The sequence below is a fragment of the Paraburkholderia sp. EG287B genome (assembly GCF_040965595.1).
GTDB lineage: Bacteria > Pseudomonadota > Gammaproteobacteria > Burkholderiales > Burkholderiaceae > Paraburkholderia.
Window position 1 is genome coordinate 57,672 of sequence record NZ_JBFRCG010000010.1, and the last position, 56,428, is coordinate 114,099.

The 56,428-nt window shown below is 63.4% G+C and carries 49 protein-coding genes (1 of these 49 running past the window's edge); 20 read left to right on the forward strand and 29 right to left on the reverse strand.

Annotation, left to right across the window (positions count from 1 at the left end; genetic code table 11):
- Positions 1–237 precede the first annotated feature (237 nt).
- The 5 genes from AB4Y40_RS19220 to AB4Y40_RS19240 form a co-directional block, all read right to left on the reverse strand.
- Positions 238–942, reverse strand: a complete 705-nt coding sequence (locus tag AB4Y40_RS19220; protein WP_368689120.1) for a membrane integrity-associated transporter subunit PqiC — start codon at positions 940–942, stop codon at positions 238–240.
- Entirely contained in the window at positions 939–2,504 is a 1,566-nt protein-coding gene (locus tag AB4Y40_RS19225; RefSeq protein ID WP_368689330.1) for an intermembrane transport protein PqiB, read from the reverse strand. Before AB4Y40_RS19225 ends, AB4Y40_RS19220 begins: the two co-directional genes overlap by 4 nt.
- A gap of 22 nt (positions 2,505–2,526) precedes the next feature.
- Positions 2,527–3,159 carry a DUF3313 domain-containing protein gene (locus AB4Y40_RS19230; RefSeq protein ID WP_368689121.1) on the reverse strand — a complete coding sequence of 211 codons (633 nt, stop codon included), beginning with the start codon at positions 3,157–3,159 and terminating at the stop codon, positions 2,527–2,529.
- A 1,284-nt stretch (positions 3,160–4,443) separates the two neighbouring features.
- Positions 4,444–5,346 (reverse strand): NADP-dependent oxidoreductase, encoded by a 903-nt coding sequence (locus AB4Y40_RS19235; protein ID WP_368689122.1) that lies wholly within the window; start codon positions 5,344–5,346, stop codon positions 4,444–4,446.
- A gap of 65 nt (positions 5,347–5,411) precedes the next feature.
- The gene (locus AB4Y40_RS19240) at positions 5,412–5,822 is read right to left on the reverse strand and encodes a DoxX family protein (protein ID WP_368689123.1); all 411 of its coding nucleotides are present in this window, start codon (positions 5,820–5,822) and stop codon (positions 5,412–5,414) included.
- 9 nt (positions 5,823–5,831) lie between these two features.
- Here AB4Y40_RS19240 and AB4Y40_RS19245 point away from each other — a divergent pair, with 9 nt between their 5' ends.
- Positions 5,832–6,734 (forward strand): LysR family transcriptional regulator, encoded by a 903-nt coding sequence (locus tag AB4Y40_RS19245; RefSeq protein ID WP_368689124.1) that lies wholly within the window; start codon positions 5,832–5,834, stop codon positions 6,732–6,734.
- Between the two features lie 267 nt (positions 6,735–7,001).
- Here the strand turns inward: AB4Y40_RS19245 and AB4Y40_RS19250 are convergent, their stop codons facing one another.
- The gene (locus tag AB4Y40_RS19250) at positions 7,002–7,448 is read right to left on the reverse strand and encodes a hypothetical protein (protein WP_368689125.1); all 447 of its coding nucleotides are present in this window, start codon (positions 7,446–7,448) and stop codon (positions 7,002–7,004) included.
- Between the two features lie 75 nt (positions 7,449–7,523).
- Here AB4Y40_RS19250 and AB4Y40_RS19255 point away from each other — a divergent pair, with 75 nt between their 5' ends.
- A complete protein-coding gene (locus tag AB4Y40_RS19255) occupies positions 7,524–7,772 on the forward strand; it encodes a helix-turn-helix domain-containing protein (protein ID WP_368689126.1) in 249 nt (82 codons plus the stop codon).
- Positions 7,773–7,861: 89 nt separating this feature from the next.
- Here AB4Y40_RS19255 and AB4Y40_RS19260 read toward each other — a convergent pair whose 3' ends face one another.
- Both AB4Y40_RS19260 and AB4Y40_RS19265 read right to left on the reverse strand, forming a co-directional pair.
- On the reverse strand, positions 7,862–9,367 hold the full coding sequence (locus tag AB4Y40_RS19260) for a tyrosine-type recombinase/integrase (RefSeq protein WP_368689127.1): 1,506 nt from the start codon (positions 9,365–9,367) through the stop codon (positions 7,862–7,864).
- Between the two features lie 35 nt (positions 9,368–9,402).
- Positions 9,403–10,275, reverse strand: a complete 873-nt coding sequence (locus AB4Y40_RS19265) for a DNA-binding protein (RefSeq protein ID WP_368689128.1) — start codon at positions 10,273–10,275, stop codon at positions 9,403–9,405.
- Between the two features lie 674 nt (positions 10,276–10,949).
- Here AB4Y40_RS19265 and AB4Y40_RS19270 point away from each other — a divergent pair.
- The 6 genes from AB4Y40_RS19270 to AB4Y40_RS19295 all read left to right on the forward strand — a co-directional run bounded on the left by AB4Y40_RS19270 (position 10,950) and on the right by AB4Y40_RS19295 (position 19,560).
- On the forward strand, positions 10,950–11,771 hold the full coding sequence (locus AB4Y40_RS19270) for a hypothetical protein (RefSeq protein WP_368689129.1): 822 nt from the start codon (positions 10,950–10,952) through the stop codon (positions 11,769–11,771).
- Positions 11,772–11,883: 112 nt separating this feature from the next.
- Positions 11,884–14,268 (forward strand): hypothetical protein, encoded by a 2,385-nt coding sequence (locus AB4Y40_RS19275; RefSeq protein WP_368689130.1) that lies wholly within the window; start codon positions 11,884–11,886, stop codon positions 14,266–14,268.
- 1 nt (position 14,269) lies between these two features.
- Positions 14,270–15,946 (forward strand): ATP-binding protein, encoded by a 1,677-nt coding sequence (locus tag AB4Y40_RS19280; protein WP_368689131.1) that lies wholly within the window; start codon positions 14,270–14,272, stop codon positions 15,944–15,946.
- 62 nt (positions 15,947–16,008) lie between these two features.
- Positions 16,009–17,313, forward strand: coding sequence for a TnsD family Tn7-like transposition protein (locus tag AB4Y40_RS19285; RefSeq protein WP_368689331.1), 1,305 nt, complete (start codon positions 16,009–16,011; stop codon positions 17,311–17,313).
- 10 nt (positions 17,314–17,323) lie between these two features.
- On the forward strand, positions 17,324–18,616 hold the full coding sequence (locus AB4Y40_RS19290; RefSeq protein ID WP_368689132.1) for a TniQ family protein: 1,293 nt from the start codon (positions 17,324–17,326) through the stop codon (positions 18,614–18,616).
- Between the two features lie 329 nt (positions 18,617–18,945).
- The gene (locus tag AB4Y40_RS19295) at positions 18,946–19,560 is read left to right on the forward strand and encodes a thioredoxin fold domain-containing protein (RefSeq protein ID WP_368689133.1); all 615 of its coding nucleotides are present in this window, start codon (positions 18,946–18,948) and stop codon (positions 19,558–19,560) included.
- Between the two features lie 126 nt (positions 19,561–19,686).
- Here the strand turns inward: AB4Y40_RS19295 and AB4Y40_RS19300 are convergent, their stop codons facing one another.
- From AB4Y40_RS19300 to AB4Y40_RS19345, 10 genes are all read right to left on the reverse strand, one after another.
- Positions 19,687–20,580 (reverse strand): DUF1571 domain-containing protein, encoded by an 894-nt coding sequence (locus AB4Y40_RS19300; RefSeq protein ID WP_368689134.1) that lies wholly within the window; start codon positions 20,578–20,580, stop codon positions 19,687–19,689.
- 112 nt (positions 20,581–20,692) lie between these two features.
- Positions 20,693–21,751, reverse strand: a complete 1,059-nt coding sequence (locus tag AB4Y40_RS19305; RefSeq protein ID WP_368689135.1) for an alpha/beta fold hydrolase — start codon at positions 21,749–21,751, stop codon at positions 20,693–20,695.
- Positions 21,748–22,638: an alpha/beta fold hydrolase gene (locus tag AB4Y40_RS19310; RefSeq protein ID WP_368689332.1), complete on the reverse strand. Its 891-nt coding sequence runs from the start codon at positions 22,636–22,638 to the stop codon at positions 21,748–21,750. The genes AB4Y40_RS19305 and AB4Y40_RS19310 overlap by 4 nt, the downstream gene beginning before the upstream one ends.
- 8 nt (positions 22,639–22,646) lie before the next feature.
- A complete protein-coding gene (locus tag AB4Y40_RS19315; RefSeq protein ID WP_368689136.1) occupies positions 22,647–23,546 on the reverse strand; it encodes a metal-dependent hydrolase in 900 nt (299 codons plus the stop codon).
- A gap of 32 nt (positions 23,547–23,578) precedes the next feature.
- Positions 23,579–24,463 (reverse strand): SDR family NAD(P)-dependent oxidoreductase, encoded by an 885-nt coding sequence (locus tag AB4Y40_RS19320; RefSeq protein ID WP_368689137.1) that lies wholly within the window; start codon positions 24,461–24,463, stop codon positions 23,579–23,581.
- 32 nt (positions 24,464–24,495) lie between these two features.
- Positions 24,496–26,040, reverse strand: coding sequence for a flavin-containing monooxygenase (locus tag AB4Y40_RS19325; protein ID WP_368689138.1), 1,545 nt, complete (start codon positions 26,038–26,040; stop codon positions 24,496–24,498).
- Positions 26,041–26,254: 214 nt separating this feature from the next.
- The gene (locus AB4Y40_RS19330) at positions 26,255–27,202 is read right to left on the reverse strand and encodes a MerR family transcriptional regulator (protein ID WP_368689139.1); all 948 of its coding nucleotides are present in this window, start codon (positions 27,200–27,202) and stop codon (positions 26,255–26,257) included.
- A 123-nt stretch (positions 27,203–27,325) separates the two neighbouring features.
- On the reverse strand, positions 27,326–28,150 hold the full coding sequence (locus AB4Y40_RS19335; protein ID WP_141710540.1) for an OmpW family protein: 825 nt from the start codon (positions 28,148–28,150) through the stop codon (positions 27,326–27,328).
- 208 nt (positions 28,151–28,358) lie between these two features.
- A complete protein-coding gene (locus tag AB4Y40_RS19340; protein ID WP_368689140.1) occupies positions 28,359–29,624 on the reverse strand; it encodes a DUF2957 domain-containing protein in 1,266 nt (421 codons plus the stop codon).
- Positions 29,625–29,729: 105 nt separating this feature from the next.
- Complete coding sequence (locus AB4Y40_RS19345; RefSeq protein WP_368689141.1) at positions 29,730–31,142, reverse strand: DUF2957 domain-containing protein; 1,413 nt, start codon at positions 31,140–31,142, stop codon at positions 29,730–29,732.
- Positions 31,143–31,886: 744 nt separating this feature from the next.
- On the opposite strand from AB4Y40_RS19345, the gene AB4Y40_RS19350 reads away from it, so the two are divergent.
- Positions 31,887–32,909, forward strand: coding sequence for a hypothetical protein (locus tag AB4Y40_RS19350; RefSeq protein ID WP_368689142.1), 1,023 nt, complete (start codon positions 31,887–31,889; stop codon positions 32,907–32,909).
- Positions 32,910–33,323: 414 nt separating this feature from the next.
- Here AB4Y40_RS19350 and AB4Y40_RS19355 read toward each other — a convergent pair whose 3' ends face one another.
- Both AB4Y40_RS19355 and AB4Y40_RS19360 read right to left on the reverse strand, forming a co-directional pair.
- Positions 33,324–35,192: an ATP-binding cassette domain-containing protein gene (locus AB4Y40_RS19355; protein WP_368689143.1), complete on the reverse strand. Its 1,869-nt coding sequence runs from the start codon at positions 35,190–35,192 to the stop codon at positions 33,324–33,326.
- The gene (locus AB4Y40_RS19360) at positions 35,189–36,082 is read right to left on the reverse strand and encodes an extracellular solute-binding protein (RefSeq protein ID WP_368689144.1); all 894 of its coding nucleotides are present in this window, start codon (positions 36,080–36,082) and stop codon (positions 35,189–35,191) included. Before AB4Y40_RS19360 ends, AB4Y40_RS19355 begins: the two co-directional genes overlap by 4 nt.
- 173 nt (positions 36,083–36,255) lie before the next feature.
- Between AB4Y40_RS19360 and AB4Y40_RS19365 the strand changes: the two genes are divergently transcribed.
- The 3 genes from AB4Y40_RS19365 (at position 36,256) to AB4Y40_RS19375 (ending at position 37,781) form a co-directional block, all read left to right on the forward strand.
- Entirely contained in the window at positions 36,256–36,684 is a 429-nt protein-coding gene (locus tag AB4Y40_RS19365) for a molybdopterin-binding protein (RefSeq protein WP_368689145.1), read from the forward strand.
- Between the two features lie 28 nt (positions 36,685–36,712).
- Entirely contained in the window at positions 36,713–37,318 is a 606-nt protein-coding gene (locus AB4Y40_RS19370; RefSeq protein ID WP_368689146.1) for a nitrogen fixation protein NifQ, read from the forward strand.
- Between the two features lie 139 nt (positions 37,319–37,457).
- Positions 37,458–37,781, forward strand: coding sequence for a winged helix-turn-helix domain-containing protein (locus AB4Y40_RS19375; protein ID WP_133183914.1), 324 nt, complete (start codon positions 37,458–37,460; stop codon positions 37,779–37,781).
- Between the two features lie 55 nt (positions 37,782–37,836).
- On the opposite strand, the gene AB4Y40_RS19380 is transcribed toward AB4Y40_RS19375, so the two are convergent.
- Both AB4Y40_RS19380 and AB4Y40_RS19385 read right to left on the reverse strand, forming a co-directional pair.
- A complete protein-coding gene (locus AB4Y40_RS19380; protein WP_368689147.1) occupies positions 37,837–39,156 on the reverse strand; it encodes a DUF2325 domain-containing protein in 1,320 nt (439 codons plus the stop codon).
- A gap of 169 nt (positions 39,157–39,325) precedes the next feature.
- Positions 39,326–39,907 carry a hypothetical protein gene (locus tag AB4Y40_RS19385; RefSeq protein WP_368689148.1) on the reverse strand — a complete coding sequence of 194 codons (582 nt, stop codon included), beginning with the start codon at positions 39,905–39,907 and terminating at the stop codon, positions 39,326–39,328.
- Between the two features lie 245 nt (positions 39,908–40,152).
- Between AB4Y40_RS19385 and AB4Y40_RS19390 the strand changes: the two genes are divergently transcribed.
- The 6 genes from AB4Y40_RS19390 to AB4Y40_RS19415 all read left to right on the forward strand — a co-directional run bounded on the left by AB4Y40_RS19390 (position 40,153) and on the right by AB4Y40_RS19415 (position 47,019).
- On the forward strand, positions 40,153–41,421 hold the full coding sequence (locus tag AB4Y40_RS19390; protein WP_368689149.1) for an MFS transporter: 1,269 nt from the start codon (positions 40,153–40,155) through the stop codon (positions 41,419–41,421).
- Between the two features lie 167 nt (positions 41,422–41,588).
- Positions 41,589–42,053: a zinc-finger-containing protein gene (locus tag AB4Y40_RS19395; protein ID WP_368689150.1), complete on the forward strand. Its 465-nt coding sequence runs from the start codon at positions 41,589–41,591 to the stop codon at positions 42,051–42,053.
- Positions 42,054–42,263: 210 nt separating this feature from the next.
- Entirely contained in the window at positions 42,264–42,662 is a 399-nt protein-coding gene (locus tag AB4Y40_RS19400) for a hypothetical protein (RefSeq protein WP_368689151.1), read from the forward strand.
- An 882-nt stretch (positions 42,663–43,544) separates the two neighbouring features.
- Positions 43,545–43,715, forward strand: coding sequence for a hypothetical protein (locus AB4Y40_RS19405; RefSeq protein WP_368689152.1), 171 nt, complete (start codon positions 43,545–43,547; stop codon positions 43,713–43,715).
- Between the two features lie 206 nt (positions 43,716–43,921).
- Positions 43,922–45,670, forward strand: a complete 1,749-nt coding sequence (locus tag AB4Y40_RS19410; protein ID WP_368689153.1) for an ABC transporter permease — start codon at positions 43,922–43,924, stop codon at positions 45,668–45,670.
- Between the two features lie 14 nt (positions 45,671–45,684).
- Positions 45,685–47,019 (forward strand): AAA-associated domain-containing protein, encoded by a 1,335-nt coding sequence (locus AB4Y40_RS19415; protein ID WP_069261521.1) that lies wholly within the window; start codon positions 45,685–45,687, stop codon positions 47,017–47,019.
- Positions 47,020–47,103: 84 nt separating this feature from the next.
- Here the strand turns inward: AB4Y40_RS19415 and AB4Y40_RS19420 are convergent, their stop codons facing one another.
- The 3 genes from AB4Y40_RS19420 to AB4Y40_RS19430 form a co-directional block, all read right to left on the reverse strand.
- Positions 47,104–47,502, reverse strand: coding sequence for an FKBP-type peptidyl-prolyl cis-trans isomerase (locus AB4Y40_RS19420; RefSeq protein WP_368689154.1), 399 nt, complete (start codon positions 47,500–47,502; stop codon positions 47,104–47,106).
- Between the two features lie 77 nt (positions 47,503–47,579).
- Entirely contained in the window at positions 47,580–48,041 is a 462-nt protein-coding gene (locus tag AB4Y40_RS19425) for a cupin domain-containing protein (protein ID WP_368689155.1), read from the reverse strand.
- Between the two features lie 245 nt (positions 48,042–48,286).
- The gene (locus AB4Y40_RS19430) at positions 48,287–51,193 is read right to left on the reverse strand and encodes a mechanosensitive ion channel family protein (RefSeq protein ID WP_368689156.1); all 2,907 of its coding nucleotides are present in this window, start codon (positions 51,191–51,193) and stop codon (positions 48,287–48,289) included.
- Positions 51,194–51,627: 434 nt separating this feature from the next.
- Here AB4Y40_RS19430 and AB4Y40_RS19435 point away from each other — a divergent pair, with 434 nt between their 5' ends.
- Positions 51,628–52,917 carry an MFS transporter gene (locus AB4Y40_RS19435; protein ID WP_368689157.1) on the forward strand — a complete coding sequence of 430 codons (1,290 nt, stop codon included), beginning with the start codon at positions 51,628–51,630 and terminating at the stop codon, positions 52,915–52,917.
- A 3-nt stretch (positions 52,918–52,920) separates the two neighbouring features.
- On the opposite strand, the gene AB4Y40_RS19440 is transcribed toward AB4Y40_RS19435, so the two are convergent.
- Both AB4Y40_RS19440 and AB4Y40_RS19445 read right to left on the reverse strand, forming a co-directional pair.
- Positions 52,921–53,922, reverse strand: coding sequence for a 2-dehydropantoate 2-reductase (locus tag AB4Y40_RS19440; RefSeq protein WP_368689158.1), 1,002 nt, complete (start codon positions 53,920–53,922; stop codon positions 52,921–52,923).
- Between the two features lie 4 nt (positions 53,923–53,926).
- Complete coding sequence (locus AB4Y40_RS19445) at positions 53,927–54,697, reverse strand: class II aldolase/adducin family protein (protein WP_368689159.1); 771 nt, start codon at positions 54,695–54,697, stop codon at positions 53,927–53,929.
- Positions 54,698–54,864: 167 nt separating this feature from the next.
- Here AB4Y40_RS19445 and AB4Y40_RS19450 point away from each other — a divergent pair, with 167 nt between their 5' ends.
- Entirely contained in the window at positions 54,865–55,308 is a 444-nt protein-coding gene (locus tag AB4Y40_RS19450; protein ID WP_368689160.1) for a MarR family winged helix-turn-helix transcriptional regulator, read from the forward strand.
- Positions 55,309–55,352: 44 nt separating this feature from the next.
- Here AB4Y40_RS19450 and hpaI read toward each other — a convergent pair whose 3' ends face one another.
- Both hpaI and hpaH read right to left on the reverse strand, forming a co-directional pair.
- The gene (gene hpaI / locus AB4Y40_RS19455) at positions 55,353–56,135 is read right to left on the reverse strand and encodes a 4-hydroxy-2-oxoheptanedioate aldolase (RefSeq protein WP_368689161.1); all 783 of its coding nucleotides are present in this window, start codon (positions 56,133–56,135) and stop codon (positions 55,353–55,355) included.
- A 16-nt stretch (positions 56,136–56,151) separates the two neighbouring features.
- Positions 56,152–56,428 carry the 3' end of a 2-oxo-hept-4-ene-1,7-dioate hydratase gene (gene hpaH / locus AB4Y40_RS19460; RefSeq protein ID WP_368689333.1) on the reverse strand. 527 nt of this gene lie beyond the right edge of the window, so the window shows 277 of its 804 coding nt (coding positions 528–804); its start codon lies off the right edge, out of view — the gene reads right to left on this strand; the stop codon is at positions 56,152–56,154.

Genomic DNA, 56,428 nt, shown 5'->3' on the forward strand with positions numbered 1-56,428 from the left:
GGAGCGCGAGTTCATGATGGACGGCGGCAAGTGTGAAGCGTGCACACGGTTGCGGGCACGATTCGCACGCAGTGTCAGACGGGCTGTTGCGACAGATCCTGCTGCGTGCTGGTTTGTCCGTGCGTCGGGTTGTCGGAAGAAACACGTTGACCTCCTCTGCTTGATTGTCACTTCAAGATGAACACCGCGTTGTGAGCCGACGAGTCAGCAGGAGGGGGCTGCTCCGGACACGGCTCGCTACTTCGCCTGTATGCCAGTTGTCGCTGTCCACATCGCTCCACGAACGCATTTCGACGGTGCGGGCGACTCCTGCTGTACGGCAAGGATCGCGGCCGCTATTTCATCCGACAGCTGGGACACTGCCTGCTGATGCCCCTTCACCAGCTCGCCAAAGCCATTGCCCACGGGCACCGAATAAATCGAATGGCAGGTCAGCATGGTCGCTCCTGTTCGTGGTCTCACCGTCCACACCGTGTCCAGCAACGCGTGCGATGCGTACCATGACTCGAATCGCTGCACCACAACGCTAACCCGATAGACCGGTTGATCTGCCTGGAAGGGAACGCTCGCGACTTCAAACGTGCCAAGCGCCGCCGAAAGTCTCGCTGACAAACTCTGGCGAATCTCATCGGCCGGGGCGGTGCTCCAGCGCTCTTGTTCCATGACCTGAACGCGCACGGGGTCCTTCTGCAACACAAGTTGCCGTCTCGCTACCTGTGCTGGAACGACGACAGGCGCCACATCTATCAGAAACGCTGGATGTGCACTTTCGTCGACCGACGCATTTTCGCGTAACGCGGGCCGCGGGGCCGTGCCCAGGGTGTACGTTTGCACTTCCGGTACAGAGGTGCACGCGGCTACAAGCGCAGCAATGCTACATAGAGCGGGAAGCAATTTCAGGCATCCGGCCTGGCTACTTCGCATGATTGTTTTCAGGCTCATGGCTTCTCATCCCGGGGCTTGCCGCGCAGCAGTGACTCCGGATGTTCCTGGAGGTAGACAGCCAGCTCGTTCAGCGATTGCAGCGTGCGATTGAGCTGCGAAACGGCTTGCCGCATATCCGACTGAAGCGGCGAATCCTGCTGTAACGCAGCCTGCGCGGTACGGAACGTTTCCTGGGCGACCGCGAGGGTATCGCGGGCCTGGGGCCCGAGTTCGGTGTTCAGTTGCGTGAATGCACGATTGGCGTTCTGGAGCGTTTGATCCAGGTTGGTCCCGATCCTGTCAAAGGGCACGCGATCCAGCTTTTTCGCAATATCAGCAATGACCACCTGAAGCTCCTCCAGCGAGTTGGGCACCGTCGGGAGTTCCAGCGGTACCTTCGTCATGTCTATGGTCGCCCGTGGGGCGTTTGGAAAGATGTCCAGTGCAATGTAGCGTTGGTTCGTAATCAGACTCCCTGTCCGTAACTGGGCACGCAAACCCCGGGCAACGAGTTTTTGCAGCAGTGCCTTTCCGGCGTCGTTGTTGCCTTCGCCCAGCGACTCCCTGAAGCTTCTTCCAAGACGATTGGGAAAGAGGTTCACCGTCACGGGCATCGTAAATTCTGATCGTTTCGGATCGTATTCCACGTCGATCGCGGTGACGTATCCAAGCTCGATTCCGCGAAAATCGACCACCGCGCCGACAGACAGGCCGCGCAGTGACTGGTTGAACTTCATGACAACGCTTGCCGCCGGACTGTCCGGCGCGCGCATCGCCTCCGCCTGACTGTCGGAGAGCGGGAAGACCGTGCCGCTGGGCGCCTCACTTCCCGACTCGTGGTCGGGACGGGACTGGAACGCGAGCCCCCCCATGACGACCGTCGCAAGTGACTGGGTGTTCAGCTTCATACCACCGGAATCCAGCCGCAGATCGACACCACTTGCGTGCCACCAGCATGAATCCGCCTTGACGAATTTGTCATAGGGCGCATCAATGAAGACCTGGATGGTGACCCCCTTGCCGTCATCGTTAAGGGAGCGTGCTACAACACGTCCGACCTGGAAGCGGCGGTAGTAGACTGGCGAACCAATATCGATGGAGCCGAGGGAATCGCCTTCGAGAACATAGCGACGCCCATTCTGGTCACTGGTCACGGTGGGAGGCGTCTCAAGTCCGATGAATTTTTCACGGGGCAGGTCGGAGCGACCGGGATCCATGCCGATATAGGCGCCGGAGAGAACGGTACCAAGACCAGAAACACCACTCATACCGATCCTGGGGCGCACCACCCAGAAGCGGGCGTCGTCGACCGCGAGATTTCGTGAGGATTCGGTGATCTGTACATCCACAAGGACACGGGAATGGTCATTCGAGAGGCGGATGGCCTTGACCTCGCCGATCTCCACGTTCCGGTATCGTACCTTTGTTCGCCCGGCCTCCAGGCCTTCGGCAGTGAGGAAGCTGATGGTGATAGTTGGGCCCTGTGTGGCGACTGATCGCACAAGTAGCGCGATGCCGATCAGCGCTGCCGCGAGCGGTACGAGCCAGATGGTGAGCGGGAGAAATCGTCTGAGGGACATTGGACGGTGCTGCGCGATTGGATTACCTGAATTGGGCGAGAAGTTCGTCAGCGCCCCGTTCAATGCCGGTTCTGGGGGCGTCTGGCGAGCTCAACCTGGCAGAAAGCCCGCCATCCGGATACCTTTCGATAAAGGCTTCAACTAGCTGATTTGAAGAGGAATCCAGAATTTCTACTGCGTAGATGACATATCCGGGTAGCGCCGTGCCTGCACCGGTGAGCGTCAGCCGAACGCGAAGCGTATCGGCTCCGGGTTCGTTCACCAGATCGAAGCGCGCGGCCAGCTTTTCTGCGAACGTAGCCTGCATGAATTGAGCAAGCTTCGAGCGCTCTGGATCGCTGACGTGGTGAAACTCTGCGTCTGGACCGTTGTAAATCTGGACCGGTTCAAGGATGAGCTTTCGGTACCGGGACCAGTCCTGAGGCAACGCATAACGATAGGGCATATGGGTGCCGTTCCGGTCGTCGGGATTGACGCGCAGGTACGGCCATGAGGCGAGGCTGGAATATTTGACGGGCCTGACTGTCGAGCACGCCGAGAGCGCAAGAACGAGCGTTGCGAACAGCGAAAGACAGAGCGTTGCCAGCATCACGGCTTTTGGGGCCTGCTTCAGCAGTAACTCCGTCGCAGGGGATATTAGTTTCAGTGGATTCATTTAAAACCGTCTAGCCGGTTTGTATATGGCGCGCTTCCTGAGGCTGAGGTCTGCGAAAACGTCGTCGTAGTGAAGCTCGATCCAGCATCACGCGCCGATGCTCACGGCGCCATACTACCGGAGCTTCAACGTGATGTAAACCGTCTAGCCGGTTTGTATTTGACTGCACGAGTTTGGGTGGCTAGCCCTCTGAAGCCCGCGTCGCTGTCCTCAGGGTCCGCGCGCAGGGACACTTTTTCAGGTAGCACGTGGAGGGATTGAACTGCGGACGATGCCATTCGTTCTCGGTGAAGCCGACGAAAATTGCGTGCTTGAGGCTAGTCAGGCTGCGAAGGAGGGTGACGAAGAGTGCATCGAGGCAACTGGCACAAACTTATTGTCCGGATTCCTGTTTAGCGCGTAAGCACACTAGGCTTGCTTCATGTGGGCCCGTTCATCCGGTTCAGTCATTCGTTTCCAACGCAACGTGGGCACAGCTTGCACCACGAGCCCTTTTCCAGCTCTCTAGCGGTTTTGGCAAATACATGTCGTTTGAGACAAACGAAGCGATACCGAGCGCTGCGGCCGACATATTGTTTGGAGAGGCAGCGTCCGCCGAGTCGAAAAGCGAGTTGATCCAGTCGTTGCAGCGCCTGGTCATCCTCGCATGCCGGGCATGCCGCCCGTGCTGAAAGCAGATAAGACGCAGGCCGGGACCACAAATGCCCCTTTGGGCAAACGACGCGATATTGCGCATCCGGTCCACGCCAATCGGTGTCCAGCAGCGTCTGTCCTCGGAAACGAAGTGTCTCTCGCATTCGTTTCAAGCGTTCCACCGACATCGTTATCCTTCACATCATGGGCGTTACTGGCCGGATTGGCCGCGATTACGAAAATCGCAACTGGCTCTCCCGTATCCAGGAGTCTGCGACATACGAAAACCCGAACCAGATCCAGAAGTCTCAATCCGACATCGACCAGTTTCGGGTGCGCTCATCGTCTTGTGATCCCAACGGCTCTGATGTGAGAACGGGTTACGGTCTTGTATCGTATTTAGACATGGATACCCTATTGACTTGGCCGGATCACGGTCAAGCTTACGGGCGCAATAGTACCGACAGACCGAGCCTGGCAGGGATGAAGCGGCCCTTGCAAAAGTTGCATCAAATCGATGCAGGTGCAACGTGATCACTGCGCTCCAGAAGCGTTTGAATACCGGGCGTAACGTCTGTCCGAACCGAGCGCATTGATCAGTGGCCCGACGCTGCGCTCTGGTCGCGACGGGCAGCGTCAGGATGCGGGCATTCAATGTTTCAGCACCACCTTGCCGGGAGCGCCAGCCGCAACCGCATCCTGGGCCGCTCCGAGCTGATCCAATGGAAGTGTCCGGTCAATGGGAATGACCAACTGGCCTTGCGAAGCTTCCTTCAGTACTGCGTCGAGTGTTGCGGCATCGGTCCGGTGATAGAGTTCATGAATCGTCACGCGATTGTTGGCGTTGGCTGCTTCGGGTACGGGCACGATACTGGCGATCCGACCGCCTTCCCGAACATGGCCGATGAGATTGCCCGCCACCGGAGCCGCTGCACTGATCGCAAGGTCGAACGTCGGAGCAGTCGGGGGCACCGTGATGTCGAGCGCCTCGCCGGCCAGACTTCGCGCTTCACCCAGGCGCCCAGGACGCACACCGGCTACCGGCTTGGCCCCGATCTGCTTCAGGTACTGGATGGAAGCGCGACCAACGGCCCCCAGCGCTCCCGAAATCAGCACGCGATCGCCCGCCTTGATGCCGAGGGCATCGACGGTCTGGCGTCCGGTGAGCCCCGCTTTCACCAGAGCCGCGCCTTGCTCGAAACTGAGATTGGCGGGGAGTTTGGCGACGGCGCTGGCCGGCACTACCCCATATTCAGCATGGGCACCTTTTCCGTTCGGCGGAAAGTCCGCGACAACCCGGTCGCCGATCGCCAGCCCCGTCACGCCGTCACCGAGTTCCGCAATGGTGCCGGCGGCGTCCCCTCCGAGCACTGCGGGAAGCGACAGCGGAATGTATTGCGCCATGAAGCCCTGACGAAGAATGAGATCGAAGGGGTTTACGGCCGAAGCCTCGATTCTGATCAACACCTCGCCCGATTTTGGCTTGGGCGTCGGAATCTCACCGACAGCGAACTGATCGGTACCGCCGTAGGCTTTAAGAAGTGCTGCCTTCATCAGTAATCTCCAAAAATACGTTTGCGCCGCCTGTTCAGGTAGTCTCGATACGCAAATAACAGCCGCTAAGTGTTTGAGGTAATCAACGCTGGTTCTGAAGAGGGGTGCAGTACGACGTCGAACGTCCAGACACCGCTTCCAGCAAAAGTAATAGCAAGGTCAAAACAGAACAGCACTGCAGGTTCGCCCAAGTTGAGCACGGTCCAGAAACCTTGCGGCGCATGAGCCACGAAATACGCGAAAGCCATTTCACCCGAAGCGACGAAGGCTGCGATGCTGGGAGGGAGCCATCCGTCGCCCATCATCGTGGTGGCAGCCGGCGTGATCGAAGCCGTCACCCGTGTGCTGGTGGAAGACAAATCCACGAGGCTGACCCTTGCAATTGTCAAATGGCGATAGCGACGATCAAGACAACAGGCTACCATTTCCTCATGGTTGAACAACTCCGCTTTATTGAAGCATGATTTCCTAAACATTGATGATCCATGGATACACTGCTTAGCATGCGGGTGTTCTGCATGGTGGCGGAGCATAAGAGCTTTACCGTTGCCGCCAGTCGCCTTGGTCTTTCGCCAGCGATGGCGAGCAAACACGTCCTCCATCTCGAGAGCCGCGTCGGTGCCCGTCTCCTCAATCGGACGAGCCGCCACGTCAGCCTGACCGACACGGGCCATCTCTATTTCGGCCAGATCCGACCGATGCTGGAAGGCCTCGATGAAGTCGAGGCTGCGGTGAGCAATGTCACTGTGACGCCGCGCGGAATGCTGAAGCTAAGCGCACCAGTATGGGCCGCGAATACACTGATGGCGCGCGCATTCGCCGAATATCATCACTTGTACCCCGACGTGTCCTTTGACGTGGATTTGAGTGGTCGCATCGTCAATCTGGTGGACGAAGGTTTCGACCTCGCGTTGAGGGCAATGACGTCCGCGCGCCTTGATCCTGGCCTTATTGCCCGTCCCCTGATGGACGTTCCGTTTTATCTCGTGGCTTCTCCTGCCTATCTGGAGCGCGCCGGTCGCCCCTCGACGTTGGGCGATCTCAACGGACATTCGTTGCTTATGTATAGCGGCATAAACTTCAGCGGAAGCCTCGCCGTCAAAGGGCGGGACGGCGAAGAAGCAGTGAGGTTTCGCGCCGTCATGCGTAGCGAAAACGAAACCATGCTGCACCTAGCCGCTCTGGAAGGGATGGGGCTGGTCTTTCTTCCTGCATGGATCACGCAATCCGATATTTCCAAAGGCGAGCTAGAGCATGTTATGCATGACGAAATAAAGTTTGCAATAACGCTTCACGCCGTCTATCCAAGTCGTAAATATCTCTCCGCCAAGGTTCGGACCTTCATCGACTTCCTTGCCTCCCGGCCGGATATTTGCCACCAGGGTTGACGCACCGTCCGAGTCGGGAACGAACATGAGCGGGCAACGCTCAATCCGGATACCCGTCGGTGCAACAATTGCAGCCATGACAACGGTGATCATTGACGCGATAGGACTCCGCACACAGCCTTCGTTAAATAGCGCGCGTAAAGACGCTATTGGGCATTGAGGTTTCGAACTGTATCTCCAATTCGAAGGTGCTCATCATCGACTCGCACCTGGTGGGAATGAGTGCTCCCAAACAGCGATTCCGATGCGTATATGCCTTGGTGAGCATTACAACACACGGGTGTCAAGTACCAGCTCCTCTTCCCACACCGAAGTCTCATCCGCGCGGGGCGACCAGGAGAAGCATGCGTGCTGGCAGCCCTGTGCGTCGACATAGACGTACCACTTCACCGGGCTGCCAGGTTGCCGGTGGCTTCTTAGCGCCTTGACTTCCGTTAGCGCCGGCTGCCCGTCAGGGCGACCATTGGCAAGACCCAGATGAAACACACGGCAGCGGCTGGAATCGACTTCCGTCACGATTTCAACGAGCTCTTCAGGGGACGACACCAGCACGCTTCGAATTGCCTGATCGGGATCGTCGGGTCCCCAGAGCAGGTCGACGAAAAAGACGGGTGATTCGGCAGAAATGCCAACGCACCGCCAGGAGCGGTGGGGTGCGGAAAGTTTCTGTTTCGCCGGGTTGGATTCGGCCCACTGGGCATGGGTCAACAACATCTCTAACTCACAAAAATTCGGTTTGTAGATTATATCCCGTGGACCAGTAGTCTCGACATAGTCACGCTTCGCTATATGAAGCAACGCGACTATGAGACGCTACGACGGCATCTCGCGATCAACATTAAAGCGTTCCGGCGAGAGCAGGAGCTCTCCCAGGAACGTCTGAGCCTTGAGGCTGACGTAGATCGCACCTACGTGAGTCAGATCGAGCGGTCGCTTGGCAATCCCTCACTGCTCATTCTTGCCGCACTCGCCAATGTTCTTGGGAGAGACGTCGGCGAGCTGCTGTCTCCACCGCCACCACGCCAACGTAGGAAGTGAAACACCTATCCGTGACCCATGCCCGCTTTTCACCGTGAAAAGCGCCCGGCCTGCAGTTGCTTCTTTAAACGTGTGAGTGGCGGTTCGGGTTATGGTGCATCGTCTGCGGATCGCACTGAAAAACTCTCCTGCATGATTTCACGCAGCTCGGAAAGGTCGGTCTGGGAATAGCCTGCAGTGGTCACCACGGACTCGTGGCCGAGCAGGGCTGCCGCCATCGGCAGTGGAACCTTTTTATCGATCACCAGTGTTTTGCCCACGAGATGTCTGAGCCAGTGGGGCGACGCGCTTTCGAGAACCAGACGGGCCGCCGTATCGCTCGCGGGCATCGCCGAAGCCATTTCCTGAAATGCAGCCTTGACCTGCCGGTAGAGCCCCGATGCGCCGAGACCGGCGCCACGCTTTCCTCGGATCAGGGCCGCGACCTCGCCCGGTAACGGCGTTGCCTCGAGTCCGCATGCAACACGATACTGTTTCAGGAAAACCGTGCAGCTGTCGGGGAGCGGAATGGAACGCTGCTTCCGTCCTTTGCCCTTGACCCTTATCGTCCAGCCGTCGGCGTCGACGCTCAGGCGCGGATAGCCGTCCCGGGTCGCCAGCTCATCGAGCCGGATGCCGGTGCAACGATAGGTCGCCAGGATCGCGGCGCGCCGCGCGACGTCCGGCTGACGGCCAATGCCCCCGATCCGCTCGCGTAACCAGCGGTCGATGGCGTCTACCGCGGCAGCCGGCAGGATGCGTTCGGGACGGAATCCTGCCCGCTCGGCGGCGGTGCTACCCAGCCTCGCACACGGGTTCGAATTCAGATACCCCGTGAGCGTCAGGAAACCAAACAGGCTTCGCAGCACCGCCATTGCGCGCTGCTGGCCCGCTTCACTGCGCGCATCCATTCCGTGCTCTGATGGCGTTTCGTCCCGCCTGCAGAGTGCGTCCCGGTAGTCGAGCAGGGTATGCCGTGTCAGCGCAGACAGCGGGCCGGCCACGCCATTCGCTTCGCACCAGCGGACCAGCGCACGTATTTCCGACGTGTAGGCGCGAAGGGTATGGGGCGAGCCGCTGGCCCGCTCCTGCAGGAATCGGTGGACCGCGGCGCCGTCATCGGAGACGCCCAGGGTATTGGTCGTCAGATCACTGTTGTAAAACCGGCCGGTGCCCGAGAGCCAGGGTTCGCCTGCAAGAGGGCGTCTCCGGGGATGCAGGTCGGGGTGGATGACTGCGGCACCAGGGCGCATCGCGCCAGGTTCCCGTGGCGTCGGCGGATGCACCGGGCGGAACCGGACCCTGAGGGTGCGCAGCAGGCGCCCGACAACGGTTTCGGCGCTTGGGGCCTGCGCTGCGCTTACCGTACGGATTTGACCCAGATCCCAGAACCTGACTGCCTCACCGCCGCTGAGCAGCACCGAAAACACTTCGGGCTGGGCCGCTTTGGCAGCGGGCATCGAACCGTATTTCTCGAGAAGCCGGGATGGCGACCAGGTCTCGTAGACAGGCAGGTTCAATACTGTTGAGAGGTACGTGACGGCGCCTCCGATGTCGCTGGGCAGAGGTCGCGGCGGATCGATGGCAATGTCGAGGTAGTCCGAGGGGCGTAGCACGGCGCGTCATCCATTTTGGCTGGCTGCCTGGCGGGCTAGTCGGCGGGAGGGTTCTGCGTGCGTGGGGGTGGGCTGCCGCCGGGGACGCGCGTGGCGGCAGCCTCGCCGTTCTGTACCAGCTTCTCGTAGTTCTCGGTGACCTGCGCAAGGCGTCGGCGTAACGATTGCACTTCCGGCTGCACGGCAGCCTGCCTGGCTGCCAGCGACTGGCGAAACTGGTCCGTGGCATTCAATAGCTGGCGGGAAAGACCGGCATATTTGCCTCGGACTGAGGAGAGTTCCTCCTCGTGCCGGCGTCGGGCTTCATCGCTGGCGCGGGCCGCCTGGTCAAGTGCCGTTTCGGCACGACGCGCCCTGTCCGTTTCCTCGGCGAGTCGCCGGTGGACCTGGGCCAGTTCCTCCCGCTGCTGCCCGATGCATACGTCCTGTTCGCGCGCCTGTTTCTGCCAGTCGTCGAGTTCGGCCCTCAGCATGGCCACCAGCGCGCTGGCGTTGTCGCGCTCGGCCGCCGCGCTGGCAACCGACGCCGCGGCGTCCGCCTGTGCCGCGGCGAATTCGCCGCGAGCGGCTTCCAGGGCCATCAACCACAGCGAACGCATGGAATCGGCGACCTGGTCGGGAAGGCCGCTCGCGGTGTAGCGCGCCGTGGACTCGCTGATCAGTTCAACCTCGATTGCGCGCACCTGCCGGCCAATCCAGGCTGGATCGCCGCCCCCCAGATCCTCACGAACGCGACGGGCGGTCACGATGCGGCGGAAGAGCGACGGCGTGATGGGCGCAGCCACGCCTGCCGCGGCCAGCAGTTGCCGGACGACGGCATGGACGGTCTCGGGCGAATTGAGCGGTGTGCGTCCCATTTCGGGATTATGGCGAGAAAACGCAGGATTGGGAGGATTCCCTGATTTCATGGCGCAATTTGCGCAATTTCAGGGAAAAACGTCAGGGAACCGATCCGCAGCGCAGGATAAGTTTCATTATCGTGCGAATCGCGGCACCAAATCGCGTCTGACATATCGGTGCTTGAGCCTGTCCGCAATCGGGGGCGGATTTGCCATGGACCCACAGCAAGCCGCGTGACGGAGATGCAAACCACGGGAATAGAATTTCTTAATCTTGGGGAGCAGGTAGGAATCGACCACGTCGCCGGTTTTACGACGATGTCAATTAGACAAAGAAGTCATATAAGAAAATCTTAACGATTCGCGAGCGAAATGATCTGATGATTACAGTGGTTGTGTGATGACATCTCGATTCTTTTAGTATCCGTTTTGACAGGTATTAAATATCATTCGATATCCTAATCAATGTTCGGTTTGGCAATGGCCAGCGATGAGATGAGGAAACCAGATGGCGACCAGGCCTCTTTCCGATTATGCTCGCTGCGCGACGGAAATTTATAAGGGCCTGTTATTTGCGATGCATTTGCAACCGGTGAACTCCCTGGAGTGTGTCTGCGGGACAGCTTGACCCGTAAATGACATGAGCTACAGTTAGGTGAAAAAGGTTGCCGGGTCGCCCTGTCAAATCACTGAGACCCGCACCAAGCGCGTCTGTCAAATCGTCACACTCGGTCTGGAACACCATGTCTGATCTCACAACACGCCAGAAGCGCCTTGTGAAAATTCGCCAGAAGGGACTTGGGACCGGAATTGGGCAGGCCTACGTTCCAGGCAAGACAGTGTGGGGCGACAGGTGGGCGAAGCGTGTCCGTCGGATACCGTTTATGGGACGGGAAGCCCATATTGCGAATGACAGCCGGTACGCCGAATTTCTTTGGGAAACCTACCAGGACGACACGGTTGATATTCGCGAATCCTATGTATGTGACCCTGAGCTGACGCTTCGCATAGCGGGCGCGATGCATATACCTCATCCGCGATACAACGATGGCAGTGAGGCAATCCTCTACACCGATTTTCTCGTCTCAAAGCGCATGGAGGGAAAACTGTGTTTCGTGGCGAAATCGGTCAGACTTCGACGCGACGAAGCCCCTGCCATGACCAACGAACTCAGGATCGTCGAACAATACTGGATCAGACAGGGCATCCCCTGGTCACTCGTACTGAACGACGGAATGAATGAAAACTGGGCGCTCAATCTTGACCGTTTGTACCTGATCGCATTGCGGCCCGATCGTGCGGGCGAAGGGGCGATGGATCCGAATATTCAACAAACAATTCTTGACGCTTTGAGCTGGGACACTGATGCAACGGTAAGTGAGGTGTGTGCTCACGTGATGCGTCGGCGACAGCAACCTTTTCACTTTGGACTTAATGCTTACCACCTCCTGCTTGCTGCCAGGCATATCCGCTTTAATCTCGACTGTGGAAACTTCGATCACGAGCCCGTATCGTCGCTTCGGATTGTTGACTCACAGGTCGTTCCACTTCAGGCGCGCCGATGATCGAAACCCGGCTACGCTTCGTCGGTCGATGCAGGCCGATGAAGAATGACCTGGGAGCGACGCGTGAGGCTGAGTCATATCATTGCTCCACAAGCGAATACTGGACGCGGACATGCCGTCGAAAGTGAGAGTACTGGTTCAGGTCTATAACAATCAGGTGTACCTGAACCTTAAAGAAGATCGACTGTATCGCGTTGTAATGACGGGCTACGGCCAGCCGAAGACCTACCTCGCGCGGACAGATGGATCGAGAATATGCATCGTCTCTTACCAGACTGAGGAGTTCGCCCGTCTGGCTGGAGCGAATGCGACCGCAACAGGTGGCTATCAGCTAGTGGAAGATCCATGGCTTCAAAAAAATAGGGAGAAGCGGTCAACCCCGGGCCATGTGAAAAAATCGGAAGAAACCGCAAAGCTTCTTGCGCCACTGGTGAGAAGAAAGACGCCGGAGGATATAGAGCGATTCATCTCATATCTTGAAGGCGGTTCACCGCGGTCTTTGGGCTTCACTGCCAGAGCCAAGGAAGAGCAGGTTGGACGTAAGGCGGTTTATGACGCTTTCCGCCGGTGGCTGCAGCGCGGCATGTCGGACGCAGCAGTCTCCAGCGACTATCCAAGAAGTGGCCGTCTTACCACGCGTCGGGAACGCGTGTACAAAAATGTCCCGGGCCGTCGCTCCAGAGACCCCCGTCCGAAAACCATTCCGCCATCCCTGCGACGTGACCGGCTCATGCGGCGGATGATGGATTGGTTGAAGACAAACAATGAGGCACTTTGGGACAAAAATCTGCCCAAAGACCTCGGATCGCTTGATACCAGCAAACCGCCGGCGAGCAGGAAAAATCGGAGCAGCGGCAAACGGGGGCAATCTGGCCGAAAGGGAGGACGGAGCAAGCGGGGGGCAAGGAGAAAACGCTCCAGGCCGACTTTACGGGACGTCGTTCTCCGAGCCAATTATCTGCTCCGTTGCGAAAAAGTAATACGAAATGAACGTGGCGAAGTGATCAACGTCGAGTGTCGGCAGGACGACGCGATCACCGACGACCAGTTTAAGCATTTTTTGGCCGCAGAGCGCAGGCGTGAAGCCTTCGACCCCGGATGCGGACAGGCCACAAGTGGGAAGCGTCGGCGTAAGACGGGACATGCTGTGCAGCATTGCGCGGGACCTGGGCATGTATTCATGGTGGATGCAACCGTTGCCGACGTCTATTTGCTGTCGACATTGTCCCGGGTGCTGGTCGCAGGCCGCCCCACCGTTTATTTTGTCATCGATGTCTGGTCGAGGATGATCGTTGGAATCCATGTCAGTTTCCGGCCACCGTCGTTCGAAGGAGCCGCACTCGCGTTGATCAACATGGCCAGTCCGAAAGCGGAGTTCTGCGCCAAGTACGGATTTACGATAACGACGGAGGACTGGCCCTGCCGGCATATGCCAGGTCGCTTTCACGTTGATCGCGGTTGCGAGTATAGACAGTCCGTTCCTTGGAGAAGGATAGGGGCCCGATTTGGGGTTGGCGTTGACAATAGCGCACCCCTGGAGCCGTTCTGGCGAGGGATCATCGAACGTCGTTTTGGTCTGATACCTGTCATCGCTCAGCGGAACGGATACGGCATTGTCGAAAACGAGAAGCAGCGTGGTTACGACCCTGCGAAGGACGCATTGTGGACCCGGGCGGAATTCATGCTTGAACTGCTGCGTGCAATACATCTGTATCACCGCACTCCTATCGGAAACGATCTTGATGCGCCAGCAGATATGGTCGGAGTGGGTGACGCCAATACGCCGCTCAATCTTTGGAACTGGGGTGTTAGTCACGGAAATGCGGTGCTTGCCGCATGCGAGGTCGACGATGTTGAGCACACTGTTCTCCCGGATGTAGAGGCTACGCCGGTAACAGGGGGAACGTTGACCATTCGAAAACTGACCTACATAGCCCAACGTCCACTCGGTCCTGTTGGGGGGCGTGTGCCAAGTGGAAACCAGGACATCATCGTCCGCTGCAACCCAGACGATCTTTCGAGAATTACCTTGTCCGGAGCCGATGATAACCCGGTGTATGCACACCCAGGGAAATCCCCTCTCGCACATGCATATGAGGCGTCGCTTCCCGAGATCGAGCAATATCAAAGGCTAAAGCGGGCGAACGGAAGAGCCGAGATGCAAAAAAACGAGGGGTTGAGGATGGCTCAAGCGCTTAATTCCCACGAAAGCATCCACGCATCAGCCGAGAGACGGGAGGCCGCGCTTGCAGCAGCGGGGAAGGTCGCACCCGATACCAAACACATGCGAGCTACGAGGCGGGACGAGCAGGAAATTGAACGCTCCGCTCGGGACTCAGCCGGAACACCGAAGACCTCGTCTACCCCTTCACTGTCCAATGGACAACGATCTGAAACATCGGCCTTTGCGGATGCAACGAAGGCGGCTCGGAGCAGCGTAGTGGCGGATTTGCTGATGCGTGCGCCAACTGGCCGCGTCAATAAGCGGAGAAGCTGACATGGGATCACCGCGCTCTAAAAAACAGTTAGACCTACAAGAAATTCCATTGAATGTTCCGGGCGATCCGATCCTCGGACGGTGTGATATGGCGATCGAGGCAATCTATCGTCCGTCCAATACCGAACTTCGAGAATACGCGGACAACCCACTCATCCTGGCGTTACCGGAATTCAGGCGTCAAGAAATTCTGGATAGCATGACCAAGGGATTCAAACTCGGGTTCACTGCGCAATCTCGCTCATGGAGAAAGGAGATGCGCTTGCTGGCGCTTGCGCGAATCGAGCGGGTCTGGGTGCTGCTCCCCATCCATATTCAACTCGTTGACTGGTTTCATATTGCACTACGTTCCCGATACGTTCATTTTCAGACGACAGAGACCATTAAACGAATAATGCAGTCTACCTACGCGAGTATCCAGAGGGGTAGCTACAAGGTATTTTCTGCGCCACGCAGTTCCCATTCGGAATGCATGCCAGTTCTCGCGATTTCAGGCGTGGGGAAGACCACCGCAGTCAAGATGGTCTTGAGCACTTTGCCAATGATCATAACGCACAAGAGTTACAAGGGCGAATGGTTAGGCGTTCAGCAGGCTGTATGGGTATTTGTTACCTGCCCGCACAATGGTAGTGTCAGGAGTTTGTTGCTCGGCATATTGGGTTGGTTCGATTTGTATATTGGGACAAGTTACGTAGCAGAAGTCGGGGATCAAGCCGTTTCCTCTATGCTTGTAGAGAAAGTAATTATGGTGTTGAGCATTCATTACACAGGAATTCTAGTGATTGATGAAATACATAATTCCTTGAAAAGTGCAAATCGCACAGATTTGATTGATTTCCTGACAAATATTTTTAACGCGAGATGTTGCAACTTCGTTGTTATTGGTTCCCCGGAGGTCGAAAAGGAGCTGAAGCGGTTCCAGACGCGACGTCGGGTGGGTAGTGCAGGCGTGGCGAAGCTGGCTCCGCTCAGGGATGGGCCTGACTGGCAGCGTGTGTCTGATGCAATCATGGAGCAAGATTTCCAGCACCGCGCGTGTAAGGATAAGGAGGGTGTCAGAAAGCAGTTACTACAGCGCTCTGCGGGAATGCCGGCGATCGCCAAACTCGTTTGGAAGCTGACTCAATACGAAGGAATTTTCATCGAAGATGCCAAGGGCGTAGAAGGGATTGCACTTGGAGAAGTGACTGTCGAACTCCTTGATATGGCAGCAGACAGGGGACTTGGGCTGGTTGAAGGGATGCTTGAAGCTATTGCGAAGTCAGACTACAGGAAGATCGCAGAACTTACAGGCGCGGCAGAAGACGCTGTTGGTGCTTACCTGGAATCGATGCCTGTCGATAGTGAGCAACGTCGCGCAATCGAAGAATCCCAGATTCGTGTAGAGAAGTTCATTGGCACGGTCACATATCTGATTGACCTCGGGGTAAGGCGAATTGATGCCGAGCGTCTGGCTGAGACGGTAATCGCTGAGAATCCAAATCTGGACGCGAACGCTACCGTACGGCGTGCGATTTTTTTGATGGAGAAGGGAGTTGACGAAGCGCCGCGGACGCAGCCCGACGATGAGGACCAGAAATCATCGTCGGATGCGCGTCCGAACCCGTCGCGGCGCTCGGACGCGCAATCAGATGGTGCTCGCGGGCGCAAGAAGCCACGCCAGAAATCCGGTCGCTGAAATGAGCGTATTCCTCGATAGCGCAGAAGCCGATGAGCCTTTGTTTGGTGTTGTGGCACGCTATGGAAAACAGATGTTCGTGCACGACTGGTGTTCGTTTATCAGCGGCCCTTTTTGGCTACCTCGCGCCACTCAATACTGGCCTAGCGTATAACCTCGACGAAGTGGCCCATCAGACGTCGACGTCGTTTGGATTGACCGGCTCGCAGATTGCCGAAAAGCTCACTCTGTTCCCTTATTATGCGAGCTTTTGTGCCCCAGACTTGCGTTATCGACTGCAAGCGGAAGTACTGAGACGTTCTGGCAGGATTTTGCGTGGCGACCTCCTGAAGTTGATTCAACGCCCTCGTGTGATCCGTATGTGCAGAGACTGTCTTGAAACCGATAAGGGATGCGGGTTACCATTGACATGGCGACGTGTGCATCAACTGCCTGGCGTGGTAATTTGTCCGACGCACGGCGGGTATCTTCGGGAGTTCCCCCAAATCGCTTGCACAAGTCGGGCGTGGCCGATACCAGAAGATTTTTCGAATGGCGTCGCAACGTCGTTCGTTTCATCTCGGACGCACCGACCCGGTATAGTTGCAGTCGCAACGATATCGCAGCGCATTCTTCAAGACTCGGCCCTGTCTTTCAGGAATCTTCCCTATCAATCGTGGCTTGAGGGCGCGCGCCTTGCCGGTTACCAAAGGGGGAGAAACACCCTTGAGTCAGCCAAGGTCGCCAAAGATCTCGTCGACTTCTACGGTGCCGAATACCTGTCCCATTGCGAGTTGTTACCAGTGAGTAGGCAAAACTGGATTGTCGGACGCGTGACAGGTGCACAAACATCGGCGATGGCCTTGCCACAGGTGTTGTTATACGTTTTTTTTGAAAACAAAATTCAGAACATGTCCGAGTTTTGGCCTACCTGTCCAAGCAGGTTTGCAGCGCACGGTCCCGGACACCGTGTAGAGGTCCGAATTCGGAGTGGCGGCAAATATTTTTGCCAGTGCCAATGCGGTATGGCTTTTGTTGACACACGAGGTGAGGCGCCGACCAGAACCACAGTTTCGGTGTATGGGGAGCCATACGCTTGCGAGGCGCAGACGTTGCACTCGCAAGGCTTATCGATAGCGGATATCACCGGAAGGCTGGGCGTATCGGAGACGACCGCCCGTAGATTCGTCCATAAAGACCAGGCTTACGTTCAAAGAACGCTCAGCGATTTCGCTAAAAATGTTGCGCTAGACTGGCGGACCCATGTGTCCACTTTAGGTTCGGTCAGCACTGTACAGAAACAGTGTGACGGACTCTATCGGCGAACCCGTCGGTACGCGCCGGAAGAAATAGAAAAATCACGTATACGACGCAATCTCAAGCGATGATGGCACTACGATGACAATTTTTCTTCCCGATCAGCTTGATGAGGAGCCTCTTTTCGGGATTGTGGCTCGCTATCTGAAGACACCTAGAACACTATTGCCAGCCGTATTGGAGCATGTTTTCGGGTACCAAATGCCCTACGGAAAAATGCCATTCAATCTTAATCGTGTGGAAGAGGCGACGCGCGTTTGCTGGGGATTGACAGCAAAAGACATCGCTGAACGTATGACGGGGTATCCATATTTTGCTGCTTTGGCAGTCGACAAAACACCAATGCAAATTCTGGAGGCGATTTCGTCTCGGCGACAACGTGCCGACGCAAGCTACCTGGGTCGTGTCCGATTTGGACCAAATTCTAGTCAACGAAGGTTTTGCAATTCGTGTTTCCAGTTGGACCGACGAAATGATCTCCCAATTCATTGGCGGAGAGTTCATCAATTGCCGGGTGTGTGCATTTGTCCGTGGCATCACGAACTGTTGTACATTGTTTTGAGGGGGACGGCGTACAAACGTGGATTCATCGACGCAGCGGATTTCAGATCATTTGACGCGGAACGTATCGGGTTGAAGCTGTCGAGCTCGAATTTCGAAGCTTGCCTCAAAGTGTCGTTGTTGTCTCAATGGCTTTTATCGAATCGTGTTGTGATCAATCCTGAGCTATTCAAACATCAACTTTTTAGTTTTATCAAAGATAAGTCTCTGGGCGGGATTCTTTTGTCGAGTAACCGGGCATTCATCAGCGCAATTGTGTCCCATTATGGGACTAGCTATCTTCGATGGGTGACATCGCGGCGTGAAGGGAGGCCAGTCAAGTCGGGAGAGTTTGCGTTACTAGAACAATCTTTGATTAGGGGGCAGATGAGTTCGCTACGTATGGTGTTGTATGCGTCTGCGTGCAATGCAATGTCGGTTTTTAGTCTGGACTCAGGCTCTACGGTAATCGACCTCCCGATGGGCGTGCGCCCTTCGGTCGATTGCATATATAGTGCCGAGGCGACCCGCACCAACCATTCGGTAGTCGTTGGTAGGAAAAGCTACGGTCGTTACGAGGCAACGTGCGCGTGTGGGGTTCGCTTTACGTTCTCTCGTTGGGAGAACCGAAAGCCAGTTGACGTCAAGTTGACCAGCCGGTTGAACGGCCGGTCTGAAGAGTGGATAAAGCACATCTTCGAACTTCACAGCAATGGTATGTCATACCGTCAGATTGGTGCAATGTTTGGGATTGGCGAATCGGCAGTAGGCCACGTGTTACATAAGGCGCGAACGCGGAGCCGGGATTTTGAGACACAGACTGTCCCTAAATAAAGACGGCCAGCAAGTCCCGGGCAGGGCGGCAAGTCTGGACTCTCGCTCGAGAATGCACCGAGATTGGCCAATTTCGACTTCAAGTCCGAACTTGTCGTGAGCGGCGGCGAGCGGAAATCGATGCGAATCCGGCCACGGGTGGTAAGCCTAAGTCCAAACTTATTTGCCTGCCGACAGGCCCAACGTCCTCCCGCAAACTCTCACCTTTGCTGCTCACCTGACGCCTCTGCCATATTGGCGTCAGTGACGTGCCACGGCCCGACCCTAAGATACGAGCCTTCGCTTCACAGGCGCGCGACGTGACGCGCTATCCAAGTCAGAGGAAAAGAATGAAGAAGTTCACACGCATGCTGATCGCCGCAGGCGCACTGGCCATGAGCGCCGGCGCCATGGCCGCCGCGGCTCCTGAGCCCACCTGGTTGCCCGCAACGGCGGCTGCAAGCCTGCAGAATGCGAGTGCGATCGTCGAAGGTGCGAATGGGTCGAACGTGAAGTCGACGCTTTATGTCTTTATGGACCCAAACTGTATTTACTGTCACCTGGTGTGGAAAGCGCTGCAACCGTATGAAGCGGTCGGCCTGCAAGTGCATTGGATTCCTATGGGCTTTCTGAAGCCCGATTCGGCGGGCAAGGCGGCCGCGTTGCTGGAGGCGAAAGACGGCGCTGCGCTGCTCAAAGAGCTGGAAACGCACTACTCGGAGAAGGACGAATCGGGCGGCATCGCGCCGCTCGCGCACATTTCGGCCGCCGACAAGAGCAAGCTCGACGACAACATCAAGCTCTTTCAGGACCTCGGTTTCGACGGTACGCCTACGCTTGTTTATCAGGGCTCGGGCGGCCGCTGGGCCAATGTCAGCGGCCTGCCGAAGCTGGGCGACCTGCCGGGCATGCTGAATCTGCCGGCGCAACCGATCACCGATGCCGAACTGCAGAAGTATCGTTGAGCGCGCGGCGGTGAGTCATTCACCGCATCGTGAGTTCACCGATACAACGATAGGTGAGGAGTTCCAGGAGTCGAACGTCGTGCTCTCCTCCCGAAAAGTCTCACCTTTGCCCTCGCGGCCCAGGTTTCAGAACTTGTATTTGGGATTCTTCGGATCGAATGCGTCGTCGTCGAAGGACTTCGGCGTGATGCTGTCGATGACGATTTTCTCGAACATCTGCCCGTCGTCGCCGTAGGCTTCGACGGTGCGGAAATACGGATGCCGCAGGTCCAGCCCGAGCGTCTGCTTCTTCGCGTAGAACTGCGGCTTGCCACTCGGCGAAACGTAGGTCAGCGCCACGACGCGCACGCCATCTATCGTTTTCACCTCGACTTGCGGCTTGTAGGACGCGCCCACTTCGACGTATTTCTTCGCGTCGGTCATGAACTGGCTCACGATGAATTCGGTGCCGAGATCCGTGATCTTGTGATTCGACTGCGAGCGCGCGAGCGTGCCGTCGAGCGCGGTCCACATCGGCATCACGCCGAGCAAGCCGCCGAGGTGTCCGTACATTTCGTCGTGGCGCTTCGAGGCGTCGTAGATCACCTCCTCGCCCGAATGATCGCTGTCGGGCAGCCATTTCGCGTAGATGCGCAGCGGCTCGTGATCCAGCTTCACCAGCATGTGCGCGGGCTTCGCGGGCCACTTGCCGTTCAGGCGCTCCCAGCGCGACAGCACGAATTCGTATGAGGGATAGCCCGCCGGGCCGAGCTTGATGAGCGTGGGCACGACGAGCGGATCGAATGCCTCGAAGAGCGCGGTGAGCTGCGCGTCGTCCAGCTTCGTGAGCGCGTCGGTCTTCTGCGCGCGCTGCAGCCAGCGTACCTGTTGATCGACGCTCAGTTTCGCGACTTCGGCGGCGGACGTCGCGCCTGGCGATGCGTTGCCTGTTTCTGTGCCGTCGCTCTGGGCGAATGCCGTGGCGCTGGCGAGCGCAAGCACCGCACACGCGATGAACGCCCGCGCTTTCTGAACTTTCATTGCCTGTCTCCCTTGATGAATGCTTGCAGCCCGCGCGTTCGCACGCGGGCCGACGCATTTTTCAGCTTCGCGGTTTCCTCTTCACGCAGCGCACGCCGCGTGGCGAGGTCGGCTAAGTCGCAGACGGATTGCCCAGCACGCCCGGTGCCGGCGAACCGGTGTCCATGCCCGGCTGATCCGCCTCGATCGCGCGCGCGTGGCCCGCGTGCACCGTGCCCGCGAGCGCGCAGAGCAGCCAGTCATAGGTCGTGGACGGCGCGGTGACGGGCAGCATGTGGCCGCCGCCCACCACCTTGAGCGTCACCTGGCTCGTGAGGCGGCTCAGCGCGTCGCCGTGTCGGGTCCAATTCAGTACGATGTCGTCGCGTCCAAACAAAACATCGACGGGAACGCTCAGTTGTGCGTAGCGTCGCTCCATCTGCGCGAGATCGTCGGCGTCTTCAATCGCGATGAGATCGGCCGAGGCGTGGTAGAAGCCGCTGGGCCGCAAGCTCAGCAGTCCGCCGCCGCGCGTGCGGAAATCGCCCGGTACGGCCTCGGGTGCGAACACCTGCTTGAGGACGGCGGAACTGGTCGCGAGTCCGATGGGCGTCGCCAACGTGCGCGCCACGAAGCGGCGCACGGCCTGCGAGCGCAGCACGAGCGCGCGGAAGGCCTTGGGCACCTCGGTCTGTACGTGGGTGAGCGGCGCGATCAGCGCGAGCCGCGAAACAGCGTGCGGATGATCGAGCGCCACGGCCAGCGCGATCGCCCCGCCGAGCGAATGCCCGACGAGCACCGGCGATTCGAGACCCAGCGCTTCGATGAAGCGCGCGACCGTGCGCGCCTGCGCGCGGATGGTCGCCGATGCGTGCGGCCCGCGTGTGGAGTAGCCGGAGCCCGGGCGGTCGATAAGTATCACGCGATGTTCGCGCGCGAGCGCCTGCATGGGCAGCCACGCGAAGTTGCGCATTTGCCCGCTCAGACCGTGAATGAACACCATGGGCGGCCCACTGCCGTATTCGACGTAATGAATCCGGTCGCCGTCGATGTCGATCAGTTGACCGTCCATCGGCACGGCGGCTTCGATGCGGCGCGTGGCGCGTCGCGAGAATGCGGCGAGCGCGGCGCTTCCTGCGACGAGAGCGGCGCCGACGGCAACGACCGCGGCAGGCAGGGCAAGTGGGTTCACTGGCGGTCCTCAGAGTGCAGGTTGGGTTCGAAGGCTTGTGCGCGAGGCGAAGCGCACGTGGCAAAACGCGTGAAGCGCGCCGCGATCTGCCGCGCCTCGCTCACCACGGCCCAATGCGGCGCGGCGATGATTTCGCGCTGATGTGCGCCGAGCCAGCGCTCGACGCCTTCGGACATGGCCGGGGTCACGTAGCGGTCGAAGCGCGGCACGATGAACTGCACCGGAATACGCGTGCTGCGCTCGCGCGGGCGACGCGCACACGCGAGAAAATTCGCGCGATAGAGTTGCAGCCCGTTGAGCGCGTTGCGCAACCGCCGGGGATCCGGCTCGACGCGCACGCGCTCGGTCTTGCGCAGCCACCACGGCCACAACGCCGCGCCGCCGAGCCGCCAGGCGAGTTCGGGCACGAGCGGCAGATGAAAGAATGCGATGTACCACGACTTCAGCAATTGCGCGGGAACGCGCGGCTTGAGAAACACATGGTCGAGACAAGGACCGGAAATCGAGGTGTACGAAGCGATGCGCGAGGTGTTTGCCGGATCGGTCACGGCCTCCCAGCACTGGATCGACCCCCAGTCGTGCGCCAGCAGATGAAATGGCTGCGCGCCGCAGGTGGCATCGGCGACCGCAAGCAGATCGCGCGCGAGTTGCGCGAGCGCGTAGCCAGACTGCGCACGCGGCGCTTCGGAGGCCCCCATGCCGCGCACGTCGTAGGCGATCACGCGAAAGCGCGTCTCCAGTTCGCTGCGCAGCGCGCTCCAGATGCGCGCCGAGTCCGGGTAGCCGTGCACGAGCACGACGGGCGGCGCATCGACGGGCCCGCTGACGTAGACCGCGAGGCGCACGTCGTCGGACTGGACGAACACGGGTTCGGGCGCGCCGCGCATGACGTGGCTCACACCGCGCGCGGCGTTGCCGCCGGATGCAGCGGCACGCGGCGCGGGGCGGCGCGCGAGGCGTACTGCGCGTTGGTCTCGTCGATCTGCGCAACGAGGCCGTCAATGCGCGCGAGATGCCGCCGGTTGTCGTGATCCCACGGATGAAAGCCGGGCTTGAAAAAGCGCAGCCATTCGAGCGCGATGCCGGGAAACACGCCGTGACGCGGCCCGTAGAGAAACTTCACGAGCTTCCACATGCCGCGCCCCTTGCCCTGGCGTCGGCGGTGCGCGCGCAAGAGCGCCAGGTGATAGTCGAACACGATGAGCCAGAAGAGAACCGTGGTGGCGAGCATCGTACCGGTTCGCATGAGATAGCGCTTGACGCCTGGCTCGATCACGAGATTCCAGACATCGAACGAGACCGACTTGTGCTCGGTTTCCTCCAGCGCGTGCCAGAGCCACATCTGCTTGTAGCCCGCCACCGAGCCTTCGATACGCGTGCCCGTGTCGGCGAGCAGCAGGTCGGCGAGCATGGCCGTGTAGTGTTCGAGCGCCACGGTTTGCGCGAGTTGCAGCGAAGGCGGCAACACCTTGCGCGCGAAATTGAGGATGGCCCACAGACGCTTGTCGAGCTTGTGCGCGGGCAAGCCTGCCGCCTGCAGCAAGTCGTTGTACTCGACGTGCTCGCGCGTGTGCATCGCTTCCTGACCGATAAAGCCCATGACCTGCTTCTTGAGTTCGGGGTCCTCGATGCGGTCGCGATAATGCCGCACCGAATCCATGAAGAAGCGCTCGCCCGCGGGAAAGAGCAGCGAAAGCGCGTTGAAGAAGTGGGTGACCGGCACGCCCTCGACGTGCCAGTCACACGCCCTCTCGGGCGGCAATGCAAAGCGGATGTCGCGCCGTATCGGCATCATGTTATGGCTCCCTGTTGTGTGCCTGCTGTTGTTCATGGCGTGGCGGCTGACCCGCGCGCGGCGCGGCGGCGTGCCTTCGCGGCTTCGCGCCGCGCGCTCATCACGACCAGTGCCTGGTAGGCGGCGGGCAGCGTGCGCGCGAGCCAGTCCGCTGCGCGCGCGTCGCGGCCGATCAGCACGCGCCGCGCGTTGCGCTTCACGCCGCTCAGGATGGCGCGGGCCGCGTCGTCGGCGGTGGTGATGAAAAACTTCTCGAAGTCGTCCTTGCCTTGCTGCTCGCTCGCCACCATGAAGCCCACCATGTTGGGCGCGACGCGGCTCGATTGCGCGATGTTCGTGCGGATGCCGCCCGGATGCACGCAGGTCGCGGACACGCCGCAGCGCATCATGTCGAGTTCCTGGCGCAGCGCTTCGGTGAAGCCGCGCACGGCGTATTTGGTCGCGTTGTAGCCGCTCATGCCTGGTTGTGCGAAAAGACCGAACACACTCGAGGTATTGACGATATGCCCTTCGCCGCATGCCTTCAGATGCGGCAGAAATGCTTTCGTGCCATGCACGACACCCCAGAAGTTGATGTTCACGATCCATTCGAGATCGCTGTACGCCATGCCTTCGATGGTGCTCGACAGCGCGACGCCCGCGTTGTTGAAGACGAGATTGACGCCACCGTGCGTGGCCGCCGTCTCGTCGGCCCACGCGAATACGGCGTCGCGCTCGCTCACGTCGAGCGCGCGCGTGCTCACGCGCACCGAAGGGGCAAGCGCGCCCACGATGCGGGCGGTCTCCTCGAGCGCCGGGGCGTTCCGGTCGGCGAGCGCGAGATGGCAGCCGGCGCCGGCAAGCTGGAGCGCGAGCGCGCGGCCCATGCCCGAGCCGGCTCCGGTGATGGCGGCGACCTTGTTGTCAAAGCGTTTCATGGGCGGGCTCCGGGTGGGGCGATTGCGCCTGGTCAGGCGGCCTCGGTGGGTTGCGTGGCGACGGTGAGCGGCGCTTCGTCCTGCGCGGCATGCGGCGCGCGATAGACCTGGTAATCGGCGAGGGAGAAGTGCGCCGTGGCGCGGCGAAAGCGCCAGGTGAAACCGGGCCACAGCGTCGTGTTCCGGCCGTTGCGCGGGTCGAGGTACCAGCTTTTGCAGCCGCCCACCGACCAGATCGCGCGGCCAAGCTTGTTCTGGATGCGCTCGTTGTAGCGCGCTTCCACATAAGGCCGCACGTCGATCGAATCCGCGCCGTCGTCCTTCATGGCGGCGAGCGCGCCGAGCACGTACTCGATCTGCGATTCGATCATGAACACCATCGAGTTGTGGCCGAGGCCGGTGTTCGGGCCGACCAGCATGAAAAAGTTCGGATAACCAGGCAAGCTCGTGCCGAGGTAGGCATGCGCGCCGTTGCGCCAGGTCTCGACGATATCGATGCCGCCGCGGCCCACGATCGTGCCCGGCGGAAATGGGTCGGCCACCTGAAAGCCGGTGCCGTAGATCAGGCAATCGACCTCGTGATGCACGCCATCGGCGGTCACGACACCGGTGCGGTCCACCCGCTCGATCGCGTTCGTCACCACCTGCACGTTCTTGCGCGAGAGCGCCGGATAGTAGTCGTTCGAAATGAGCACGCGCTTGCAGCCTATCGTGTAGTCGGGCGTCACGGCCGCACGCAGTTCAGGATCGGGCACCTGATGGCGGATATGGCGCAACGCGAGCTTCTGCACGTTCTTCATCAGCGCAGGATGCACCGCGAAGCCGAGCACGCGCGTTTCGAGCAGCCAGTAGATCCCTGCGCGCGCGAGCGTTTGCGTGAAGGGCAGCGTGCGGAAAAGCCATTGTTCGAAGCCCGAAATGGCGCGATCGGGCTTGGGCATGATCCACGGCGGCGTGCGCTGGAAGAGCGAGAGCTGCGCCACGCGCGGCGCGATCTGCGGCACGAACTGGATGGCGCTTGCCCCCGTGCCGATGACCGCGACGCGCTTGCCTTCGAGTGCATAGCCGTGGTCCCAGTGCTGCGAGTGGAAGGTCTTGCCTTCGAAGCTGTCGAGTCCCTCGATCGCCGGCAACGCGGGGCGCGAAAGGCCGCCCATGCCCGAGATCAGCACGCGCGCGGTGACGCGCCGGCCATTGGCGAACGCGAGGCGCCAGCAGTGCGCGGCCTCGTCCCATGTCGCGTTCGTGAGTGCGTGCCCGAAGTTGAGCCACGGAAAAAGCCGGAAGCGATCGACGCAGCGGTTCAAATAGGCGCGAATCTCGGGCTGCGGTGCGAACATGCGGGTCCAGCGCGGATTGGGTGCGAACGAGAACGAGTACACGTGCGATTGCACGTCGCAGGCGCAACCGGGGTAATGATTGTCGCGCCACGTGCCGCCCACGGAGTCGGCCTTCTCGAACACCGCGAAGTCCTGGTTGCCGCTTTGCAGCAGGCGGATCGCCATGCCAAGGCCGGCAAAGCCAGTGCCGATGATGGCGATGCCGATCGCGTCGCCGGTACGGGCGGGTGCGTTCATCCGGAGCGTCTCCCTGTTGTCGATCCATCTATGACTGTGACATTGATTGATGTAAACATAGTGCGATCGACGCCGATGCGCAAGAGGCTAGATTCAGCGCTCTAACCCATCAACAACCGTAGGGGCGCAAGGGGGCGCGAGCGCGCGAAAGGCCGCCTGGCGGGGCCTTTCACACGTTCGGCAAAGCAGAAACGAGGAGGGAGGACGTGCGCGTTTAACGCTTCTTGAGCGTGGTTTTCTTCGCCGGGCGAGCCGGTTTCGCTGCAGCCAGCGCGCGCACGGCGCTCTTGCGAGGCGCGGCTTTGGGCGCGCGTTTCTTCGCGGCGCTGGCAGGCGCGGAAGCGGGCGAAGGCGCGGCCTCGCTCGCACGCTCGCGGCCGAGCGTCTTGTCGAGGATCGTCGCGACCCGGCCGCCCAGATAGTCGCTCGACTGCGCTTCGAGCGCGCGCAGGATCTCGTGCTCGACGAACACCGTGGAAAGCGGGCGCAGCCGCCAGATCGCGTCGACGAGCGCGGGCATGTCCGTGGCGGGCGGCAGCGCGCCCTGATCGTAGCGGTCCAGATGGCGCACGACCATTTCCACCAGCACGCGCGCGATCGCGTCGAAATGCGGACGCGTTTCTTCGAGCACGTCGAGCAGCTCGCGCGCGGGAATGCCCTCGCGCACGGTTGCCGCCGCCGCGTCGAGCATGCCCGGATTGCGCGAGACGAACGACAGCCCCTGGCGTTCGAGCAGCCCGAGATCCGCAAGGCGCGCAAGGCTGCTCGGCGCCTGCGGCCCGAACAGCTTGATGAGCTGCGGCAGCGAATATGTTTTCGGCCGCGCGTGCGACCACGGACCGCCAATCGCATTCTCGAGGCCGAGGATCGAGCGCAGGTCGCCGCCGTCGTCGATCGCCAGGATGAGGTCCTGAATGTTGGCGAGCGTGTAGCCGCGCGCCAGCAGGTGGTTGATGAGCTTGAGCCGCGCAACGTGCGAGTCGTTGTAAATGCCGACGCGCCCGCGCTTCTCGGGCGGCATGAGCAGGTCGCGGTCCTGATAGGCGCGCACGTTGCGCACCGTCGTGCCCGCCACGCGAGCGAGTTCGTCGACGGTGTATTCGCTGTCGGTGACGCGCTCGGGCGCGGTATCGGTCACGGGGGCTTTGGGCGTTTTCGGCATGCAGCGATTTTAGCGCGAGCGGCCCGGCCCACGCGAGCGCACGGGAGGGTGCATGCTCTGGCGCGGGCGTTCTCGCCCTTACGCGCATGCGCCTCCTCGCCGTTGCGCCGGCACGACGCGCCCTTAGAAGCGGTAAGAAAGCGCGAGGAACGAGATGATCGGATCAGCCTTGAGGTCGGCCCGGCTCACGCCGAGCTCGCTGCCGTCCGCTGCCTTGACGATCACCGAGGACGTCGTCTTCAGCGGAATATAGGTGACCGACGCAACGATCCCCAGATGCTTCGTGACGTTGTAGGTGGCCCCGAGATTGAAAACCGGCGACCACGACGACGACGCCTTCGCGCTGATCTGCGTTTGCCCCGACTTGCCCGCGCCCGCTGCGAGCACGGAGCCGAGATCGTCCTGGGTGGCCTTCACGAAGTTCGGATTGAGCTGGATGTCCGAGAACCAGTTGTACGACACGCCGATGCCGAGGAACGGGCGGAATTTCGCATCGGCGTCGCGAAAGTAATACTGGAAGATCAGCGCCGGGCTCCATTGACGCACGCTGCCGACAATGGGGTTCGTTGCCGGATCGCTGAGATTCTGGCTACCGAGCGCGCCCGCCGGGCCTGGCGGCTTGATCGTGCCGTGACCATAGAGCTTGAACGTGGGCGGCACGCCCGCCACCGAGGTGAGCGCGATATGGTCCGTGAAGAAGTGGCTGATGACGAGGCCGACCGTATCCGCATTCGATGCCGAAAGCCCCGTGCCCGCCGAAGTGAACGAACTGGGCAGCCGCAGCGGCGTGTTGATCGGCACGGGCGCGACGTCCGTGGTGAGCGGCGTGCTCGAATGCTGCGTCGTGACGTGAAACCAGCCGAGTGCGACGACGTTGTCGCCGGCGTGCTGTGCATACGCACTCGCCGTCAGCCCGGCGGTCAGCGCCGCCACTGCAATGCGTTTCATCATGTCCCTCCCAGGAACGGGTGCGCCTTACCCGCGCGCGGGACGGCTCGATGCATGCTTCGGGATGTCCGGCATGCGTCGTCCGCCTTTGCTGCGCGCGCCTTTGTGGCCCGGCCGCCGCCGCATTGCGCGACGGCCGGGAGTGGCCACCTCGTGAATGGCGCGGTTTGCCGCGCCGGTTATTGTTCGATACGTTACTTCGTCATCCTTACTGAACGAACGCGCCAGCCGTGAAGTACGGGTCCGACGGCGTCGTCATGTCGAGGTAACCGAACACGCCGCCCGTGAAGATCATCTTGCCGGTGGGTGTCGAGCCGGTGGAGGCGCCCACATGCGTGGTCGTCACCGTGCCCGGTACGGTCTGGGTGAAGTTCAGATCGAGGGCAGTGGCGAGCGCGGCCTGCGAGGCGTTGAACGGATCGAGCAGCGTGGCCTGCGTGCCTTCCAGCGCGAGCGTGCGATAGTCGAACTGGCTGTCCACGCCGATGTATTCGCCGTTCTGCGAGCCCTGCGCGATAGCCGTTTGCGGCGCGAGCACGGAGATGCCCGATTCGTCGTCGGCCACCGGGCCCGTGGCGCCGCTTTGCGGATCGACGCCAACCTGCGGATACGCCACGCCGGTGCGGACGAGCACGGGCACGAGCTGGCCGCGCAACTTGCCGACGATCATGAAGCCCTTGCCGGCCGGCTCCGTGGTGACGAGCGTCGGCTTGACCTGCCCCTGGAAGTGATCGGTTTCGAACGCGCCGCTGCCATCGGCCGACTGCGCGAAATTCGTGCCGGGCTGCTGGTATTTGCCGGCGTTCACGCCCGTGTTGTCGCATTCGGTCCAGGTGCCGTTGGCGTTGATCGTGATCTTTGCGTCGACCGCCGCGGGCTGGAAATTCTGCGAAGGCACCTGGTGATAGCCGAGCTGGCTGTACGTGCCGGCGACATTCGCGAGATTCGTTTCGATCGCGGAGAAGCCGATGAACGGGTAGTACGGGAACGTCGTGTCCGGCACGACGCCAATACCGCCGGAGCCCTTGTACGCGATCTCGGCGCCCGGAATCGTGCCGCCGGCCACGCCTTCGCCGATGAAGACGCGCGCCGGGCGGTTGGGGTCGAGACTCGCGCCATTCAGGCGGAACGCGCACTGGTTGAGCTTCGCCGTGGGGAGCCCGGTTTCCGCAGTCAGCGTGCCGGTGGCGACCTGGCCTTTGCGCGTGGGCGTCACGGTGCCGGTGGTCTGCGGGATCGGCGACTCGACATAAGTGATCTGCCAGGTCATTTTGGCCGTGTCGAGCTGCAGCTTGACGAGTTCGCCGTCGCCGCCGCCACCGGTATATACCGTGTTGTAGTCGAGCGAGGTGGGGCAAAGCGCTGCTTCCACGAGCGGAGGGCTACTGCTGCTGCCGTTGCCGCCACCGCATGCGCTGAGCGCTGCGATCATCGGTGCGGCAATCGAGAGCGCCGCAAAAAGTTTCCATTTCATACCGCGTCTCCAGAGTCTTGTTGTTGGCGAGAGCGACTGACAGTCATTCGCAGTGCGAAATTAAGGCGGTCGTCAACGATCAGGATGCCGCGACCGCCTGATGAACTACTGTGGCTGGATCAGTGCACCGACACCGAAGTAAGGCTGATTGGGCGTGGCGCGGTTCGCCGAACTGGCCGTGACGCCGCCGTTCTCTTCGCCGTTGATGAAGATGCCGTAAAGACCGCCCACCGCAATCAGATTGCCCGCCTTGCCCTGGCTATCGGTCACGCCGATCAGGCCGGGGTGCGTCTGCGTGTAGTCGAGCGTGAACTGGCTCTGCGTCGTCATCGTCGAGGGTTTGAGGAAGCCGGCCTGCTGGCCGTTGATGAGCGTTGCCGTGTAGGCGAAGTTCGAGTCCGCGCCGATGTAGCTGCCGTCGAACGCGCCCGACTTGAGCATCGTCGCGGGCGCGAGCAGGGCGATGCCTGACTCGTCGTCCACGGCGATCTGGTTGCTCAGGCTGATGGTTTCGTTCACGTAGCCGGTGCGTACGACCACGGGCACGATGGCCCCGTTGAGCTTGCCGAGGATCAGGTGCCCGGCGCCGCCCTGGCGGCTCACGATGACGTTGTTGCCGAGATTCAAGGGGAACGGCAACGGTGTGGGCGTCTCGATCTGCGGTGCGTCGGCGCTGTCGAAATAGCTGCCGCTCGTGCTCGCCGCCCATGCATTCGCGGCGGTTGCGCAGCTCGTGTTGGTCGCGCCGCCGGGCACGCTGCAATTGCCGCTGGCGTCGTACTGCTCCTGTGTCACCTTCGCCGCCGGCGCAAAACTGCTGGAAGGCAGGATGTGATAGAGCAGCGCGTTATACGAGCCCTTGAGATCGGCAAGGCTCGTGCTCACCGACGAAAAGCCGATGAACGGATAGAAGTCGAACGTGCGCGGCGCGACGCCGCTGAAGAGCAGATTCGCGGTGGTGTCGCCGTCGATGTTCACGGTCGCGCCCGGAATGCCGCCGCCCGCCACGCCAAAGCCAACATAGATCGTGGGCGGATTGTTGGCGTTGTACGCCGTGGTGTAGGTGCTGCCGTTGATCGTCCCCGTGCCCGCCTGAAGCTGGAACGCACACGTGATCTGCGCGGCGGTGGGCAGCGAGCCCGCGGGCGGATGTTGCACGGCGCCCGTGATGGTGAGGCCGGCACGCGTGTTTTGCACCGAACTCGCCGCCACGGGAATGGGCGAGGTGAGGAACGTGAGCGTGTACGTCATCTTCGTCGGGTCGATGTTCAGGCTCACGACCTCGCCACTGCCTGCGCCGCCCAGATACGTGTTCGCCGCTATGTCCGCCGCGGCGGGACACAGCGCCGTGGCCGTGGGTGCGCTACTGGGCGGGCCCTGGTTCGCGCATGACGAACCCGAGCATTGCGCCGGGGTGATGGGTGCCGGATTACTGGCGGTACCTCCGCCGCAGGCGACCAGCAAAGGGGTCGCGGCCGCGGCCAGCATCAAGCTGCTGCGGACAATGCTCTCCAACATTTGTCTGCCTCCCTGTGTCGTATTTATGCGCAGAAGATTGGATCATGACATTGACCACTGTCAATTGAACGAACCGTCTAAAACGCGTGACGAGGTCGCTTCTGCTTGATGCTTCGCGGTTTGCGCACGCAGCAAGCGGGGTTTTTCCCGAGGCCGCGGTGCACGCGCCGTGCGCCCCTGCGCAATTGGCGTGCCTGAAACGCCTCGTTGACATGTCATCACGATTCGTTGCGTGCGCGACGGTCGCTGAAAGGCAGAGGAAAGCCGACGATGGAATCGCGTTAGTCGACCAATTGATTCGGAATGCAGATGAATATTCGCGTACTGTCTGTGGGTGAGGATATTCGGGAGTAGTCATCGCGCCGCAATGCTCAACGGTGAGTACATACGGGAATGGTCGGCGTGAAGCACTGCACAAACCTGCGTAGCAGGGTGGGCGTCGCAAAGAAAACCAAAGGTGAGCGTGTGCGGGAGCGTAAGTTCACTGCGGTGTGCGCCGCGCGATTTTTCGTCGCACCGTTTCGCACATCGACGGCCATATTGAGGGCTATGTGCCACGTGTTGCGCAACCCAAAGGTGAGTGTTTTCGGGAGCATGAACGCAATTCGGGCCGTTGCTGCGTTGCGGCAGCGTCGCCGCGGGTGGGTCGTGATTCGCGGTATAGTCATTCGCGACAAGAGGCCTCGTTGTGCGCCCTGCGCTTCACCGCCGCCGTGTCCGAGCGGTCTGCAACGGAGTTAATCCATGGGTATCCTGGACAGGCTTTGGCCGCGCGCCCGCGCGAAGCAGGTGCCGGAATCGCCGCAAATCCAGACGCTGATCGGGCGTCTGCTCGTGCTCAGCCCGACGCTCAAGCTCGTGCCCGAGTGGCGCGAACGGCTTGCCCCCGCGCTCGCGCAATCGGTCGCGTATGTGCGCGAGGTGGTGGACCGTATGCCGCCCGCGCGCGAAGCGAGCGCCGCCACGTGGTCGAGCGACCCCTATATTCACGCGTTTTTTGCCGCGCCCGACGAGGTCGGCCATGTGCTGAGCCGCTCGCCCGAGCTGCATGCCTGGTTCGAGAGTCATCCGCTTGCGCGCGAGACTTACGCGGTGCTCGGCATGGCCCTGAACGAGCGGCGCGCCTTCGGCGCTGAGCAGCATGGCGACGATGTGCACACCGATGTCATGCAGACGACGTTGAGCTTCGACGATCATCAGGTGCGCGTGTGCGGCGAAACCGAAAGCGACCTTCGCGAGCAGATCGTGCAGCGCGTGGTCGAGCAGATCGCCCTGGAAGGCCTCGAGCAGATCGGCGCCGACGAGTCGCGCCGCGACGTGCTGGAACAGGAGCGCGCGCTGCTCAGAACGCGCCTGCAACTGCTCACGCGCCACGGCGCGGGGACGCAACGCATGCTGGGCGAGCACGCCGTGCCAAACGTCGCCGAAGTGGCGAAGGTCGAGGCGCAGATTGCGCAGAACGAGAGCGAGATCGCCGCGCTCGGCCTCAAGAGCGAAGCGCTCGAACATCAACTCACGGTGATCTGCAGGGTGCTCGCGAATCCCGCGCAATACACGAACGTCGAAATGCGCGAGATCTGCCTGAGTCCGATGAATGTCCTGCTCGCGAACGGCGGCCCGGGCAACAGCGCCTCGATCATGTTCCCGCTCGCTCGGCTGCCGTCGAGCCCGCAAGGTTTGCGCGCCTTCTCCCTGGTGCGCTTTGCGCGCACCGACCTGCAACCGTTGCCGCGCGTGCTCGTGGAAGACAGCCGCTTCATGATCTGAGCATGGTGCCGCGGTCATAGGTGAGAAGATCCGGGAGCCGTGCGCGTGGCTTTGCGACGGTTCGTCGACGAAGCGTGCCGTAATCACCGTCGCGCGCGATCGGCTGCGGAAGTTTCGTGATCCCGATGGACAGGAGAACCTGGTTCCAGCGCGCAAGATTTTCCTGGTAGTCCCAGGTTAAGGGATGCGAATATTGCCGACTACCAGGTGTTCGCAGTCGAAACCTTGCGTGCTCGAGCGCGAGATGCCAAAAGGTGAGCGTTTTCGGGAACCGTGAGCAACGGTGCGAAATGGCGTATCGAATCGCTAACCGTTTACGCAAAAAGCCCCTTTAGCCGGGGCTTTTTTGTCATCGGCCGCGACAACGGTGCAGGTCCGTCGGCGCGAAAGGTGAGCGTTTTCAGGAGGCGTGAATCAGGCGCCCTGCGACGCCGGCCAGGCAAGCACGGCGTTCGCGTCGATCGAGAAGCGCAGCTCGCCGGTATGCGATGCCGGCGCATCTTCTGCGGCGATATCGAAGGTTTCTCCGGTGATCTCGACGGTAACGTAGCGGTCGCCGTGACGCAGCGACGTCCCCGCAATACGCCCTTGCCAGGCGCCTTCCTGCGTCGCGACGAGCGCGCGCGGCGAGACCCGCCACATTACGCGCGTGCCCACCGCAAGCGAGGTATCTGCGCAGGGCAGGCGCAGTCCCGTCGGCGTTTCGATCGCGCCGCCGGCACGCACGATCCCCTCGCCGACGTTGTGCAGGCCGAGCAGTTCGGCCACGCGCAGCGTGGCGGGCCGCCGGAACACGTCGGCCACGGCGCCCGCCTGCAGCACGCTTCCCTGTTCGATCACGAGCACTTCGTCGGCGAGCAGCGCCGCTTCATCGGGGTCGTGCGTGACGATCACGGTTACCGCGCCGACTTCGCGTTGCAGCGCCCGCAACGACTGCTGCAGACGGCGGCGGCGCGGCGTGTCGAGCGCGGCGAACGGTTCGTCGAACAGCAGCAGTTGCGTGTGCCGCGTGAGCGCGCGCGCGAGCGCTACGCGCTGGCGCTGGCCGAACGAGAGCTGGCGAGGCAGGCGTTCGGTGAGCGCGTCGAGGCCGAGGTGCGCGAGCCAGTAGCGTGCGCTGGCCGCGTCGGCATCGACGGGAAACGCGAGTTGCTGCGCCACCGTCATGTGCGGGAAGAGCCCGTAATCCTGCGGCATGTAGCCGATCTGGCGGCGCTCGGGCGGCAGCGCGCCGAGGTCGGTTGCCCCAAGCGTGACGGAGCCCGCGTCGTTGTGCTCGAGCCCGGCGATGATGCGCAGCGCGAGCGACTTGCCCGAGCCCGAAGGGCCGATGATCGCGAGCCGGCGCGTTTGCGGCTGCCACGCCACATCGAGCGTGAATGCGCCGAGGTGCCGGCGCGCCGCGAAGGCGAGACGCAGGCCGGCGTTTTCGGCCGCGGTGGCGGCCGGCGTGATAGCGGTGAGTTCGTCGCCGTTGTCCACGTTCACCGCCATCGTTGAGCGTGCGCTGCGGCTATAGACGGAGAGCACCGCGCAGATGATCGCAATGCCGAGCGTCGGCAGCAGGAGCGGCATCATCGCGGGCAGGCCCTGGCCGCCGAACACGACGTAGGTATACACAGGCAGCGAATACGGGTGATACGCGACCATCACGGTCGCGCCGAATTCGCCGAACGCGCGCAGCCAGGCGAGCGCGAGCCCCGCGCGGATGGCGGGCCACGCTATGGGCAGCGTAACGCGAAAGAAACGGCTGGCGGCGTGATGGCCGAGCGTGGCGGCGACGTCGTCGTACACGGGATCGACGGCGCTGAACGCCGAGCGTGCCGCGACGATCAGGAAGGGCGCGGCCACGAAGGTCTCGGCGAGCACGATGCCCGTGAAGGAGTCGGTGAGCGAGCCGCCGAAGAGCTGGCCGATGCCGCTATACGGCCCGATGAGAAACAGCAGCAGCACACCGCTCGTGAGCGGCGGCAGCGCGAGCGGCAACTGCACGACGAAGCCGAGCAGGGCAATGCCGCGCGCGCGCGAACGCGCGAGCCAGTAGCCGAGCGGCACGCCGCCCACCAGGATGATGAGCGCGGCCACGCTCGCGCTCGCGACCGAGACGCCCACCGCCGACCAGGTGGCGTGCCAATCGACGCCGGCCCAGTCCGCGTGGCCGATCTGCGGAAGGCTCGCAACGAACGGCGCGCACAGGTAGACCGCGAGCAGTGCGCCGAGCCACCAGAGCGGCTGGGAGCGTTTCACGGCAACCTGTTCGGCACGTTGCGGGGCTTGTGTCATTGCTGTGCGGCGTCGATTACGGCTTGCACCGACGGCGGGATCGCCTGGGTCTGGCCGTTGACGGCAGGCTTCGTCACATCCACGCCGTGCTCGGCGAGCAGCTTGCGGCCTTCTGCCGAGAGCAGGAAGTTCACGAAGCGCGCTGCGCCGGCGCTGTTGGGTGCGTCGTTGAGAATCGTGAGCGTGTAGTTCGCCTTGATCTTCAGTTCGGGCGCGGGGTGGATCGCCGGAATCTTCAGGTCGGACGTTTCGGTCGAGTAGAAGAAGCCCGCGTCGAGCTGACCCGACTGCAGACGGCCAACGAGCGTTTCCTCCGGCAGCACCTGCTCGGGATTCTCCGGCGTGCCAAGCGTTTTCTGCACGAGGTCAGGCTGGTTGTACGCCTGCGCGGCCTTCGTCATGAGCTCGACGGTGAAGGCGCCCTTCGGGTCGAGCTTCGGATCGGTGCGGCCAAGGCGGATGCCCGGTTCCTGCAGCACCTGATCCCACTTCTTCGTCTTGAAGTCGCCGGCGAAACGGCTCTTCGGGTTGTAGCCGATCAGGAGCGGCGATTCGGCGAAATTCACGTACCACGTAACGTGATTGCCGTTGGCCTCGCCCGTCAGGCTCGCGTTGACCTTCGGGCTCGCACTGATGAACACATCGCCGCGGCGCAGCTTGCCCTTGATCTCATTGGCGATCTTGTTCGAGCCGGCTGCATAGCCCTTGAAATGCAGGCCCGTTTCCTTTTCGAACGCGGGGCCCACGCTCTTCTCCATGAGGTTCACGAGCGAGCCTGCATAGAGCACGTTGACATCGGATTCGTCGGCGAATGCGTTGGCGCTCGCACCCATCGCGCCCATCACACCGCTCATCACGACGACTGAAGCCACCAGCTTGCGGATAAACATGTTCGATACCCGTGCGTTATAAAGGCCAATATATTACGATGGACTGCTGTATTCATGTGCTGATTCAAATGGCTATTTTGGTGATCAGTGCGCGTGCGCGTCACACTGACACGGCTAAACTGTCAGTCCAGTCTTTTCCCGGCTCATTGTCCTGTTCAATTGTGGAGGACCTCATGCGTACCAGCGCCCGTAACCATTTCTCCGGCCAGATCAGCGCGGTCAAGGCCGGCGCTGTCAACGACGAAATCACGCTGCGCGCCGACGGCGGCCTCGAGATCGTCGCGATCATCACGCATGGCAGCGCCGCTTCGCTGGGTCTCGCCGCTGGCAAGCCGGCCTTCGCGCTGGTGAAGGCATCGTCGGTGATCCTGATGGTCGACGGCGACGCGAGCAAGGTGTCCACGCGCAACGTCGTGGCGGGCACGGTTTCGTCGGTCACGAAGGGCGGGGTGAATGCGGAAGTCGTGCTCGCGGCGCCGGGCGGCGCGCAGATCGCGGCCATCGTGACGAACGACAGCGTCGATCGTCTCGGCCTCGCGGCGGGCAAGCAGGCTGCGGCGCTCTTCAAGGCATCGAGCGTGATCGTCGGCGTAGACGGTTGATACGCGGCTTCGGTCGCAGGTGAACGCAATGACTCAAGGCAGTCAGGACTCCGGCGCGCCGCCGCGCAATGTCGATGCGCTGGCCGCCGCGCGCAGCGACGCCCTGACGGGGGCGCCAGAGGCGCCGCGCACGCCCGATGCCTGGCTCTTCGCACGGCTCGTCGCGGCGCGCGAGGTGCGCGGCGAATTGCCGTTGCTCGGTCTAACGCGCGCGCAGATCGACGCGCTCGGGGCGCGGCACTTCGTGTGCGCGGTGACGAGCGAAGCGCCGCACACGCACGTGATGGCCGATGCGTCGCAGGCTGCATTCGCCACGGCAATGCATGCCTTTCTCGTGGCGCTTGCCGCGCCACAAAGCGACCCCGACGACGTGCGTTGCCTCGCCGCGATCATTGCCCACGCGTGCCTGCGCCCCGATCATCTGTGGCGCGATCTCGGCCTGCGTGGCCGCGATGACGTGACTGGCATGCTGGAGCGCTTTTTCCCCGAAGTCGTGGCGCGCAACGTGGAAGGCTTGCGCTGGAAGAAGCTGCTGGCGCGTGAACTCGCGCTGGCCTCGGGCGCCACGCCGGGCCCGGCGCCCGGTTGCCCCGGCTGCGAGGACTTCGGCTTCTGTTTTCCTGCTGGTCATTAGCCATCCAGAGGGGAACGGGGTGCGGCACGCATCGTGTATCCTTGCGCGCATGACCAAGTCCCCCAACGATCAACCGCTCGCAGACGCTCGCGTGCCCGCCCAGGCGCAGCAACCGGCCCGACCCGAGGTGCGTTTTCGCATGCGCATCATTCAGGACGGCACGATCGCGCTCGGTCCAGGCAAGGTGTCGCTGCTCGAGGCCGTTCGCGAGCATGGCTCGATCTCGGCTGCGGCGCGCAGCATGAACATGTCGTACCGTCGCGCGTGGCTGCTGATGGATGAACTCAACCGCGCGCTGGAGTCGCCGGCCACGGTCTCGGAGCATGGCGGGCAGAGCGGCGGCGGCAGCATGCTCACGCCCGTGGGCGAAGAGATCGTGCGCCTGTATCGCAGCATCGAGGCGCGCGCCGCGGCGGTCTGCGAGGCCGAGATCGAAGCGCTCGTCAAACTCGTGAAATCCTGACGCGATGTGACGTAGTGACGTGACGCGGCGGCGCACTGCCCCCAACGCCAGGTGCCTAGCCGTGGCGCAGGCAGAACCGCGAGACGGGTACCGCCGCGAGCTTCGGCGTCGCGTTCGCATGTAGCCGCATCATCAACTCGACGAAGCTGGCAAGGCTCGCCGTGCGCAACGGGTGCCACGTGACCTGGTGGCGTTCGCATACGCGCTTGAGCGTGCTCATCGAATCGTGGTCGATGCAGTCGACGGGAAACACCGCGAGATCCGCGTTGGCGAGCGCTGCGGCGAGCAGGCCCTTGCGATCTTCCATGCCGCCGTCGTGCACGGTCAGCTCGCCTCCCGCCGACTCCACCCAGCGCCTGAGCGCGTGATTCGAACCCGGCCTGCCACCCACGTAGACGATCCGGCGCCCCTTGAGCGCATCCTCGGGCAGCGCGCGTTGGGGCTGCGGGTCTTCGTGCGCTTGGGTGGTTTGCTCCATCGCGTGGACTTCGGCGCGCAAGGCGTCAATCAGCGCGTGGGCTTCGTCGAGCTGCGCGCGCAGCGTGTGGAGCGCGGCGGCATCGGCATGCGCGCGCTGCTCGGCGATCTCGCGGCGGCTCGTGTGCAGCGCGACCCGCGCGTCGCGTGCCGCGAGCGCTTCCTGCAGCGCTTCGAGCTGCGCGTGCTGCGTCGTCGTCTCGCGCTGCGCCGCCAGTTGCGCGGTTTGCGCATCGAGGGCATGGCGCGCGGCGTCGCGCTCACGGCTCATCTCGTGCAGACGCGCTTGCTGGCGCTCGATTTTGGCCCGGAGTTCGGCGTTTTCTGCTTCCAGCGCCACGAGGCGGCGCAAGTCCGCGCGATTGGCCGCGCCAACCAGGTGCGAGAGCATGTGCAGCTCGCCGAACGCGGCCTGGCGCACCTCCATCGTCGTGGCCGGATGTGTCATCACCGCCCAGTACGCGGGCGGGATGTCGCCGTTCGCGAGCGCTTCGTTCCAGAGCGCGAGCACGGCCTGCGTGTCGCGCGCACTGGCGAAACGGCGCACCGCGCCGGCATAGCGTGTGTCGAGGGCCTTTTGCAGTGCCTTGCCGCCCGCGCCGCCTTCTATCGCCAGCTCGACCGCGGCGTGGTGGATCTCGAGATCGCTCGCGCGCTGGGCGTCGAGCCGGGTAAATTTCGGGACGAGCTTGCGCAGCTCGTGCGTGCTCAGGCACGTGCCGATGATGGAGCAATGCAGATGGGCGTCGAGTTCGACGAGGCGCGTGCGCTGCCGCGCGCGGGCGAATTCGGCTTGCGAAGGGCCGCAGCAGTCTGCGCTCGTCAGGCCGCGCAGCGTGGTCTCTTCGGCGGGTATGCCGCCCGGCGTGCGGGCGAGGCGGAACGGCGGTGCGTGCATGGTGACCTCTGATCCACTGCGGAACGCGGGGCGGTGCATGGGCGCGTGCGGCGGCTGTGCCTCGACCCGGCCAGGCGCCCCCGGCCAGGCGCCCCCGGGCTAGGCGCGCGCCGACATCGCAATATACCATGGAATATAACGAAGGCCGGTTGGCGGCCAGGGACACGGATCAGGCGGCGGGTTCGCGCACGAGCGTCGCTTCGACGGCGGTGGCGGTGACGGCTTTGGTCACTGAGCGGCCCGCGGCCGCCTCGCGTGAAAGCGTTTCACAGTGCGCTTCGGCCGCGTTGGCATGCTGCGCGAGCACGTGCTCGACGCCGAGCCCGACGAAGGCCGCATCGAGCCGCTCCAGTTCGGCCACGGTGCGGCGCAGCGCTTCGGTATCGAGACAGAACGCGTCGCTGAAAAGCGCATCGCGCGTCTTGTCGAGGCGGCGCGCGTCGCGAATCGCGCGCTTGAGTTCGCGCGGGTGGGCGAAGCGGGCCAGATCGATGCGCCGAGAGAGCGCGACGAGGAGCGGTTGCAGCGACGCCCCGGCTGGCGCCGCGTGCGCGTCACTCATGCCGCCACCGTCAGCGCCTTCGCCACGCGCGAGCATGCGCTCGAAGCGCTCGATGCTGTTGCGCAGGCGCCGGAACGCGTCGATCAGGTCGCGGATCAGCTCCGCGCGCTCGCGCCCTGACGCGGGACGCAGCGTCGTGATCGTGGCCGCGAAGCCGTCCGCGCCGGCCCGCGCGGGTGCGCGACGCACCCGCCGTATCGATGGTGCCGGTGTTGCGCTTACGAGGCGCCGACTACTCGCCAATTCCTGCCTCCGTCTGCTGGATGGTCGTTCGATGTATTCTATAGGATATAACGATTCAGAGACGGAGCGCATGAATCGCGCGGTCCCGTGTTTCTGTGGCGCCACGTCGCATGAATTAAGATTCTTCCTTTGCGCCTCGCTTACTGGCTCGTTGCGCACGCACCCGATTTTTCGCTTTTTCCCGCTGTTCAATGACCACACCTTCTCCGGAGGCGGCGTCCGACGACCCGCCCAGCCTTTCGCGTCATCGCGGTTTCCAGCGCTTTTATGGCGCACGCGTGCTGTCGTCGCTCGCGTTCCAGATGCTCGCCGTCGCCATGGGCTGGCACATCTACGCGCTCACGCATAGCGCGTTCGCGCTCGGTCTCGTCGGCCTCGCGCAGTTCCTGCCGATGTTCTGCCTCACGCTCGTCGTCGGCCACGTGGCGGACCGCTACGACCGCAGACGCATCGCCTCCGTCTGCCAGCTCATCGAATGCGCCGCCGCGCTGACCTTCGCGGCCGGCACCGTCGGCGGCTGGCTGAGCGCGCCGCTCATCTACGCGCTAGCCGCGTGCGTGGGCGCAGCGCGTGCGTTCGAGTCGCCCGCCATTTCGTCCTTGCTGCCGGGCGTCGTGCCGCGCTCGCAGCTGCCGAACGCGACCGCGTGGTCGACCTCGGCGAACCAGACCGCGAACATCGTCGGCCCGGCGCTGGGCGGCCTGCTGTACGGCATCGGCGCGACGCCGGCCTACGCGGCCTGCTCGCTCGCGTTCGCGGCGGCGGCCACGCTCTCGGGCACGATCCCGCTGCGCGCGAAACCGCCCGCGCGTGCGCCCGTCACGCTCGAGTCGGTGTTCTCGGGCATCGCGTTCATCCGTTCGCAGCCCGTCATTCTCGGCGCGCTGTCGCTCGATCTGTTCGCGGTACTGTTCGGCGGCGCGACGGCGCTCTTGCCCGTGTTCGCCCGCGACATCCTGCACGCTGGGCCCATCGCGCTCGGTCTGTTGCGCTCGGCGCCGGCCGCGGGCGCGCTGGCGGGCTCGATCTGGCTCGCACACTTTCCGCTGAGGCGCCGGCCGGGTCTTGCGATGTTCGGCGGCGTGATCGTGTTCGGCTGCGCGACGATTGCGTTCGGGCTCTCGCACAACATCGTCGTGTCGCTGATGGCGCTGGCGGTGCTGGGCGCGTCGGACGTGGTGAGCGTGGTCGTGCGCACGTCGCTCGTGCAGCTGCGCACGCCCGATGAAAAGCTCGGCCGCGTGAGCGCGGTCAATTCGCTTTTCATTGGCACGTCGAACCAGGTTGGCGAGTTCGAGTCGGGGCTCACCGCCGGCTGGTGGGGCGCGCAGCGTGCCGTGCTGGTGGGCGGCGTGGCGACGATCTGCGTCGCGCTGCTGTGGATGCGGCTCTTTCCGGCCCTGCGCGACACGCGCTCGCTCGAGCGCGAAGAGGCGCACGCCACCGCCAGCGCGAACTGATCGCGCGCGGCCGCCTGCGGCGCCCCGTCCCGCCGCTGCCGCGCGCCGGGGTTTGCCGTTATCCTTGCTCCAGGGCCCGCTCGCCGCAGCGGAAGTAGCGGACCGCCGTTTTTCTCATCCACCCATCAAGTCATGCATCCATCGACCATCGCCCCGAGGAGCGCCGCATGCGCGTAGGCCGCCCCGTCAAGGCGCTGCCGCAGCCGCTGTGCGACTACTGCGGCGCGAAAGCGGTGCTCGCGCGCTTTGCCGACGAGGCCTACCCGTATCGCGACGATCATGGCCCGCTCTGGGTCTGCACGCCCTGTGAGGCCTGGATCGGCGTGCCCGCGCGCAGCACGCGCAACGTCCCGCTCGGCCGGCTTGCCAACGCCGCCCTGCGCGACGCCAAGAGCCGTCTGCACGACGCGCTCGAACCGCTGGTGGCCGCGAAGATGCGGCGCGACAAGGTCAACGCCTTCGAAGCGCGCGGCAAGGCCATCCGCTGGCTCGGGGAGGAGCTGGGCTTCGACCTGCCCAATCCGTCGATCCACCTCCTGAGCCTCGAGCAGTGCGAGCAGGCCATCGCCCACATCGAGGCGTTCATGGCCGCGCGGCGCGCCGAGGGCAGGGGCGAGCGCGAACCGCGCTGAGCCGGCCGCCGCCAGCCGCTTGCCCGCCCATCAGGCGATGCGCGGCGCATGTCTGTCACTGATCGTTACATTCGATTTGAGGGTCGGCGCTTAACCTTCGGCGCGCCGTGCCGTTATTGCACGGAACAGACTCTTACTTGCCCTTCCATGGCCAGGACCATCCCTTTTCCGCAGCGCTCGCAAGCCGGTCGCCCCCGACGCAGCAAGTCGATGCTGCTGCCGATCCCGCGCGCGGTCGCCAACGAGCTCGCGCTGCAGGTACATCTCGCGCTCGCCGCGCTGCGCCGCGGCGGCACCGGCGCCGACGCACGCGCCTTGCTCCATGCTCACGTGCTCGCGCAATCGATTGCGGAGGCCGGATATGGCGTGCTCGAGCCGGAACAGGTGCGGGCGGCCGATGCCGCGCTGATCGCCTGCTTCGAGCGCGGCAACACGGGCGGCGGCTGGCAGCTGGACGAAGCGGGCTTCGAGGCGGTTGCGCAGCTCGTGAGTGTGTACGACCGGCAGCTGCAAGGCGCGCCGCTGTGGGCGCTGACCGAGGCAAGCGAGCGGCTCGAGCGCATGGGCGCGGGCGATGCCAGCCAGCAGGCCTTGCGCAAGAGCGCGTGACGTGAGGATGGGGCACGTCGGGTACGCCCCTTGCGGCCAAGTGGAATGACCGTCGCCGCACAGACGCAGTGGGCAGCAGGCAGTATGGTGAAGTGAACGATCCCTCTTCGAAAGACGAGCCGGATCGAGGCGATGGACGGAAGGCCGCCGGCGATGTATCCCCAAAAAGTGCATGGCCGCTCCGGTCGAGCCTGGGATGCGCTGGAGCGAACCTGGGGCGAGCCCAACGCGGGCCGCCGGCGGGCGCTGTGGCGACATTGGCACGAGATTTGACGCGGGACGCGAATCGTGTTGACTTCGGACAGGTGGCGCGCCTAAAATTCGCCCGTCTTAACAAAAGGGGCTGACGCCTTGGACAGTAGCAGTTGTCGATCTTCGAACAGTTTCGCTGCCTGACCGGCAGGACGTCCGCGCTCCCTTTCTTTCAGCCGCCGTCTTGCCAGCCAGGCAGATGGTGCGCGTCCAGCAGTAGATCCTCGTGCACTCTTGAATAGCGTCGACCGACGCCGCAGCGCCTTGACCGTATCAAGCGCCGCGGATGGCCGACATCGCGCCGTAAGCCCGCCCTGATCGATGTGCGCTTGCGGCACGGTTCGTTCGTTGCGCCCTGCGCGCGACGCGCGGATCGACACATGCGCGCTTTGCAGCCCTTGAAGCCGCTTCGCGTTCGAGCCACCGGCTCGATGCAAGCCCTGGGGTCAGCCGCCGTGACGATAAGGAGTTCCGATGTCTGACAGTGACAGTTATCCGTTATGCCGCTTCCTTTTGAATTGCACTGAGGAAAGCGGGCAGACGCGAGCCGCCGCGCGCTGAACGAAGCGCTCTGCCGGGTCTGCTGGCTTTCCTCCTCAACGCGTCCCCCGCGACGCCAGGAGAACCAGTATGAACTTCGGCCTTCTTTTGCCGCATCTGTCGCAACTGCAGCAAACGCAGCACACCCTCCATCCCGATGTGCTCGGCGCGCGTGAGCGTGCGAGCGCCCCGCCGCCCTGCCGGGAATCGCAACTCGCCGCGCGCTGGCGAGACCTGCGAGCGCGCGTGTTTCGGGTCTGAATCAGACAAGCAGTAACGGATCCCCGCGCGTATGCCCAGCCGGCCGGGCCGGCCCTACGCGCTGCGCGAGGGATTCGCGCAATAACTCATCGCCGGTGCTTCGACATGAACCAGTTCAACCACACATTGCGAACGACCCGCCGCGCAGCGCGCGCCTGCGCCGGCGTGCTCGTGCCCACGCCTGTACTCGCCAACGGAGGCCGCTAATGGAGTTCAGCTTCAACCTGAACCGCACGGCCAACGCCTCGGCGTGGCGCGTGCTGCCGAACCGCTGGGACTTCGTGGCGTTCCCGCTGATGATCGGCCTCATTGCGATGGCGGCCGTGGGCTTTCACGAAACGATGGCGCCCATCGCGACGTTGAAGGCGCAGCCCATCTCGCTCGATCCCGCGAACCTGCCCGAGTACGCCATGCGCACCACGCTGCGCATGCTCGCGGCGATGGTGGCGTCGCTGATCTTCACGCTCGTCTACGGCACGCTCGCGGCGAAGAGCCGCCGCGCGGGCCAGGTGCTCGTGCCGATTCTCGACATCCTGCAGTCGGTGCCGGTGCTCGGCTACATCTCGTTCACGGTCACGTTCTTCCTCGCGCTGTTTCCCTCGCGCGTGCTCGGTGCCGAACTCGCGGCGATCTTCGCGATCTTCACGAGCCAGGCCTGGAACATGACGTTCAGCTTCTACCAGTCACTGCGCACGGTGCCGCGCGATCTGGACGAAGTCTCGCGAAGTTTCCACCTCACGGGCTGGCAGCGCTTCTGGAAGCTCGAAGTGCCGTTCTCGATGCCGGGCCTCATCTGGAACATGATGATGTCGATGTCGGGCGGCTGGTTCTTCGTGGTGGCCTCCGAAGCCATCACGGTGGGCAACAACACGATCACGCTGCCGGGTGTCGGCGCGTATCTCGCACAGGCCATCACCGAGAAGAACCTGCACGCGGTGGGCTGGGTAATTCTGGCGATGACCGTCGTGATTCTCGCCTATGACCAACTCCTGTTCCGCCCGCTCGTGGCCTGGGCCGACAAGTTCCGCATGGAGACGACGAGTTCTGGTGATGCCCCCGAGTCGTGGCTGCTCGACCTGATTCGCCGCACGCGCCTCATTCACCGCCTGCTCGTGCCGATGGGCTTCCTGCTCGCCACGCTCGCACGCGTGCCGTTCCGAGTGCAATTGCCGAAGGCGCTGCCTGTCGTGACCACGGTAAGCAAGCGCTCGCGCATCGGCGACATCGTCTGGGCCGTGCTCGTGATCGCGCTGACCGTGTTCGTGGTGTGGCGCGTGGTGGCCTATGTGCGCACGGGCGTCACGCTCGATGAAGTCTGGCACGTGTTCGTGCTCGGCCTCATCACGCTCCTGCGCGTGCTGCTCTTGATCGCCATCGCTTCGGTGATCTGGGTGCCGCTCGGCGTGCTGATCGGCCTGCGCCCGTCGCTCGCCGAGAAGGTCCAGCCGCTCGCGCAGTTTCTCGCGGCGTTCCCGGCGAACCTGCTGTTCCCGGTGTTCGTGATCGTGATCGTGCGCTTTCACCTGAACCCGGACATCTGGCTCTCGCCGCTCATCGTGCTCGGCACGCAGTGGTACATCCTCTTCAACGTGATCGCGGGTGCCAGCGCGTATCCGAACGACTACAAGGAAGCGGCCACGAACTTCCGCATTCGCGGCTGGCAATGGTGGAAGAAGGCCATGCTGCCGGGCATTTTCCCGTACTACATCACGGGCGCGATCACGGCTTCCGGTGGCGCATGGAACGCGAGCATCGTCTCCGAGTTCGTGCAGTGGGGCGACACGAAAGTCGTCGCGCATGGCCTCGGCGCGTACATCGCACAAACGACCGCCGCCGGCGACTTCCCGAAGATCATTCTGGGCATCGCGATGATGTCCCTGTTCGTTACGTTGTTCAACCGCGTGCTCTGGCGTCCGCTGTATGCCTACGCCGAGTCCCGGCTGCGCCTCGATTGAGATGGAGTGACATTATGCTGAATCCGAAAATCGTCTCATCCGATCTGCTGCCGATGCGGCCCGCTCCCGGCCAGGAAGTGCTCGCCGTCAAGCATGTTTCGCGCGGCTTCGCGAAGAAAGAGGACGAGCGCCTCGTGCTCGACGATGTGAACCTCACGCTGCGCGAGGGCGAGATCGTCGGCTTGCTGGGCCGTTCCGGCTCGGGCAAATCTACGCTGCTGCGCATCATCTCCGGGCTCATCGAGCCGACCGAAGGCGAGGTGAACTGGCTCGGCAAGCCGCTCGAAGGACCCGCCGAAGGCGTGTCGATGGTGTTCCAGACCTTCGCGCTATTCCCGTGGCTCACCGTGCTGCAGAACGTGGAAGCGGGCCTCGAAGCGCAAGGCGTCGGCGCACGCGAGCGGCGCGAGCGCGCGCTTGCGGCCATCGACCTGATCGGTCTGGACGGCTTCGAAAACGCGTATCCGCGTGAGCTTTCCGGCGGCATGCGCCAACGCGTGGGTTTCGCTCGCGCGCTCGTGGTCGACCCGACGCTCCTGCTCATGGACGAGCCGTTCTCCGCGCTCGACGTGCTGACCGCCGAAACGCTGCGTACCGATTTGCTCGACCTGTGGACGCAAGGGCGTTTGCCGATCAAGTCCGTGCTGATCGTCACGCACAACATCGAGGAAGCGGTGTTCATGTGCGACCGCATTCTCGTGTTGTCGTCGAATCCGGGGCGCGTGTCGGCCGAGATCAAGGTGCCGTTCAAGCATCCGCGCAACCGTCTCGACCCGGCGTTCCGCAAGCTCGTCGACGACATCTACGCGAAGATGACGGCGCGCGAAGCCGCCGAGGCCACGACTCGCCGTCTCGAAGTGGGCAGCCGTCTGCCGGACGTGTCGACCAACATCATGGCGGGTCTGATCGAGACGCTGGCGGCCGCGCCGTATCACGGCCGCGCCGACATGCCGGAAATCGCGCGCTCGCTGCATCTGGAAGTCGACGACCTGTTCCCGATCGTGGAAATGCTGCAGCAGCTCGGCTTCGCCGACGTGCGCGAAGGCGATGTGCTGCTCACGCCGCCCGCTCGCGTGTTTGCGGAGATGGGCACGCAGGCGCGCAAGCTCATGTTCGCCGACCACCTGCTGCGCAACGTGCCGCTCGCGGCGCGGATCAAGAAGGTGCTCGACGAGCGGCCCGGCCATCGTGCGCCGCGCGTGCGCTTCGAGCAGGAGCTGGAGGACGTGCTTTCCGATGTCGACGCCGAAGAAACGCTCGATACCGTGATCGAGTGGGCGCGTTACGGCGAGGTCTTCTCGTACAACGACCAGTCGGAAATCTTCAGTTTCGAGGACGTCGAGGCGTAACGCCTGCGCCCTTGCAAAAACAAGAACGGGCGGCGAGGGTGACACCTCAACCGCCCGTTTTTTTGCCTGCAGAATCTGCTGGCCTTACTGGCCGATTCCGAGCAGCTCGATTTCGAACGTGAGGTCGCTGTTCGGCGGGATCGGGCCGACCGCGCGATCGCCATAAGCGGTCGCCGCCGGGCAGGTCAGCTTCGCCTTGCCGCCGACCTTCATCTTCTGCACGCCCTGGGTCCAGCACGGAATCACGCGATTGAGCGGGAAGGTCGCCGCCCCGCCATGCTTGTCGGAGCTGTCGAATTCGGTGCCGTTCGCGAGCGTGCCGCGATAGTTCACGCGCACGACGTCGGTGGCGCTGGGTTGCGGACCGGTGCCTTGCTTGATGTGCTCGACGATGACGCCCGACGGCAACTTGTCGATGGGGTTGGCGGCGAACGCGGTCGTTGCAACGGTGGCAGCGGCGACCAGGGCAATCAGTGATTTCATGAGAGATCCTCGTTGAATGGCAAATCGATTATATCGGGCGCGCGGCCCGGGTCCCGGTTCGTTGCCGGTACGACGGTTCAGGCGCTCGCGTACGGCGTGCCGTCCTTGTGCAGAAACCGTCCGTCGCTGCTGGGGCTGATCATGTCGACGTCGGAGCAGGTGATGACGTCTGCCGGCGAACGCGAGCCGACTTCGAGATACACGGCGACGCGATCCGACCGGTTGATCATGTGGTGCCCGTTGCCGGAGTGCTTCGCAAACGCCGCGCAGTCGCCCGCGCGCAGCACGGTTTCGCCATCGTCCTCGATCAGGGTCAACTTGCCTTCGAGGACATAGACGAATTCATCTTCGTCCGAATGCCAGTGACGCTGGCTCGACCAGTTGCCCGGCGGCAAGTGCATGAAGTTGACGCCAAAGTCGCGCAGACCGCCGGCGTCGCCGAGCCGCTGGCGGATACGCTCGGCGCATGGCGCGTCGAATGGCGCGGGATAGCCGGTGCCCTGACGCTTTGGCACGCTCGCGATGTCGATCTTCGGCATGGACGACTCCACAATTTGCGAAGGCAGAGGCAAAGGTGAGCTTCTTCGGGACTCACCGCGCCGCGCGTGCGGCGCACCATGCCACCGCTCGCAGACCCTTGATTAGACGGAGAACTTTACCCTGCCAGCGTTGCGCCGCGAGGTGGCTTGCGGCGTATCGGTGAGACTTTTCGGGAGATCGGCCGAGTGAAGCGACGGGTGAGGCCGGCGCGCGTAAGGCGCGCACCGGCTAGTGTGTCGATGCATCAATTCGGCTTGCCGCTCGACGACCCATTGCCGTCGCCCGATGCACCGGCGCGGCCAGTGCGCGCCTTGCCGCCTTGCGAAGCCGTCTTCGAAGCGCCGTGCGCCTGCGCCCGCGCGCGATCGTTGTCGGTGGCGTCGTCGTCGTGATGGTCGTCGCCGTACGTATGCCCTTCGACATCGTCACCGCGCGCCATGCCGACGAGGAAGTTGCGCTGCGGATTCGCCAGTTCGATGCCGCGTTCCGTGAAGCGCAGCAACACGCGTTTGTTGAACTCGCGCTGCACGCCCCAGCGCGCCGAGTCCTTGCACTGAATCTGCCCGACGAGCGTGACGGCCGCGCCATCCACCTGATCGACGCCCCAGTACGCGAAGTCGCTGAGAATGCCGTTCTTGAACGCGTCTTCCTTGCGGATCTCGGCGCCGATGTCCTTGAGCGTGTCGATGGCGCGCTGCAGATCCACGCCATGCGCGATCTGCACCTTCACCGCCGCGTTGCCGATGCCGCGATTCGTGTTGTTCACCGTCGTCACCGAGCTGAACGGCACGGTGTAGAGCGAACCGTCGCCGCCGCGCAGGCGCACGGTGCGGATCGAGAGAAACTCGACCGTGCCCGAGACGCCCGCCACCGTCACCCAGTCGCCCACCTGCATGGCGTTTTCCGTCAGCAGGAAGATGCCGGTGATGAAGTCCTGCACGAGCTTTTGCGAGCCAAAGCCGAGCGCCACGCCGAAGATACTCGCGCCCGCTATCAGCGGCGCGGTGTTCACGCCGAGCTGCGAGAGCGCGGTGAGCCCGACCACGACGAGGATCGACACGAGCAGCGTGGTGCGGAACATCGGCAAGAGCGTGCGCAGACGCGCGGCGCGCACGAAGTCGCCCGCGTCGGTCCAGGCGTTCAGGCGCCGCTCGGCCGCGCCGTTCGCAAACTCCCAGATCGCGACGGCGGCAATGACGGCGATCACGATAGTGAGGAGTGCAGAGCCCAGCAGATGCCCCATCGGCGCGAGCGCGAGAATGCGTGCGGGACGCAGGCCCCAGACGTGCAGCAGCAGGTCGAGCGTGACGATCCAGATCGCCACGACGACGATGCGTCGCAGCGCCGGGTAATAGCGATACGCACGGCGCTGGCCGAAGCTCATCTTCTCCTGATCCTCGCGCAAGCCGAACGCGCGGCTCAACGCGCCGAGCAGCACGATGGCGCTCACGCGCGCGGCGAGCAGGACGACGAGCGAGAGTCCACCGGCGCGCAGCAGCGCCGCGTAGCCGCCGCGCAGATCGAGCGCCCAGACGAACCAGAGCGCCAGGACGACGAAGAGCGCGACGCCAACCCAGATGTCGGCAAACCATTGCATGAACCAGGCATACGAGCCATGGCGCGCGGCGGCGGCGCGCATGGCGTCGGCCACGGGGCGGCGCAACTGCAGGATCATCACGGCGAGCGCGAGGTGGCCGACCAGCGTGACGACCTTCACGAGCGCGAGATGCGCGTCCTCGGTCATGCCGAGCGGCACCGCGCCGCCGATCGCCCCGCCCACACCGCCGATCACGACGATGCGTACGAGCCAGCGCTGCGCGTAAGCGGCCCAGTCGTCGGGCAGCGGCACGAGGCGCAGCGCGGCGGCGTCGGGGGCGAACAGCAGCTTGCCGAACATCACGATCACGCGGCAGATCACGTACGTATCGACGATCTGGCCCACGGCTTCGGCGGGCGCGGCGTCGTCGGGGCCGAAGAGCGACAGCACGCCCGCGGCGCACAGGCCGAAGGCGACCACGGGCACGACTTCGAGCAGCATCACGAGCAACGCGCCCGGCAGACGCTGCAAGAGGCGCCAGTGATGCGCCCCACGCAGCGCGTGGTACGCCTCTTTCGCGCGGTCCGCGGCGGTCTTCGGCGTGGCGCCGGCGTTGTCCTCGGCTTGCGCCGCGACCACGGTGGCGCGCGCTGCGGCGTTGGCGCTGGCGTTCGCGTTGGGGCCGGCGTTCGGGTCGCTGTCCTTGTCGTCCTTGCCGTCCTTGCCCTCGGCCGGTTCCATGCCGGCGGCTTCGCGCAGGGCGTCCTGTTCCGCGTCGGCCTTCGCATCGGCGGCTTTCGCCTGCGCGGCGAGCGCGAGGCTCGTGCCCGTCGCTTCAGGCGTTTGTGGCTGCGGCGTCGGTGTGCCGCCTTGCGCGGGGCCGGCGTCCTCGCGCTGTTTCGCGGCCTGATGCGCGGCAATGGCGCGCTCCGGCGTGGCGACGACGCGGCGCAGCAGCGTGGCGAGCGCGAGCGCGGGCACCAGCGTGAGCAGCAGCACACGCAGGAGCGCGAGCAGCAGCGCGTGGCCTTCCGGCGTGTTCAGGTGGTCCTGCCACCAGTTGCGCGTGGACCAGAGGCCGAGCAGCGTCGCGAACGTATGGTTCAGATGCTGGCCGATCGTGCGTGCGCCGTGCGCGGCGTGATCGGCGATCTGCACGACCAGACCGTTGGAGCGCAGTGCGCCCGCCAGCGGCGCCGAAGCGGGTGTGGCCGCCGCCGCGCCGGAGGCCGCGGCGGGCGCACTGGCCGGCGCGCTCGCCGAGGCGGGCACGGCCAGCGCGCCGGCGGCAGCGATGGCGCGCAGCGTGTCTTCCATGTGGCCGCGCTGCACGGGATCGTCGAGAACCTGCAGGGCGGCTTGCGCCTGGGTGGGCGTGAGCGCCACGGGGGCGGCCGGGTTGGCCGCGTTGGCGCTAGTGGCGGGCGCGGCAGGCTGGGCGGGATGCGCTGGGCTCGTGCCGGGCCTGAGCGCTTCGGCGACGGTGGCCGGTGTCGCCGCCGCCGCACTCGACGCGCCGAGCGCGAGCGTCAGGCCGGCTGAAACGGCGAGGACGGCGACGAGAGCATGCAGGCGCGATGCGCGCGGGAACCGAAAGGCAGAAGAAAGGGACATCCTTGTCATTGGCTTACGGGTCGCGACTGCGGCGACCCTTCAGTGGCGGCGGAGGAAAAGACAGCGGGACGAAACGCGCGGCGGGAAGCGCGTTGGCGCGGCGCACAGCCTGCCGCCGCCCGATTCGTCGGAACGTTCGACGCGCTGCCGCAAGTTTGGTGCCCACTTTGTGCGTGGGTGGCCCGCATGGCGTTTGCGGAACCGGCAAAAACGGCGCGGCGCGCGAAACGTGAGTGCTGACTATGCCGGGAGTATGCCTCTTTTACCTTACGAACGCGGATGAGGTGCGCACGCCGGGGCGCCGATAAAAGGGACGCTTCAATGCCGTGCGGTCTGCCGCCTACGCGGGTTTTGATCAGTGGCGCGTGCGCCCGCGCGAGTGCTACCGTTGCACGGTCAACATTCAGGCCCGCCAGAGGCCGACGAGGAGAGCCATGAACAGCGTCAGCATGACCGGAGTGCGCAAGGGCAAACTGAGCCGCACGCAGTTGATCGTCGCCGCAACGATCGGCAATGCGCTCGAATTCTTCGATTTCACCGTCTACAGCTTCTTCGCGCTGACCATCGGCAAGCTGTTCTTTCCCACCATGTCGAGCTACGGGCAGTTGCTGGCCTCGGTGGCGACCTTCGGCGTGGGCTTCGTGATGCGGCCGCTGGGCGGCGTCGTGATCGGCGCGTATGCCGATCGCGCCGGACGCAAGCCCGCCATGACGCTCACCATCTTCATGATGGCGCTGGGCTGCATGCTGATCGGCCTCGCGCCCACCTACGCGCAGATCGGGGTGGCCGCACCGGTGTTGATCGTGTTCGCGCGCCTGCTGCAGGGGTTTTCCGCGGGCGGCGAAGTGGGCGCTTCCACCACGCTGCTGATCGAGGCGGGCACGCCCGTCAATCGCGGCCTGCTCGGCAGCTGGCAGTTCGCGAGCCAGGGGATGGGCGTTTCGCTCGGCGCATTAACGGCGGGACTCCTGACGACTTTCCTCGCCGCCGACACGCTGCTCGCCTGGGGCTGGCGCGTGCCTTTCCTCATGGGCGTGGCGATCGCGCCGCTCGGCATGTGGATTCGCCGGCGTCTGGACGAGCAATTGCCGCAGCAGGCGAGCGTGGTGCGCATGCCGGTGCTCGCCGTGCTGCGCGACCACTGGCGGCGCGCGGCGCTCGGCATCCTGCTGACGATCGGCTCCACGGTCACGGCCTATGTCGTCACGTTCTATATGCCGACGTATGCGATTCACGAACTGAAGGTGCCCGCGCCCACGGCCTTGCTCGCAGGGCTCGTTTCCGGCGTCGTGACCTTTCTGGTGGCGCCCGTATCGGGCCTGCTCTGCGACCGGTTCAGCCGCCGCGCGCTGATCTTCTGGCCGCGCGTGGGCGTCTTGCTGTCGATCTACCCGGCGTTCCTGTGGCTCGCGAGCGGCCCGGACGCCACGCGTCTTTTGATCACCGTAGGCGGCCTGAGTGTGCTCCTGGGGCTGCAGGCCGCGCCGTCCATCACCATGCTGCCCGAGATGTTCCCGCGCGCGGTGCGCGCGACGGGCATGGCGATCGTCTATGGCATCGGCGTGGCGATTTTCGGCGGCTTCGCGCAGACCGTTGCCACCTGGCTCGTGAAGAGCACGGGCAATCTGCTCGCGCCTGCGTGGTACGTGATGGCGTGCGTGGCGATCTCGTGCCTCGCGTTGCCGTTTATTCGCGACCTTACGGGCAAGCCGCTCGAGGATTGACGGTTAGCCTTTCTGGCGCGCCGCTTCGAGATTCGCGTCGAGCTGGCGCGCCAGACCGTAGAGCATGCCGAGCGAGGGCGCCGCGACGCCCACACGCTGCGCCAGTTCATAGGGCGCGCCTAGCAGGGCTTCGACTTCGAGCGAGCGCTGCGCCTCCACGTCCTGCAGCATCGAGGTCTTGAACGCGCCGAGCTTGCGCGTGATCGCGTTGCGCTCCTCGATGGTCATCGCGAGGCGAATGCCGAGCGCTTCGCCGATTGCACGCGCCTCTGCCATGACCGCGCTCACGAGCTGAGTCGTGAGCGGGTCGTCGAGAATCACGTCGGCGGTCGAGCGCGTGAGCGCGCTGATGGGGTTCATCGTCATGTTGCCCCAGAGCTTCGCCCAGATATCGGCCTGAATCGGTGCGGCCTTCGTGACCTCGAAGCCGGCCCGGGCCAGCAGATCGCACGCTTGCTGCGCGCGTTCGGCCATGTGCGCCGAGCCCGCGCCGACGATCAGATGATTGCCGCCGCCCCTGCGGATCACGCCCGGCCCCGCAATCGACGACGACAGATGCACGACGCAGCCCGAAGCCTGCGCGGGCGGCAGCGCCTTGGAGACGACACCACCGGGATCGACCGCTTCGAGCCGGCCGTTCGCGTGCGTGCCGCCGAAGCCGTGGAGGAACCACCAGGGCACGCCGTTCATCGCCGAGACGATATGCGTGTGCGGGCCCACCAGCGGCGCGAGCGAAGCGGCCGACTGGGTGAGCGCCTGACCCTTCAGGCAAACGAAGACGATGTCTTGCGCGCCGAGCGTGGCGGCGTCGTTCGTGGCGTTGACGGATTGCGTGTAGCGCGTGTCGCCTTCGACGATCGTGAGACCGTCGCGGCGAATCGCTTCCAGATGCGCGCCGCGGGCGAGCAGATTCACGGCGATGCCCGCGCGCGCCAGACGCGCCGCGATCAGGCCGCCGATCGCACCGCCGCCGACGACGGTGATCTTCTGATTCGGTGTGTTCAAACTTTCACTCCAGATAGGACGGGTCGATGCGCGTGACGCGGCGGACCAGCGCGTCGAGCACGTTCTGGCCCGCGCCGTGTTCGGGCGAGAACTGCAAGGCGTCGCGCGTCGAGCGTTCGGTGATGGCGGGCGCGATCGGCAGCGTCTGGCCGCGCATCGAATCGGTCACGACCTGCACTTCGCACGCGCGGTTGAGCGTCCACAGCAGCGCAAACGCGTGCGCGAGGGTCACACCATGCGAGAGCAGCCCGTGATTGCGCAGGATCAGCAGCCGCTTGTCGCCCATCGACTTCAGGATGCGCGATTTTTCTTCGGCGTGCACGGTGATGCCTTCGAAGTCGTGATACGCGACCATGTCGTGCAACTGCGCCGAATAGAAGTTCGTATACGCGAGGCCGCCTTCCATGCACGCCACCGCGAGCCCTGCCGTGGTGTGCGTGTGCATGACGCAATGCGCGTCTGCCACGTTTGCATGAATTGCGCTGTGAATCACGAAGCCGGCCGGGTTGATCGGGTATTCGCTCGGGCTCAGGATATTGCCTTCGAGATCGATCTTGACGAGATTCGAGGCCTTGATTTCGTCGTACGTGAGCCCGAACGGGTTGATGAGGAAATGCTGGTGCGGCCCGGGCACGCGCAGCGTAATGTGATTGAAGATCAGCTCGGTCCAGCCCATCAGATGAAACACGCGATACACGGCGGCAAGCTGCACGCGCGCCGCCCATTCCGTGGGGTCGCACCATTCGGGGCGCGTGCGCTGGATGTTTTCATTCATGAAAGTCTCCTCGTGGCGGGCTCAGATCAGGCCGATCCTACGCGCAAATATATGCGTGTGCAAGCATCAAATTGTCCATGAAATGCCTGCAGAAAAGGGCTTTCATCGATGCTATCCTGATGCCGTGGCCGCATTTCGCGGCCGGTGAAAACCTGGCGGGAAGATCCATGACGGGGAAGTACAACATCGCGGAGCTGTTCACCTACCGGCTCCATGTGCTCAAGAAGCAGACCGATCGCACGATGGGCGACGCGTTCGAGGCAGCGCTTTCCCTGTCGCTCACGGAGGCGCGGCTGCTGCTCAGCGTGGGCGCGTTCGGATCGCTGTCGGTGTCGGATCTCGGGCGCGTGTCGAATCTCGACCGCAGCCAGGCGAGCCGCGCCACCGACGTGCTCGAACGCAAGGGCCTGCTCGCCAAGACCTCGAACGAAGCGGACGCGCGCGGCGTGCTCGTGGCGCTCACGGCGCAGGGGCGCAGCACCTACCGGCGCGCCACGACGATCTCGAAGGCGACGAATGAGGCGATTCTCGCCACGCTGAGCGAGCACGAGCGCGAAGTGCTGGCGAGCGTGCTGGCCAAGCTCGTGGCGCACGGGGAAGCGGGCGAATGAAGCGCCGCCCGCGCGTAATGGAGTGAGCGCAGAATGAACGCGCGTTAGCCGCGCGCCGCAGGCTGGCGGAATTTCGCGGCCAGTTCGCTTGCGCTGCGTGCGAGCAGGGACACGTCGCTGCCTACGGCGACGAATGTCGCGCCCGCTTCCAGATATTCGTTCGCAACGACGGGATCGGCCGCGAGCACGCCCGCGCCCTTGCCTTGCGCGCGCACGGTGCGAATCCCGTTGCAGATCGCCTCGCGCACCGGTGGCGAGCCCGGTTGGCCGAGCAGGCCCATCGAAGCGCTCAGGTCCGCGGGCCCGAAGAACACGCCGTCCACGCCCTCCACCTGCGCGATGGCTTCGAGCTGGGCGAGCGCGCTTGCCGTTTCCACCTGGACCAGCACGCACAGTTCTTCCGCCGCGTGATGCAGATAGTCGGCCGAACCATTCCAGCGCGAGGCACGCGCAAGCGCGCTGCCCACGCCGCGCACGCCGTGCGGCGGATAGCGCGTCGCGGCGACGGCGGTGCGTGCTTCGTCGGCGTTCTCGATCATCGGCACGAGCAGCGTTTGCGTGCCGATGTCGAGCAGTTGCTTGATGATGGCGGCGTCGTTGCGCACGGGCCGCACGATCGCGTGCGTGGGGTAGGGCGCGACGGCCTGCAGTTGCGCGAGCGTGCCGCGCAGATCATTGGGCGCGTGCTCGCCGTCGATCAGCAGCCAGTCGAAACCTGTGTTGGCAAGCAGTTCGCTCACGTACGCGTCGGCGAGTGCGGCCCACAGGCCGATTTGCGGGTGGCCTTGCGCGAGCGCGCGCTTGAACGGGTTGGCGGGTACGGCCATGATTTCGGCATCCTGATCAGATGAAATGAAAGCCGATGCCGCCCAGCGGGCCGTAATCGGCATGGAACGTATCGCCCGCGCGCGCCGGAACCGGGGCCGTGAACGAGCCACTCAGGATCACGTCGCCGGCTTCGAGGCGCTCGTCGTGCCGCGCGATCTTGTTGGCGAGCCACGCAACGCCGGTCGCCGGATGGTTGAGCACCGCGGCGGCCAGGCCGCTTTCCTCCACGGCGCCGTTCCTGTAGAGCAGCGCGCCGACCCAGCGCAGGTCCACGTCGAGCGGCTTCACCGGG

Excerpts from the sequence above, each read along its gene's own strand:
- AB4Y40_RS19335 (WP_141710540.1), bottom strand. The coding sequence starts at position 28,150 with ATGAAACGCATTGCAGTGGCGGCGCTGACCGCCGGGCTGACGGCGAGT.
- AB4Y40_RS19300 (WP_368689134.1), bottom strand. The coding sequence starts at position 20,580 with ATGAAAGTTCAGAAAGCGCGGGCGTTCATCGCGTGTGCGGTGCTTGCG.
- AB4Y40_RS19365 (WP_368689145.1), top strand. The coding sequence starts at position 36,256 with ATGCGTACCAGCGCCCGTAACCATTTCTCCGGCCAGATCAGCGCGGTC.
- AB4Y40_RS19390 (WP_368689149.1), top strand. The coding sequence starts at position 40,153 with ATGACCACACCTTCTCCGGAGGCGGCGTCCGACGACCCGCCCAGCCTT.
- AB4Y40_RS19245 (WP_368689124.1), top strand. The coding sequence starts at position 5,832 with ATGGATACACTGCTTAGCATGCGGGTGTTCTGCATGGTGGCGGAGCAT.
- AB4Y40_RS19290 (WP_368689132.1), top strand. The coding sequence starts at position 17,324 with ATGACAATTTTTCTTCCCGATCAGCTTGATGAGGAGCCTCTTTTCGGG.
- AB4Y40_RS19375 (WP_133183914.1), top strand. The coding sequence starts at position 37,458 with ATGCGCATCATTCAGGACGGCACGATCGCGCTCGGTCCAGGCAAGGTG.
- AB4Y40_RS19355 (WP_368689143.1), bottom strand. The coding sequence starts at position 35,192 with ATGACACAAGCCCCGCAACGTGCCGAACAGGTTGCCGTGAAACGCTCC.
- AB4Y40_RS19310 (WP_368689332.1), bottom strand. The coding sequence starts at position 22,638 with ATGCGCGGCGCGCCCGAACCCGTGTTCGTCCAGTCCGACGACGTGCGC.
- AB4Y40_RS19415 (WP_069261521.1), top strand. The coding sequence starts at position 45,685 with ATGCTGAATCCGAAAATCGTCTCATCCGATCTGCTGCCGATGCGGCCC.
- AB4Y40_RS19220 (WP_368689120.1), bottom strand. The coding sequence starts at position 942 with ATGAGCCTGAAAACAATCATGCGAAGTAGCCAGGCCGGATGCCTGAAA.
- AB4Y40_RS19270 (WP_368689129.1), top strand. The coding sequence starts at position 10,950 with ATGTCTGATCTCACAACACGCCAGAAGCGCCTTGTGAAAATTCGCCAG.
- AB4Y40_RS19400 (WP_368689151.1), top strand. The coding sequence starts at position 42,264 with ATGCTGCTGCCGATCCCGCGCGCGGTCGCCAACGAGCTCGCGCTGCAG.
- AB4Y40_RS19320 (WP_368689137.1), bottom strand. The coding sequence starts at position 24,463 with ATGAAACGCTTTGACAACAAGGTCGCCGCCATCACCGGAGCCGGCTCG.
- AB4Y40_RS19255 (WP_368689126.1), top strand. The coding sequence starts at position 7,524 with ATGAAGCAACGCGACTATGAGACGCTACGACGGCATCTCGCGATCAAC.
- AB4Y40_RS19350 (WP_368689142.1), top strand. The coding sequence starts at position 31,887 with ATGGGTATCCTGGACAGGCTTTGGCCGCGCGCCCGCGCGAAGCAGGTG.
- AB4Y40_RS19345 (WP_368689141.1), bottom strand. The coding sequence starts at position 31,142 with ATGTTGGAGAGCATTGTCCGCAGCAGCTTGATGCTGGCCGCGGCCGCG.
- AB4Y40_RS19410 (WP_368689153.1), top strand. The coding sequence starts at position 43,922 with ATGGAGTTCAGCTTCAACCTGAACCGCACGGCCAACGCCTCGGCGTGG.
- AB4Y40_RS19280 (WP_368689131.1), top strand. The coding sequence starts at position 14,270 with ATGGGATCACCGCGCTCTAAAAAACAGTTAGACCTACAAGAAATTCCA.
- hpaI (WP_368689161.1), bottom strand. The coding sequence starts at position 56,135 with ATGGCCGTACCCGCCAACCCGTTCAAGCGCGCGCTCGCGCAAGGCCAC.
- AB4Y40_RS19445 (WP_368689159.1), bottom strand. The coding sequence starts at position 54,697 with ATGAATGAAAACATCCAGCGCACGCGCCCCGAATGGTGCGACCCCACG.
- AB4Y40_RS19425 (WP_368689155.1), bottom strand. The coding sequence starts at position 48,041 with ATGCCGAAGATCGACATCGCGAGCGTGCCAAAGCGTCAGGGCACCGGC.
- AB4Y40_RS19315 (WP_368689136.1), bottom strand. The coding sequence starts at position 23,546 with ATGATGCCGATACGGCGCGACATCCGCTTTGCATTGCCGCCCGAGAGG.
- AB4Y40_RS19360 (WP_368689144.1), bottom strand. The coding sequence starts at position 36,082 with ATGTTTATCCGCAAGCTGGTGGCTTCAGTCGTCGTGATGAGCGGTGTG.
- AB4Y40_RS19325 (WP_368689138.1), bottom strand. The coding sequence starts at position 26,040 with ATGAACGCACCCGCCCGTACCGGCGACGCGATCGGCATCGCCATCATC.
- AB4Y40_RS19265 (WP_368689128.1), bottom strand. The coding sequence starts at position 10,275 with ATGAAATCAGGGAATCCTCCCAATCCTGCGTTTTCTCGCCATAATCCC.
- AB4Y40_RS19420 (WP_368689154.1), bottom strand. The coding sequence starts at position 47,502 with ATGAAATCACTGATTGCCCTGGTCGCCGCTGCCACCGTTGCAACGACC.
- AB4Y40_RS19340 (WP_368689140.1), bottom strand. The coding sequence starts at position 29,624 with ATGAAATGGAAACTTTTTGCGGCGCTCTCGATTGCCGCACCGATGATC.
- AB4Y40_RS19370 (WP_368689146.1), top strand. The coding sequence starts at position 36,713 with ATGACTCAAGGCAGTCAGGACTCCGGCGCGCCGCCGCGCAATGTCGAT.
- AB4Y40_RS19235 (WP_368689122.1), bottom strand. The coding sequence starts at position 5,346 with ATGAAGGCAGCACTTCTTAAAGCCTACGGCGGTACCGATCAGTTCGCT.
- AB4Y40_RS19395 (WP_368689150.1), top strand. The coding sequence starts at position 41,589 with ATGCGCGTAGGCCGCCCCGTCAAGGCGCTGCCGCAGCCGCTGTGCGAC.
- AB4Y40_RS19230 (WP_368689121.1), bottom strand. The coding sequence starts at position 3,159 with ATGAATCCACTGAAACTAATATCCCCTGCGACGGAGTTACTGCTGAAG.
- AB4Y40_RS19405 (WP_368689152.1), top strand. The coding sequence starts at position 43,545 with ATGAACTTCGGCCTTCTTTTGCCGCATCTGTCGCAACTGCAGCAAACG.
- AB4Y40_RS19450 (WP_368689160.1), top strand. The coding sequence starts at position 54,865 with ATGACGGGGAAGTACAACATCGCGGAGCTGTTCACCTACCGGCTCCAT.
- AB4Y40_RS19295 (WP_368689133.1), top strand. The coding sequence starts at position 18,946 with ATGAAGAAGTTCACACGCATGCTGATCGCCGCAGGCGCACTGGCCATG.
- AB4Y40_RS19435 (WP_368689157.1), top strand. The coding sequence starts at position 51,628 with ATGAACAGCGTCAGCATGACCGGAGTGCGCAAGGGCAAACTGAGCCGC.
- AB4Y40_RS19240 (WP_368689123.1), bottom strand. The coding sequence starts at position 5,822 with ATGTTTAGGAAATCATGCTTCAATAAAGCGGAGTTGTTCAACCATGAG.
- AB4Y40_RS19380 (WP_368689147.1), bottom strand. The coding sequence starts at position 39,156 with ATGCACGCACCGCCGTTCCGCCTCGCCCGCACGCCGGGCGGCATACCC.
- AB4Y40_RS19250 (WP_368689125.1), bottom strand. The coding sequence starts at position 7,448 with ATGTTGTTGACCCATGCCCAGTGGGCCGAATCCAACCCGGCGAAACAG.
- AB4Y40_RS19330 (WP_368689139.1), bottom strand. The coding sequence starts at position 27,202 with ATGCCGAAAACGCCCAAAGCCCCCGTGACCGATACCGCGCCCGAGCGC.
- AB4Y40_RS19430 (WP_368689156.1), bottom strand. The coding sequence starts at position 51,193 with ATGTCCCTTTCTTCTGCCTTTCGGTTCCCGCGCGCATCGCGCCTGCAT.
- AB4Y40_RS19275 (WP_368689130.1), top strand. The coding sequence starts at position 11,884 with ATGCCGTCGAAAGTGAGAGTACTGGTTCAGGTCTATAACAATCAGGTG.
- AB4Y40_RS19285 (WP_368689331.1), top strand. The coding sequence starts at position 16,009 with ATGGAAAACAGATGTTCGTGCACGACTGGTGTTCGTTTATCAGCGGCC.
- AB4Y40_RS19225 (WP_368689330.1), bottom strand. The coding sequence starts at position 2,504 with ATGTCCCTCAGACGATTTCTCCCGCTCACCATCTGGCTCGTACCGCTC.